The sequence below is a fragment of the Tatumella sp. UBA2305 genome (genome assembly GCF_002345795.1).
Classification (GTDB): domain Bacteria; phylum Pseudomonadota; class Gammaproteobacteria; order Enterobacterales; family Enterobacteriaceae; genus Tatumella; species Tatumella morbirosei.
Map to the genome: position 1 here is coordinate 169,698 of NZ_DDVT01000020.1, position 56,245 is coordinate 225,942.

Consider the following 56,245-nt stretch of genomic DNA (forward strand, 5'->3'; position numbering starts at 1 on the left):
CGAATCCTCCCGGATGCACCATACGTAAACGGCAAATCACGCTTGTTAATCCGTTACTAAGATGTGATGTCAGCACTCTGCATTATACAAGAATTCAGAAATGCATCCGTAGCTCAGCTGGATAGAGTACTCGGCTACGAACCGAGCGGTCGGAGGTTCGAATCCTCCCGGATGCACCATTCTCGTGTAGTTTTCCAGGTTGTACAAATCCATCAATTGTTTTTCGATGCATCCGTAGCTCAGCTGGATAGAGTACCCGGCTACGAACCGGGCGGTCGGAGGTTCGAATCCTCCCGGATGCACCATTTCCTGAAAGCTATATCGTTAACAATCACGGTAACCAGGCGCGGGAAAAGTTTGAATTGCCAGCGACTGGAAGTTGTATTATCCGGTGGTTGGTATTACTGCTCTGATATTTGTACTGCATCCGTAGCTCAGCTGGATAGAGTACCCGGCTACGAACCGGGCGGTCGGAGGTTCGAATCCTCCCGGATGCACCATCACCTGCCTCATAGTCTCACTTCTTTGCGCTTTTCTGTCCGGAGTTAATCTCCGCTCCCGAAACACCCCGTAAATTGTTTATTTTATCTGGCAATCCTCCCCCTGTGTACCCGAATTCTGATCATCCGGCTTAGCTGATTTTTTGCATTGAACATCAGTCCGTTAGCTGTTTATTGTTGTTAGCATTTACGGTTTACTTCGGACGGCGACAATTCACCTGCATTAATATAAAGTAACGACTTATCGGTTTAGTCTGGAGTTACTATGTACGATCATTATGACGGGCTTATTTTTGATATGGATGGCACGCTGGTAAACAGCGAGCCGGCACACCGCCAGGCATGGAAGCAAGTGCTGGAAAAGCACGGCCTGACATTCTCTTTCGAACAAATGGTTGCTCTTAATGGCTCTCCGGGCTGGAAAATCGCCGAACAGATTGTTATAGCTAATCATGCCAGTCTGGACCCCCAGCAACTGGCTGGTGAAAAAGAGCAGCAACTGGACAAATTTTTACTGGCAACGTCGACGTTATTACCATTGATTGAGGTGGCTAAAAGGTATCACGGCAAGCTGCCCATGGCCGTCGGTACCGGCAGCAGTCATAGCATGGCGGAACGTCTGCTGACTCACCTTGGGGTTCGTCATCTGTTTAGCGTCGTGGTGGCTGCGGATGATGTCAGCCAGCATAAACCCGACCCCCAGACTTTTCTGGAATGTGCCAGGCTTATGGGAGTAGAGGCTAACCGCTGCGTAGTTTTTGAAGATGCGGACTTCGGCGTTCGTGCCGCAAAAGCTGCAGGGATGGATGTTGTGGATGTCCGACACCTGTAACCACCTGGATCTGTGGCAACCGTTGCTGCCGCCATAGCGGGGATGGCAATTATTTGGTTTATCGTCCGTTTTGGTTCATTGTTACACTGCAATCGTACAGAACTATAAGACATAATTATCACCGTGGGAGGTGACAGTGATACCTGACGTATCTGAAGCACTAAGCTGGCTGGAAAAGCACCCTGAAGTAGTACAAGGCATTGGTCGTGGCATTGAACGGGAAACATTACGAGTTCAGCCAGACGGACAACTGTCGTTACAGGGGCATCCTGAAACGTTGGGCTCTGCACTGACCCATAACTGGATTATTACCGATTTTGCGGAGTCTTTACTGGAGTTTGTCACTCCGGTAGATCGTGATATTAAGCATTTGCTGGCGTTTCTGCGTGATATTCACCGTTACGTTACCCGTTCACTGGGTGATGAGCGGTTGTGGCCTTTCAGTATGCCATGCATCATTAATGACCCGCAGGATATCACTCTGGCCCAGTATGGCAGCTCGAACATTGGCCGGATGAAAACGGTTTACCGTGAAGGGCTGAAGCATCGCTATGGCTCGCTGATGCAGGTTATTTCGGGGTTACACTACAATTTCTCATTACCCGAGTCGTTCTGGCAGGCCAGGTTGGGCATTGATGCTGTTGCTGAGGCAAAAGATGAAGTTTCTGCCGGCTACCTGCAGCTGATTCGTAACTATTATCGTTTTGGATGGATTATTCCTTACCTGTTTGGCGCTTCACCGGCGATTTGTGAAAGTTTTCTGCCTCAGGGCAAAGGTAGTCTGCCATTAGAAAGTAACGGTAAAGGGACATGGTGGTTGCCGTACGCAACGTCCTTACGTCTCAGCGATCTGGGCTATACCAATAAGTCACAGAGTGCCTTAGGGATCACCTTTAACTCTCTCGAAGGCTATGTTGCCGCCCTGAAAAAAGCCATCAAAACCCCTTCGGAAGAGTATGCTAAACTTGGTGTGACAGACCGCGAAGGCAAACGTATTCAGCTAAACACCAATGTGTTGCAGATTGAAAATGAATTGTATGCGCCAATTCGGCCGAAGAGGGTGATTCGTGCCGGAGAAGCTCCTTCGGCGGCACTGAGCCGTGGTGGAATTGAATATATCGAAGTTCGCTCACTGGATGTCAATCCGTTTACCCCGGTGGGGATAAACGAAGAACAGATCCGTTTTCTGGATATGTTCCTGATCTGGTGTGCACTGGCAGAAGCACCGGAAATGAGTTCTGAGGAATTGCAATGTACCCGGGGTAACTGGAATCGGGTCGTCATGGAAGGACGCAAACCTGGATTGAAACTGAGCGCCGGTTGTGGAGAGCAAATTTATTCACTGAAAGATGCTGGCCAGCAGATGTTTGCAGGTTTGCAACGTATTGCTCAGGTTCTGGATGCGCCTAACGGGGATGATGCCTACCAGCAGGTGTGTCGCAGGTTGTCAGAGTCATTAGATGATCCGGAGAAAACTTATTCGGCTAAGATTTTGCAGGAAATGCAAGAGCAGGGACTGGCAACCGCGGGAACCCAACTGGCAGACAAATATCGCCAGATGCTACTGCAGGAACCGCTGGAAGTCTTGACCGAAGAAGAATTTCGTCGCCAGGCGCAGGAATCTTTTGCTGCGCAGGCCAAAATCGAAGCCGCGGATACACTGAGTTTTGAAGAATATCTGGCAGGCAGGGAAGGCTGAAAAAAGAAAAGGCCACATCACTGTGGCCAAAGTAACATCTCTGTTGTCAGGGATGATGATAACAAATGCGCGTCTTTCATATATTCAGACGCGGGGCTGACGAAAAAGTTTCATTGATCGAAAAAAATTTTTTAAAAGAGGTGACCATATGCCATTGTTGGATAGCTTTACCGTTGATCATACACGCATGGCCGCGCCGGCTGTCCGTGTTGCCAAGACTATGAATACGCCGCATGGCGATACCATCACCGTGTTCGATTTACGTTTCTGTATTCCGAACAAAGAAGTTATGCCTGAGCGCGGTATCCATACCCTGGAACATTTGTTCGCCGGATTTATGCGTAATCACCTGAATGGCCCGGGCGTCGAAATTATTGACATTTCACCGATGGGCTGCCGTACCGGCTTCTATATGAGCCTGATTGGTACTCCGGCAGAGCAGAAAGTGGCTGACTCCTGGAAAGCGGCGATGCAGGATGTGCTGAAAGTGACTGACCAGCGTAAAATTCCTGAACTGAACGAGTTCCAGTGTGGGACTTACCAGATGCACTCACTGGAAGAAGCACAGGATATCGCTCGTCACATTATCGAGAATGATGTCCGTGTGAACCACAACGAAGAGCTGGCGTTGCCGCCAGAAACCCTGAAAGAACTGCATATCTAGTTTTGCAGTCCGCCCGCCGGTTTACCGGCTCAGGCAAAAGAAAGGCGTCATGCATTGCATGACGCCTTTCTTATTATCAGCGAAAAATCCTGCCCGGGAAGTAGTTTCTTGCTGGCAGCTTACCCCAGCGAATGCTGTAGCGTGGTGTGCGGAGTAATCCGGGTTTGCTTCACCATATTGTCCTGCACGTCGAGGATCTCGATGGCATAGTGACCAATCTGTACCTTACGGTTAACTTCGGGGATCTCTTCGAGAACCTCGAGGATCATACCGTTAATGGTTCTGCCACCATCTTCCGGCAGGTCCCAGTTAAAGACTTTATTAATTTCTCTGACGTTAGCGCTGCCATCAACCAATACCGAACCGTCATTCTGCGGTAAGACTTCTTCCGCAAGAGTAGGCGACATGGAGGTAGTGAAATCCCCGACGATTTCTTCCAGGATATCTTCGATGGTCACCAGCCCCTTAATATCACCATATTCATCAACTACCAGACCTGCTTTCTTTTTATTACGCTGAAATTTCACCAGTTGGGTGTTCAGTGCCGTCCCTTGGGGTATGAAATAAATTTCATCTGCTGCGCGTAACAGGTTTTCCTTAGTGAACTCTTTCTTCTCAGTCATCATCCGCCAGGCTTCACGAACCCTGAGCATACCTACCGCATCATCCAGGGTATCGCGAAACAGTACGATACGGCCATGCGGTGAGTGTGTCAGCTGGCGGATGACCGATTTCCAGTCATCATTGACATTAATCCCGACGATTTCATTGCGTGGCACCATAATGTGATCGACAGTGACTTTTTCCAGATCGAGTATCGACAGCAACATGTCCTGATTACGGCGTGACATCAAAGTCCGTGACTCATAGACAATAGTCCGTAATTCTTCCTTACTGAGTGCTGAACTGGCAGAACCATTAGTCTTAATTCCCACCATCCGCATCAGCAGCCGGGTAATGGAATTTAGCAGCCAGACCACCGGCATCATAATGACCTGCAGCGGAGCCAGTAAAAAACTGCTCGGATAGGCCACTTTTTCCGGGTAGAGCGCTGCGATGGTTTTAGGCAGAACTTCTGCAAATACCAACACCACAAATGTCAGGATCCCTGTCGCGATAGCGACACCTGCGTTACCGTATAAACGAATACCGACAATAGTCGCGACGGAAGAGGCTAAAATATTGACCAGGTTATTGCCAATCAGCACCAGACTTAACAGCCGGTCAGGTCTGGATAGCAGTTTCTCCACCCGTTTGGCGGCGCGGTTACCGTTTTTAGCGTTATGGCGAAGTTTATAACGGTTTAGTGTCATTATCCCGGTTTCTGAACCCGCAAACCAGGCAGAGATCAGTACCATAACGACCAGGGTAATGATGAGCGATGTGGTTGAAACATGTTCCAACGCGAACTTCCTTTATTTATATAGATTAATGGGTTAGCAGGTGTTGTAAAATACGGCTGCCAAAATAGGCCATGGTCAGGAGGACTGCTCCACTGCAGTTGAACCAGACAACACGGCGTCCACGCCAGCCTTCATGATAATGTCCCCACAGCAGCACGATATACACAAACCATGCGAGAAGGGAAAGTACTGCTTTATCGACATTCTCCGCAGAGAACAGGTCACGCATATAAAACAGCCCGCTGCATAGCACCAGTGTCAGCAGTACGACACCAACCTGAGTGATGTGGAACATCTTGCGCTCTATCACCATGAGTGGCGGCATATCATGACTGAACGCCAGTCTCTTATTTTTGAGCTGATAATCAATCCAGGCCAGCTGTAATGCATACAATGCAGCGATGATCAGGGTGGCGTAGGAGAATAATGCGAGGCCAATATGAATCATAATCCCTGGGGTGGTTTCCAGGTGAGTCAGGAAAGCATTGGGCACGAAGGTGGCAAATGCCAGGTTAATCAGTGCAAATCCGTACACAAAAGGCAACAGCAGCCATCCCCGGTTACGGGAAGCAACAATCGTCATTACCGCACAAATCATCAGGCTGACCAACGAGCCAGTATTTAGCAAACTAAAATTCTGTTCTGAGTTCAGAATAAAAATCCGTTGCTCAATCGCGACACCGTGGGTAATCAACGCAACAATCGCTGAAAGCATAGCCATACGCCGCCAGCCATTTCCCCGGGTTAACAGACTGGGGATGATCAGGGCAAGACTCAGTGAATAGGCAAATAGCGCCACAATCGCAAAAACTGACATATAAGGGTATCGTGTTAGTCATCATTGAGAGTTCAGACAGGCAGTATAGCGTCAGCAACGACTCGCGCCAAACGATCTCACGGTCAATTGCAGAGATCGGCTGCGCTTCATGTTATACTCCCCGAAAAATGTCGCCCGGGCGGCTTCGCAAAATTTTCAGAGTGAAAGGTAATGTTTGATAATTTAACCGATCGTTTGTCGCAAACACTGCGCAATATCAGCGGCCGCGGAAGGCTGACAGAAGACAATATTAAAGACACTCTGCGTGAAGTACGCATGGCGTTACTGGAAGCGGACGTCGCGCTACCCGTGGTCCGTGATTTTATCGCACGGGTTAAAGAGAGTGCGGTGGGTCAGGACGTTAATAAAAGTCTGACTCCGGGCCAGGAATTTATCAAAATTGTTCGCGACCAGTTGATCGCGGCAATGGGTGCTGAGAATAATACTCTGAATCTTGCAGCCCAACCCCCGGCAGTGGTACTGATGGCCGGTCTGCAAGGGGCCGGTAAAACCACCAGTGTCGGAAAGTTAGGCAAGTTTCTTAAAGAAAAGCAGAAGAAAAAGGTGCTGGTTGTCTCTGCTGACGTGTATCGCCCGGCGGCGATCAAACAGCTGGAGACCCTGGCAGACCAGGTAGGAATTGATTTCTGCCCGTCGGACGTCACCCAAAAACCCGTTGATATCGTTAAACATGCGCTAAGCGAAGCACGCCTGAAATTCTATGATGTGCTGCTGGTCGATACCGCAGGTCGTCTGCATGTGGATGAAGCGATGATGGACGAGATCAAGCTGGTCCATGCGGCGATTAACCCGGTAGAAACGTTATTCGTGGTGGATGCCATGACCGGTCAGGATGCGGCCAATACGGCGAAAGCATTTAACGAAGCCTTGCCACTGACCGGGGTTATCCTGACGAAAGTGGATGGTGATGCCCGGGGTGGTGCAGCACTGTCTATTCGTCATATCACCGGTAAACCTATCAAGTTTATGGGGATGGGTGAAAAAACCGATGCCCTGGAAGCCTTTTATCCGGACCGTATAGCTTCGCGTATCCTCGGCATGGGGGATATGTTATCGCTGATTGAAGATATCGAAAGCAAAGTTGACCGTGACCAGGCTGAAAAGCTGGCGAAAAAGCTGAAAACCGGTGATGGCTTTGATCTGAACGATTTTCTGGCACAGCTTAAGCAAATGCGCAATATGGGCGGAATGGCCAGCCTGATGGGTAAATTGCCGGGAATGGGTCAGTTACCCGACAACGTGAAATCACAGATGGACGATAAAGTGCTGGTCCGGATGGAAGCTATTATCAATTCCATGACCCGTAAAGAGCGTGAAAAACCGGAAATTATTAAGGGGTCACGTAAGCGCCGTATCGCGATGGGCTGTGGTTTGCAGGTTCAGGATGTCAACCGTCTGCTGAAGCAGTTTGATGATATGCAGCGGATGATGAAGAAAATGAAGAAGGGCGGCATGGCCAAGATGATGCGTGGCATGAAAGGCATGATGCCGCCAGGATTTCCCGGCCGTTAAGCCGGAAAACTAAAAGCCCGGAAGCTAATTTACTTAACAGGTTGCTTTTTACGCCCAAACGAGTAAAATTTTCGGGCTTTTTATATTGCACCCGGCCCCCGCCCTCGATGGGGTCCGGGTGTTTTATTAACTAAAGAGGATGTTATGGTAACAATTCGTTTGGCACGTCACGGCGCTAAAAAGCGTCCGTTCTATCAGGTTGTCGTTACTGACAGCCGTAATGCGCGTAATGGTCGTTTCATTGAGCGCGTTGGCTTCTTCAACCCGGTGGCTTCTGGTCAGGCTGAAGCACTGCGTCTGGATCTGGACCGCATTGAACATTGGGTTGGCTTAGGTGCCACCGTTTCTGACCGCGTTCACGCGCTGGTTAAAGAAGCAAAAAAAGCAGCTTAATCTGTCACGGTGGCGAACATGAGCATAACCAGAAAAACTACCGCACAACCTCCGATGAATTCGCTGGTATTAGGAAAAATGGGAGCGGCCTACGGTATTCGCGGTTGGCTCAAGGTGTTTTCATCCACTGAAGATGCTGAGCGTATCTTTGATTACCAACCCTGGTTTATTCAGCGTGCCGGTCAATGGCAGCAGATTGAACTGGAGGGCTGGAAAAATCATAATCAGGACATGATTATCAAAGTCAAAGGCATTGATGATCGTGATGCAGCGGCACAGTTAACCAATTGCGAAATACTGGTTGATTCGACGCAACTGCCGACACTGGAAGAAGGCGATTACTACTGGAAGGACCTGATAGGTTGTCAGGTAGTTAACGTCGATGGTTACGGGATGGGAAAAGTCATTGATATGATGGAAACCGGCTCGAACGATGTTCTGGTGGTGAAGGCCAACCTGAAAGATGCATTTGGCGCGAAAGAACGGCTAATACCCTTTCTTTATGAACAGGTTATCAGAAAAGTCGATCTCGCTACTGGCACAATTGAAGTAGACTGGGATCCTGGTTTTTGATCTCCGGACTTAACGGTAACCCAACGGCGAACGCGATGTGGATTGGTGTGATTAGCCTGTTTCCAGAGATGTTTCGTGCGATTACCGATTACGGGGTAACTGGCCGGGCTGTGAAAAATGGTCTGCTCAGCATTCAGTGCTGGAGTCCAAGAGACTTCACACACGACAGGCATCGTACTGTCGACGATCGTCCCTACGGGGGTGGACCGGGGATGCTGATGATGGTGCAGCCTTTACGGGATGCAATCCACGCAGCCAAGGCAGCGGCAGGTGAGGGCGCTAAGGTAATTTACCTGTCACCTCAGGGACGCAAACTGGACCAACAGGGTGTTTGCGAATTAGCGGCAGACCGGAAGTTAATTCTGGTGTGCGGACGCTACGAAGGTATTGATGAGCGGGTAATCGACGCCGAAATTGATGAAGAATGGTCAATCGGTGATTATGTGCTCAGTGGCGGGGAACTGCCAGCAATGACGATGATTGACTCGGTGGCCCGGTTTATCCCGGGAGTCCTCGGGAAACAAGCATCGGCTGATGAAGATTCGTTTTCTGATGGATTGCTGGATTGTCCGCATTATACCCGGCCTGAAGTGTTAGAGGGTGTGGAAGTACCGCCGGTTTTACTGTCGGGTAACCATGCCGAAATTCGCCGCTGGCGTCTGAAGCAGTCGTTGGGCCGCACCTGGCTTAGAAGACCTGAACTTCTGGAAAACCTGGCTCTGACTGAAGAGCAAGCTAAATTGCTGCGTGAGTTTCGTGATGAAAATCAGCAGCAGCAACATGATGATGCGGAAGAATAGTCTTCCCTATATATCAGTTTACCCAGGATAAGAGATTTAATTATGAGCAACATTATCAAGCAACTTGAACAAGAACAGATGAAACAGGATGTACCTTCATTCCGTCCGGGTGATACCGTGGAAGTGAAAGTATGGGTCGTTGAAGGTTCTAAAAAACGTCTGCAGGCATTTGAGGGCGTGGTTATCGCAATCCGTAACCGCGGTCTGCACTCTGCATTCACTGTTCGTAAAATTTCTAACGGCGAAGGTGTTGAGCGTGTATTCCAGACTCACTCACCTGTAGTTGACAGCATTGCTGTTAAACGTCGTGGTGCTGTACGTCAGGCCAAACTGTACTACCTGCGTGAGCGTACTGGTAAGGCTGCTCGTATCAGAGAGCGTCTTAACTAAGGTATCGCTAACGCGACATCTGAAAGTTAATAGAGAACAAGGGGTTGGCCAGTGGCCAGCCCCTTTTTTTGTGCCAACAAAAAAACATGTCCTATGGACCTGGTTATCGCCCGGTTTTTGGCACAGCACATCCCGTTCTGTTTTTTCTGATTCTCAACCTTAGTTATCACATTATTTCCGTTGTAACCGGCGAAAGCCGGTAAAGTTTTAGTTATTACTGTGTCATTATCTGTCAGCTAACGAAATAAACATTCCAGCCGCTGATGGCTGCACACCGACACAGAGAGAAAGAATGAATCAGCTAAAACGCACCCTTCGCCTGCGGGATATGGCGGTGATGGGGCTACTGTTTATTGGTCCGGCAGCACCGGTAGGGTTATACGGCACGCTGGAAGTCAGCAGCCAGGGGGTAACGCCGCTGGTATATCTGATCGCCACTCTGGTGATGGCATTTACCGCATGGTCCTATTCGGTCATGTCTTCAGAAATTCCCAATGCCGGCGCGGTCTACGCCTATGCATCCCGGGGCTTATCGCCGGCCGCCGGATTTATCGCAGGCTGGGTCATTTTGCTCGACTACCTGTTTATACCGGCAGTCGCCTATTTGTTCAGCGGAATTTCACTGAATGCACTGTTTCCTGTATTGCCAGTCTGGTTCTGGACTTTGCTGGCGGTGGCAGTCACTACCGGACTCAATGTGATAGGCCTGCAACGCGCGCGAAAAGTTTCCCTGCTGGTTGTCAGTGCTGAAGTCGCCGTGCTGTTGATGATTCTTGCGGGCGGCGCGTGGGTAGTGTGGCATAAAGGGAGTTCTGTTCCACTGATGCAGCCAATAACTGGTGCTCAGGGAGTTCATATCGATCTGCTGTTGTCATCAGTCTCCGTGGCATTACTGTCATTCCTGGGCTTTGATGCCATCTCTTCGTTTAGTGAAGAGAATCATGGCGATCGCAGGCAAACTGGACGTGCGACGTTGATTTGCCTGTTCCTTGCCGGCGCTCTGTTTATCGCTCAGACATGGCTGGCCTCATTGCTCAGCCCGTGGAGCAGCCACTGGTTGACTGAGCATCCGGATATGCAGGGCAAAGCTTACTACAGCATAGTAAGCCAGTCGGTTGCTGACTGGCTGGGTGATTTACTGGCCATCGTCAAGGCGTTCGGTGCCGCCTTCTCGGCCATGATTGGTCAGGCAGCAGCAGGAAGGTTGCTGTTTAGTCTCTCCCGGGACCGGATCTTGCCGCCAGCGTTAAGCAGGGTGAGTGAGTCTAACGGGCTTCCGGTGATCAGTATTCTGCTGGCCGCGGGAGTGAATAGCTTGCTGGCGGTCATTGCGGCTCTGGTTCCGGAGGGATTGTCACATCTGGTTTCATTTGTCGATGTCGGGGCGATTTGCGGATTTGTTTTTCTGCACCTGTCGGTCACCGGCTGGATGCTGGTAAAACAAAAAAAACGTGGGCTACGCAATACCCTGCTGTACGGGGTGTTACCAGTGGCCGGTCTGTTAATGCTGTTACCGGTGTTGTTCAGTATGCACGCTTTTGCTCTGGGTATTGCTGCGGTGTGGCTGGTGATCGGACTGTTTATCTATGGGTTCCGACGGGGTCATCAACAGTTGTTCCGGGTACTATGATTTTAGAGTGCTGACTTCAGTGCGGAGAATGTGCCCGGGCTGAACTATAAGGCGGTCTGTGAATACTCCCTGGAACAGGTCAGAGACCTGCCCGGGAATGATATCCGAATCCCCGTCATCTTACGGGGCAGTGAACAAAAGGAACGGTGAATGAGTGATGGTAAAAGTCTGAAAACCCGTCAGGGAGAACATCTGTTGCACCCTGAAACATTAATGACCAGTTACGGCTATGACCCACTACTCTCCGAAGGGGCTGTAAAACCTCCGGTGTTTCTGACCTCAACGTTTATCTTCAGGACAGCGGAAGAGGGGCAGGCATTCTTTAATGTCGCCAGCGGGCGGCAGTCAGCGCCTGAAGGGACCCGGGAAGGGCTGGTTTACTCCAGATTTAACCATCCAAACAGTGAAATCGTCGAAGATCGTCTGGCGCTGTATGAAGGGGCTGAGCGCTGCGCGCTGTTTTCTTCCGGGATGTCGGCGATCAGCTCGGTTTTGTTGACACTTTGCCAGCCCGGTGATGTCGTACTGAAAACCCAGCCGTTATACGGAGGGACCGAAACGTTGTTTAACAAAACGCTGGCCCGCCTGGGTATCAGCAGTCAGCCACTGAGTGATGCGCTGGATTATTCGTCAATGCTGGCGACCGCTAAACAGGCGGCCGGTACCGGCAGAATTACCGCTATTTTCGCCGAAACACCGGCGAATCCGACCAACTCCCTGGCGGATATCCGGTTACTGGCCAGACTCGCCGATGACCTGCATCAGATACAAGGTTTTCGTCCCCCGGTTATTTGCGACAATACCCTGCTGGGGCCGGTGTTTCAGCGCCCACTGGCGCTGGGAGCTGATATCAGCGTTTATTCTCTGACAAAATATGTTGGCGGGCATTCGGACCTGGTCGCCGGTGCCGCGATGGGTAACCGGGAACTGATGGCCAGGGTAAGGCAGATGCGTAGTGCCATCGGTACCCAGCTTGACCCACATTCCTGCTGGATGCTGGGTCGTTCTCTGGAGACTCTGTCGTTGCGGATGGAGAAGGCGAATAATAATGCACAGCAGGTGGCGGAATTTTTACACCAACACCCTAAAATTACTGCGGTACATTATTTGCCGTTTAATGATCCTGCAACACCTGCTGGCAGGTTGTACCGGGAGCAATGCACTGGCGCAGGATCGACTTTTTCTTTTGATGTCGGCCAGTCGCAGGCAGACGCCTTTCGTTTTCTGAACCAGCTGAAGATATTCCGCCAGGCGGTCAGTCTGGGGGGCACTGAATCTCTGGTCAGCCATCCGGCAACCACCACTCATTCAGGTGTTGCCCGCGAAACCCGGGAAGCCTTTGCGATACTCGAAACTACGGTGAGGGTATCTATAGGGATTGAACATCCGGCCGATCTGATTGCCGATTTACAGCAGGCTCTGGACGTTTTAGACGACTAAAATTACAGGCCGGTGATGATACCGGCCTGCAAATCAGTGTAACTTAGCGGGCGATGATAAAACGTTCACTGTCAGCGATATAGGTTTTTTCGCCGGCAGGTGCCTGGACAGAACCGAAGTTCAGTTGAGCACGCAGTTTCCAGGAAGCAGGAACATTCCAGGTGTTACGTACGTCTTCATCGACCAGCGGATTATAGTGCTGCAGGTTTGCCCCAATCCCTTGTTCAGCCAGTGCCAGCCATACGGCGTATTGTGCAATACCAGTACTGTGTTCTGACCAGATCGGGAAGTTATCGGCATAGGCTGCAAATTTCTGCTGCAATCCGGTTACCACATCCTGGTCTTCAAAAAATAGCACCGAGCCGGCAGCGGCTGCGAAGCTGTTAATTTTTTTATCTGTGGCTTCAAAAGCTTCCGCCGGGACATGTTTTCTTAACTGCTCTTTGGTCAGGGACCAGAACGTTTTATGCTGATCACCGAGCAAAATCAAAGCCCGGGAGCTTTGTGAGTTAAACGCGGAAGGGGCGTTTTTAATCGCTGTCTGAATCAGTGAGATGACCTCGTCATCGGTCAGCGGCAAATCAGGGCCCAACGCATAAATAGTTCTGCGTTTAGCCGACAGTTCATTAAAACCTTGTGACATAGTGTCTCCTTAACTTTGGGATAACCACTCCGGCCAATGGCCCGGAAGGGTGAGGTTTGCCTGTCAGAAAACAGCATAACCGATTGAATCAGAATCTACCTGTCTATCTTCAGCAATATTTCTGATGATAGAAATCAAATGTTATGAATAAGGAGCGGACACTGCGGGTTACAGGAGATTTGCCCGGCATGGACTATAGGTGAATCTGTCGTCATACTCCCCGGATGCTGTGACTGGGGCGAACATAGAACAGCAGGTTATATACAAAAAATTCTTATTATCATTTGTGTTTATGTAGTTCTGGTCACCACTCTCTGGTCACCGGTATAGTGAACTTCGTTCTGAACTTGTCAGTTTATTTAACCTTTTTGTGATAATTATCAAAACTTACTGCCTGAGACTGAGTAACAGTGGTCTCAGCCTGGGTTACATGGTCTTGTTCACCTTTTTACAGGAGTCCTGGTATGAAAGCTGCTGTCGTTACTAAAGATCATAACGTTGAAATTGTTGATAAAAAGTTGCGTCCTCTTGAGCATGGTGAAGCACTACTTCAGATGGAATACTGTGGTGTGTGTCACACGGATCTCCACGTTAAAAATGGTGATTTCGGTGATAAAACCGGGGTCATCCTTGGGCATGAAGGTATCGGAATTGTCAAACAAATTGGACCTGGCGTTACGTCACTGAAACCCGGGGATCGTGCCAGTGTAGCCTGGTTTTTCCAGGGCTGCGGATACTGTGAATATTGTAACAGTGGAAATGAAACACTGTGCCGTAGTGTGAAAAATGCAGGTTACACTGTGGATGGCGGTATGGCGGAAGAGTGCATAGTGGTCGCCGATTATGCAGTAAAAGTGCCTGACGGGCTTGATGCAGCGGAGGCCAGCAGTATTACCTGCGCCGGAGTGACAACTTATAAAGCCGTTAAGGTATCGAATATTCGCCCCGGACAGTGGATTGCGATTTACGGGCTGGGTGGTCTGGGTAATCTGGCTCTGCAGTACGCCAGGAATGTATTTAACGCCAAAGTGGTCGCTGTTGATGTGAACGAGGCGCAGCTCGAATTTGCCCGTGAGATGGGGGCCGACCTGACTATTAACCCGGTAAAAGAAGATGCCGCTAAAATAATGCAGGAAAAATGCGGTGGTGCGCATGCTGCTGTAGTGACTGCGGTGGCGAAATCTGCTTTCAACTCGGCGGTCTATTGCGTTCGTGCTGGTGGCCGCGTGGTCGCGGTGGGGCTTCCGCCGGAATCAATGAGTCTGGATATCCCGCGGCTGGTACTGGATGGTATCGAGGTTGTAGGCTCGCTGGTAGGTACCCGTAAGGATCTTGCTGAAGCATTCCGCTTCGCTGCTGAAGGTAAAGTCGTGCCTAAAGTTGAAAAACGTCCGGTAGAGGATATCAACGATATTTTCCATGAAATGGAACAGGGCAAGATTAAAGGCCGGATGGTTATCGACTTCTGTACCCATACGCATTAACAGAATACGAGCATAGTCTCTGATGTCATGCAGGCCCTGGCCTTTCAGGTCAGGGCCTTTTTGTGCCCTTAAAACCTCCACCTGCCGGAGGATATTTATTTTGTCTGTGACTGAGAGTGAAAATGACCAGAGGGCCAACCTCATTGCTGCTGTTGTTTATAAAGCAAGCAATTGGTCAGACCAACCCGAGCGGAAAAGTAACATCGTCCACAGAACCTTGATTTGGTATGTGATCTGAACCAGATCTGGTTAACGACAGCCTGGTACAGGGTTAGGATGTAACTGACAACACTGAGTTAACATTTATGTAGCTATGGATACTGCCAGCTCCTGCCCCCCGGAGCTGCGGAGAAATGTATGCCAAAATCATCAGAAAAACTCTGCAATCTGCTGATAAACAGACTGGCGCAATTGATAAAGCAACAATCATTGCAGGCCGGAATGCGCTTGCCTTCTGAACGTGATCTGGCCAGTAAACTACAGGTATCACGGGCATCCGTTCGCGAGGCGCTACAGAAACTTAACAGTTCCGGGGTGATTTATACCCTGCCAGGTGGTGGGAGTTTTGTCCGGGAACGGTCAACTCCCTGGACAGAGAGTGTCATTGTGGAACCGCTAACAACGTTATTAGCTGACGATCCGGAGTACCGACTGGATATCCTGGAAGCCAGACATACACTGGAAGCAGGTACCGCATGGCATGCTGCACTTCGTGCCAGCCCCGATGATAAACAGCGTCTGCAGTACTGTTTTGAAGCCATGAGCGAATTACCGCCGGGAAGTGATACCAGCCTGATAGCTCAGGCTGATGCCAGGTTTCATCTGATGATTGCAGAAGCATCACATAATGCAGTGTTGTTACAAACTATGCGCGGGCTGTTTGGTTTACTGCACAGTTCGGTATTACAAAGCCATCAGCAAATGTTTGCCAGCCAGCAGGTTGTCAGCCAACTGACAGAACAGCACTGGCATCTGCTACAGGCTATTCTCGCCGGAGATGCCTCCGCTGCCAGGGTGGCGGCAGGCAGTCACCTTAGTTTCGTGCATAAAACCACCCAACAACTCGATGAAGACTATGCCAGACAGCAAAGAGTTATACGTCTGCCTGACGAGCTTCAGCAATTCACAGGCAATGGATCATGATTATATCGGCTTCTTCTGATTACCGTGCAGCAGCGGAAAAACGTCTGCCACCATTTCTGTTTCACTATATCGATGGCGGAGCTTATGCCGAGTACACGCTGAAACGCAATACTGATGATCTTTCTGAAGTCGCTTTACGCCAGCGGGTTCTGAATGACATGTCGTCATTAAGTCTTGAAACTCAATTATTTAATGAAACACTATCTATGCCAGTTGCGCTTGGGCCGGTTGGACTGACCGGTATGTATGCGCGGCGCGGAGAAGTTCAGGCTGCCAGGGCTGCTTCAGCAGCAGGAATTCCGTTTACCCTCTCTACTGTCTCGGTATGTCCGATTGAGGAAGTTGCGCCGGTAATGTCCCGTCCTATGTGGTTCCAGTTGTATGTTCTACGGGACCGCGCATTTATGCGAAATGCCCTGGAAAGAGCGAAGGCTGCAGGCTGCTCAGTTTTGGTATTCACTGTGGATATGCCCACCCCGGGAGCTCGTTATCGTGATGCACATTCGGGGATGAGTGGACCTTTTGCCGCTTCCCGCCGTTACCTGCAGGCTGTACAACATCCCGGTTGGGCATGGGATGTAGGATTACTGGGGCGGCCACATGACCTGGGTAATGTCTCGGCTTATCTCGGTAAACCCACCGGACTGGAAGACTATATAGGCTGGCTGGCGAAAAACTTCGATCCTTCAATTTCATGGAAAGATTTGGAATGGATTCGTGAATTCTGGGATGGGCCTATGGTCATTAAAGGCATCCTTGATCCACAGGATGCGCAGGATGCGGTTCGTTTTGGTGCTGACGGTATTGTGGTATCAAATCATGGCGGGCGGCAACTGGATGGGGTGCTGTCCACGGCCCGTGCCTTACCCTCAATCGCGGATGCAGTTAAAGGAGATATAACAATACTGGCTGATAGCGGTGTTCGTAACGGTCTGGATGTAGTGAGGATGCTGGCATTGGGGGCGGATACAGTACTGCTCGGCAGGGCGTTTATCTATGCATTGGCGGCCCATGGGCAGCAAGGGGTAGACAATCTTTTGAAACTGGTAGCCAACGAGATGCGTGTCGCTATGACACTGACCGGGGCAAAATCGATCAATGAAATCAGCCGTGAACTGCTGGTCAATGTGGCAAAATAAGATAATTCATAAAACCCGGTGATGTGGTGCCGGGGGACTATACTTAATGCTTTATACCCTGAAGCGGAGGATAGTATGACAATACATAAAAAAGGCTCGGCACACTGGGAAGGTGATATTAAAGGTAAAGGTACTGTCAGTACCCAAAGTGGCGCCCTGAGTCAGCAGCCCTATGGGTTTAATACCCGGTTTGAAGATAAGCCCGGAACCAATCCTGAAGAGCTGATAGGTGCAGCACATGCTGCCTGTTTTTCTATGGCATTATCTTTGATGCTAGGACAGGCGGGACATCCGCCGAAAAGTATTGATACTACTGCCGATGTGTCACTGGATAAAAAAGGTGAGGGTTTTGCTATCACTAAGGTTGCTCTGGTCAGTGAGATTGAGTTGCCTGGTATTGATGAAAAAACCTTTGAAGAAATTATCCTGAAAGCCAAAGCCGGTTGCCCGGTCTCTCAGCTGCTGAACACCGAAATAACCCTTGATTACACATTAATCAACTGAAGGGTATCTGGCCCGCAGTGAGTGCGGGCTATGCATTTTCCGCCGAAATTACTCATCGTTCTCCTGTTCTTCAGCCATCAGTCCGGCATGCTGAATTGCCTGACGAATTTTGCTGTTTCCGGCAGGTCTGCCAGAGGAGTGAACACGAGTAACACGGGAAGGGTCGGCGGCGATAAATTCAAACGTCGGTGCGTAGTAAAAGGGGAGCCAACCCCCAAAACCCGATTCCCACTCCCAACGGACAGGGCAGGGCCAGATAATATCCTGATATAACAGGTAATAAACCCAGCGCCCGGAAGGTTTTCTTGGTCGGGATTGTTTTTTCACTTTCATAAAATGCCCGCAGTTCAGCGTAAAACGTTAATCATCAGAAATGGCGGGTGATGAGCCGCAGATTAACCGGTATGCAAAGTGCATCATTGTGGTTGTGGATCGCGATGAACTTCCCCGCAAATCAGTACGGCGTGCGGGCGCACTTTATGAATCCGGTCAGCCATCATTTCACAACTGGCCTGGTTGGGAAAAATATGCTCTGAAACGGGCAAAGCATCACAGGCATCATTGCCACAGGCACTGACTAATAATACAAATCCGATTAACATGACTGACTCCTTAGCTCAGTATCCTCGTGTCCCGGCAGCCGGAAGATGAGTATAGCATTGGTGCTGGCATCTTCCTGCAGCCGGTAATACCAGAATCCGGCGCCTTTATTGCATCCGTTCGTCATCAAAGACCGAAAAATAGAGCGGTTATCCTGCCAGTGAGTAGTTAACTGCGTTACACTTCAGGTTTGCGTTATTTAATTCAATACCTACAGGTACTCTTTATGAACGAAGCGATTTCCCAACCCGCAGAACATCCAAAGCAGGCTGCATTACAGCTGGTCATCGAGCTGGTACGTGCCGGAAAACTCAGTCCGCTCCAGGGGGATGCCGCCAATATGATTTCGATTTATGAACAATTTAAAAATCATTTTGAACAGGAGAACGCTCAACCGAAATAATCCTGGCTTGTACTGTTGGGGGGGCCAATGCGGTCTCCCGGAGTATAAACGTCAGAATGCTGAAAGATACAATGCCGGAGCCAGTGCAATCAGATTATTAAGCGTATGCAGAAATACCGGCAATGCCAGTCCGTTACTTTTCAGCCTGGCCCAACACAGTAACAGAGAAAAGAGTGTCAGGGCAGCAATAGATTGCCAGTGTACATACTGGGTATGCAGAGCGGCAAATAACAGAGAGGTCAGTAGCATACAGGCAAACCGGCTTTTGGGTGCCCATAGCAGAAAGGTTTGTAGCAAAAAGCCACGAAACAACACCTCTTCAAATACCGGGGCCAGACATACTGCGGTGATCAGTAAAATCAACTGTGAGCTCCGTGCCTGGCTGGCCTGTTCCGACAGCCAGACTTCGGGCAGCAGGTACTGAGTTTCCGCCACCATCAGTACCAGCAATGCCAGCGTGAACAGCAATGTTTGCAACGGCTGAAGCTGATTAAAGGGAATATCTGTCCGGCGCTGACAATAAAAACGGTACAATGGATAGATGACCGCAAATTCAAACAAACAAATTACCGGCACCAGTAAGCCACTGGTACGCAGTGCAGCAAAATTAGGGAACAGCGTTATCACCAGTGTTATCAGGTAGTAGATAACAAAACTGCCAAGATAGAACGCGGTCAGTGTTATTTTGTCTGATTGAGTGTTCATCGGTCGCTCAGCGTTAAGAATCTTCCGAATAATATCAACGGTACAAATCACTGTCGAGTCATGGCAGACAATCACCCAGGACTTTCGATACCATGCCGGATATTGACTGGCTTTTCAGGTGGTGATTTTTTATTTAATTGCTTGAGTTTAAATGATTTAAATTGTATTGCCAATGGCCGGATTGGCGAAAAAGCAAACGACCCTGACGCGCCGACAGCGGTAAGCTTCAGGAGATTCTAATCTTTTTCCGAAGGGATTTTCCGTGTCATAGGTGTCATTTCGTTATTAAATAATCCACAGAACGATCTGCTTGTTGCAAAGCCTTCATACGGTCAGTCCGCAAAGTATGGACTGTTGAACAGAGGAATTGATATGACATTAAATGGAAAAGCGTTACTGGTCTCCGGGATTTTACTGCTGGCGGGCTGCCAGTCAGCCAGTCAGCATGATAAGACACAAACCACTTATGTGCCTGATGATGACATGTGTGGAGCATCTGATTATCAACAATATATCGGCAAACCGTTGTCATCGGTGAATGATCTACGTTTTGATAATCCTGTCAGGGCGATTGCGCATGACTCAGTCGTCACCATGGATTTTAATCTTCGGAGGCTGAATTTTTTTGCCGATGCACAGGGGAATATCACCAAAGTCTATTGCGGTTAATGTCACTGCGTGTCATCAGAAAGTCATCATCGTTAGCTAATATCACACGCACTCGTTACCGAATCCTTTTCCCGCTACGGCGGGATTTTTTTTTGGGGTCAACAAACCGTCTCGGGTGAGGCCGGAGCCAATTAATGATCTGCATCTGCTTGAGTTTTTCTGCTGAAACGGTCCAGACGTCGCGTGAAGAAAATAACAATTTCAGGCAATTGTGTCGTTTTGCTGCCATCTTATCGTCTGGTTATTGTAAGAGAATCGTCATGATTGGTTTCACAAAATCAATAGCCAGCTGATGCAGATTTTTCTTACCCACCTTAGCGATATACTGCGGATGTTTTCAGATAACAACCACAATATCGAGGTTATTATGGTACGACTGTTTAAAATTGCTGCAGTGCTGGGAGTCGTGGTTATGCTGAACGGCTGCATTTTCCCACCTCCGGGTGGCGGCGGTGGTGGCGGTTGGGGCGGCGGCGGTCACGGCGGCGGTGGCCCTCATTACGGGTATAACGGGCATTAATCTGCCAACAGTTGAGCCAGGGCGGGTGTACACCCGCCCTGAAACTTTAGCCTCCCATAACGAACTGACTTTTATCGTGGCTGTTGGCTCTGTGATTCACATATTTCCCCTCTAAATTGCCTTTTGTTTTTTTTCCAGTGAACAACTCTGAGACGCTGTGGGCACTTCTGCTTTATTTGCACCCGGTTTTACAAAAAAATCTGTTTTTTTATGAATTTGATGTTAACTTCAGGCCTCAGAGAATGCCGAGGCTTAAGTATGAAAAACCTGATCGCTGAGCTGTTAATAAAACTTGCTGAAAGAGATGAAGAATATAAGCTTCAGACGGAGCGACTTGCAGCAATGGAAGTTATTTTATCGGTGGTACTGGATAGCCTGCCTGCAGAATCACTGCACCAGTTTGAAACAAAATTACAACAGCGGATGGCTCAAAATAGCGATTCTGTTGGCGGCGTTTTTCATGATGATGCTTACTCACGGTTTATTGCTGAAATTTCTGCAGCAAAACATTCATAGTCAGATGGATAATCCTCAATAAGTTGCAGATAATATGAATACCGCTGTTACTCAGGCGGTTTTATCTCTGGCTTAATGGCCGGTATCTATTTGACAGGAGTAAGCAATGAAAAAGATGATGATCGCACTGGCTCTGTGCGGACTTTGTGTTGCAGGTTCAGCTTCCGCTGCTGAAAAAACTGCACAACAACAGAAAATGACTGACTGCAACCACGAGGCCAGTTCCCAGAGCCTGAAAGGTGATGCCCGTAAAAATTTTATGAGCACCTGTCTGAAAAAAGATCATAAAGTTGAGGGGCTGACAGCACAACAACAGAAGATGAAAACCTGTAATGCTGATGCAAAGCAAAAAGCATTAAAGGGTGATGCCCGTAAATCGTTTATGAGCAGCTGCCTGAAAAAAAGCTGATTTCCCGGAAGTTTCGCTGAATAATATTTTCCAGACAGCCTCATATTGAGGCTGTTTTTCAAACTATGGCTGCATGCAAAGTGCTATCCCTGCCGGAAACCGCATTTGTTGTCACAACAACGCTTCTCCGCTACTCTATATTTCTCTGCGGTCTGACATTTAATTAAATGTTACATATTTACCTGCCTGGCCACTTTTTATAGAGCATCGTTAAATTAAGGATAAGATCGGTGGTTGCCCTGATTATTATTTGTGTATTTGTTATTAGCGTAAGTTATGCCCATTCCCGGGGGAAAGTGAAACAAAAAATGTCCCGGCAATTATTTGACCATTCGACATTTATGGCTCCGGTAAATATGTTTATGACCGGATTATCAACTCTTCCGTCGCAACAGGCATGGTTACCGGAACAGACCTTTCCTGAGCTGGGACCTTTGAAAGAACACTGGCAAACGATACGTGAGGAAGCGATTAATCTGCAGGATCATATTAAAGCGGCCAGCGGAAATAACGATGCCGGTTTTAATACATTCTTTAAACGTGGTTGGAAGCGCTTTTATCTGAAATGGTACGGAGATGCGCATCCCTCGGCAGAACAACTCTGTCCGGTAACCACCCGGTTGGTGAGTTCTATTCCCTGTATCAAAGCGGCGATGTTTGCTGAATTACCTGCAGGTAGCCATTTGGGGCAACACCGCGACCCTTATGCGGGCTCCGTACGTTATCATTTGGGGTTGGTGACTCCAAATAATGACCAGTGCTTTATTGAAGTAGATGGAGAAAGACGCAGCTGGCGGGATGGTGAGGCGATTATCTTTGATGAAACCTTTGTCCATTGGGCGCAGAATAACACTCAGCAAACCCGGATCATTTTATTCTGCGATATTGAAAGGCCAATGAAATGGCGTTGGGCAGCGGCAGTCAATCACTGGGTGGGGGAAAATCTGATGTCTGCAGCCACTTCACCCAATGATGAAACTGACCGGACGGGCGCGATTAACCGGATATTTAAGTATATCAGCGCAGCACGTGATGCAGGTCAACGTCTGAAAAAGCGCAACCGTAAGCTTTACTACATTCTCAAAAATACCGTGATTGCGCTCATTTTCCTGTGGCTGTTGGTGTCGGTATTCAGGCACTGGTAGAGCGGATGAGCAGGTTTCCGGCTTAGCAGCCGGAAACCGCGCAGAAATTTACTTTTTACTTAACTCTTCAGATTTTTCCATGCATTTTTGCATAGCCAGCATAACCGCGGCACGGAATCCCTGGCTTTCGAGAGTCTGTACCGCTTCAATCGTGGTACCGCCAGGTGAGCAAACACTGTCTTTTAACTGCGCAGGATGCAGTCCGGTTTCCAGTACCATCTGTGCCGCGCCTTTTACCGCCTGAGCAGCAAATTCGTAAGCCTGTTTTCTGGGCATTCCACCCAGTACGGCGGCATCCGCCATCGCTTCAATCAGCATAAATATATACGCCGGGGAAGACCCACTGACTCCGACAACAGAATGGATTAAATATTCGCTGACCTGTTCTGCTTTACCGAAACTCCGGAAAATCTGTAACACGATGTCGGTTTCATCTGCGGTGACCAGACCATTGGGAGTGACAGAGCTCATACCTTCACCCACTAATGCCGGGGTATTAGGCATCACACGAATGATTTTGCGCGAGTCCCCGAGCACAGCCGCAAGGGTTTCCAGAGTGACACCTGCCGCAATGGAAACGACCAGAATGTCTTTTTTTAACTGTCCGGCAATATCACTTAATACTTTGCTAATCACATTTGGCTTGACTGCTGCCACCAGAATATCCACAGCACCGGCCAGCGACTCCGGGCTTTCAGCGGCCTTCAGACCATATTTTTCCGCCATTTCCTGGTTGGTTGCGCTTTTACGGTCAAATACCCAGATATTTTCCGGGGCTATTATCTGGCTCTTCACAATACCGTTAATAATCGCTTTGGTCATATTACCGCAGCCGATAAAACCAATTTTTTTGTTGAGCATTACCTGTCCTTTATGAGTGTCAGAGAATGAGCTGGACTCAGGTTATTCGCCTGACAACATGGAGATAAATAGTTGTTCTCCGTCGGCATAATAGTTCACAATTCGGGTTTAGTCCCTGGCAGGAATGATTATGGCTATCTGGGTTGACGCAGACGCTTGTCCGACAGTAATCAAAGAAATACTTTATCGTGCAGCCGAAAGAACGCAAACACATATTACTTTCGTCGCTAATCAGTCACTGCGATTGCCGCCCTCACCCTGGCTGCACAGCTTACGGGTAGCTGCAGGGTTTGATGTGGCGGATAATGAAATCGTCCGGCAGGTTGCGAAAGGCGATTTGGTGATTACCGCAGACATTCCGCTGGCGGCTGAAGTTCTGGAAAAAGGGGCTGCGGCACTCAACCCAAGAGGAGAACGTTATTCTCCGGCGACTATTCGTGAGCGGTTAACCATGCGCGATTTTATGGATACGCTGCGGGCCAGTGGGATCGCGTCAGGCGGCCCGGCGGCCCTGAATCAGAAAGACAGGCAATTATTCGCCAATGAACTGGATAAATGGTTCAGGCAGCGCTAAGGCTGCCTGACCTTACCAGACCGGACGATTACAGGAAGCTGTCATCGTCATCGTTGAAATTATTATCGCCAAAGAAACTGTCAAACCCACCGCTATTGTTATCATCCCAACGGTTATCATCAGCCGGCAGGCCGTTATCCCCGTAATTGAACGTATCGAGGTTCTGGTCAACGTCCGGGAGCTGTGGCTCCGGCTCGTTAATAATATTCACGATTTCTTCAGGCTGTGAATGATGGAACATACTGGTCAGCATATCCGCTAACACAACCCCACCGGCGACCCCGGCTGCAGTTTGTAACGCCCCGCCCAGAAAACCAGTACCCCGGGCCGCAGCCGGCGGAGCACTATAGGTGGGTTGTTGTGCAGGAGCCTGCTGGGGCTGTTGCGGATTCCCCCAGGCGGATGATTCCCGGGGGGCCTGCTGGCGAGGTTGGGTATTGCCGCCGCCAAATAAACCGGCCAGGAAGCCGCCACTACTCTGCTGTGGCTGCTGTTGTTGCTGTTGCTGGAGTCGTGTTTCCAGCTCAGAAATGCGGTCATTAAGTTTTTTCAGTGCGGCTTCCTGAATGAGCAAGGCCTGCGACATATAGTAAGCCGCCGCGGGCTGATTTTGCAGATGGGTTTTAATTAACTGTTCTGCCGCAGGATCGCGCGGGCCGGTTTGGCTTTCAGCCTGTTGTAACCGGCTAAACAGACCATCAATCAGTTTTTGTTCTTCGCTCTGCATGGTGAAACCTCTCATCATCTTAAATGTCATCATCGCCCGGAGTTCAGGGATAATGCTTGTGACATTTTGTTACAAACCGGCGCCGGCAGTTGTCACAGTAATCACCGGAGCCCTGAAATTATGATACTGTTGGCTAAATCTGGCAAAATCCCGGTTCAGCCCTCTATATATGAGGGTGACGCCAGCTAAAGTAAACGTGATCGCGGTAAAAAAATATTGCTGTCGGCCTGAAGTGGCGGGGGATTAAGTATTTAACACCTGTAACCGCTGTCTTCAGGTGGCTGTGGACGCTATTTCCGGTTATCATGCACAGGCTTTATATTCAGTCTCTTTAAAATTATCCCGGCGGAGGATCGGCCTTTATGTCATTACCCATCTATCTGATAGGTGCCCGGGGTTGTGGAAAAACAACCATAGGACATCTGTTATCACAGACATTGGGCTATGCATTCCATGATACGGACCATCATTTGCAATCGTCATTACAGTGCACCATTGCACAAATAGTTGACGAACAGGGGTGGGAAAGCTTTCGTCATAAAGAATCTGAGTCGCTGGTGGCGGTTACAGCGGAGTCGTCAGTGATAGCGACCGGCGGTGGGATTATCCTGCGTCAGGAAAACCGCCAGTTTATGCGTGACCACGGCTGGGTTTTTTGGTTGAGTGTTGAACCGGGGGAGCTTGCCAAGCGGCTGAGCGCAGATCCTGAGGCTGAACAGCGTCCAACACTGACTGGCCGGCCAATTACCGAAGAAATGAGTGATATCCTAAAAGTCCGAAGCCCGCTCTATTCTGCTACAGCTCACCACATCATTGATGCTTGCCGTGCGCCACAGGAAGTTGTCAGCAATATTCTGCAGGTGTTATCACAGCAGCGTGCCGGGTAATTCCCCCGGCACCCTTCATATCCACTGACGGCGATTTTTCTGCCAGCGTTTAGTCAGCAATTCCAGACCAAAACACAACAGATAATAGACCGCGCCGGTAAATATAAAGATAGCTACAGGGTAAATCTGTACCCGGTTATTGACCTGTCCGGCCAGTGTGGTCAGTTCCGGAACATTAACGATAAAAGCCAGCGAAGTATCTTTTAACAGGCTGATAAAGATACCCGTCAGCGAGGGCAGAATATTTCGCAGTACCTGTGGTAGCAAAATGTACCAGAAAGTGGCTGCAGTACCGAAACCCTGTGCCCGGGCCGCTTCAGACTGACCCGCAGGCAATGCAGCCAATCCGGAAAGTACCGTATGCATCACTGAGGCTGAAGTGAACCAGGCCAGCGCCAGGGTCACGGTGAGTGGTCCCGGGATTTCGATACCACTGAGCATCGGTAGCAAATACCATAACCAAAAAATCACAAATATCAGCGGAATACCGCGAATCAGATCAGCCCAGATAAACAGCAATCTGCGCCAGGTTGCAGAACCATAGTTTGCGCTGGCAGCCAACAGGGTACCCAGCGGTAATGCCAGAAGGGCGGCCCCCGCCGTCATCAACAGCGTGAGAACAACGCCGCCGGGTGTCCCCCGGGCAGTTTGCCCCCACAGTAAATATCCAAGATTATCGGTAATGACCGAAATTTCAGCGTTCATCAGGTTTACTCTCAGGCAACACATTAATAGTTGCAGGTTGGTAAGTCACAGGACTGCTGAAGACTTTGCGGCCCAAAGCCCCCAGAGCACTGCCCAGTAGCAGCCCGGTAAACAGATAAATGGCAGATCCTACTGCAAATGCTTCCAGTGCGTGGGCGTTATAACTTTCAATCTGTCGGACCTGATAAGTCAGTTCAGCAAAGCCAATAGCGCTGGCCAGAGATGATAGTTTCATCAGATTCAGGTACTGCCCGATAATAGGCTGCCAGGCATTGTGCAGTGCCTGAGGCAGGATTATCCAACGTAATAGTGTCCAGCCGCGGAACCCCTGGGCCAGAGCAGCTTCCTGCTGGCCACGTGAAATAGCACGAATACCTGATTCTGTCTCGCCGACCAGAAATGCTGAACCAAAAACTGCCAGCCCCCAGGCAGAGCAGATAAACTCGGGTGTCAGCCACCAGACATTTCCTGGTAGTACCGACCAGGGGTAAACATTATTTATCACCGCTTTCCAGTCCGACGGTAGCAGATTCCAGGCGGCGAAATACCAGAACAGCAGTTGCACCAGAATCGGGGTATTACGAAATACCGAGACCCACACAGCAACAATAGCCTGAGCCGGGCGAAACTGGCTGAGTTGTAACCCCAGTAACAGTATTGCCAGCAGGGTGGCAAGAAAACATCCAGCAAGAGTGACCCATACCGTGGTAAGAAAACCGGAAATAATCCATTGCAGTGGTTGTCCGGAAAGCACACCATGCCAGTCTAAATGAATCATCAAGGCTCAGGTTCCTGATGCAGAGGATTGAGAACTTTTTGCAGAAAACGTTGTGCCCGTGGATGTTCCGGAGCGTGAAAAAAATCCCCGGGATGGCTGTTTTCCAGAATTTGCCCCTGGTCGATAAACACAATACGGTCGGCAATTTCTCTGGCAAACTGCATTTCATGAGTGACGACCAGTAATGTGATGCCGCTGTGGGCCAGTTGCTTCATTACCAGCAACACTTCACCTATCATTTCCGGGTCGAGCGCTGAAGTCGGTTCATCGAACAGCAGTATTTTCGGTTCAGATGATAATGCACGAGCAATGGCGACCCTTTGCTGCTGCCCCCCGGATAACTGTGCAGGAAAATGGTTGGCTTTATCTGCCAGACCGACCTGCTTCAGTAGGGTTAGCGCCCGTTGTCTGGCCTGTTCAGAAGACTGACGGTGAATTTTTTCCAGAGCCAGTGTGATATTTTGCTGTGCCGTCAGATGGGGATAGAGATTAAATTGCTGAAAAACAAATCCGATCTGCTGGCGCAGGTCCTGCAATGCTCGTCCTTTCAGAGTACTGACCGGTCGGTTATCGATAAAAATCTCGCCACTGGTAATGGACTCCAGTTGATTGACCAGCCGGATAAGGGTTGATTTTCCGGAACCCGAAGGTCCAAGAATCGCCACAACTTCCCCCGCGTTGACTGACAAATCGATACCCTCAAGTACCTGATGGCTGCCATAGCGCTTACTGACCTGACGGAACAGGATCTGTGCCTGTTGTGATGAGTTGTCCGCCGTAGCGGCGGACAGAGGTGAAAGCACAGACATCTTAGTTAGCTTTAATCGTGAAATTACGGGGTTGTGGGGCTGGAGTGCCCGGGCCGAACCAGCGGTTATAGATGGTAGTTGCCTCGCCACTTTTCTCCAGACTGACCAGTTCAGTATTGACCGCATTCAGCAATGCCGGTTGGTTTTTAGAGACACCAATACCAATTTCTTCTTTACTCAGCAGGTCTGGCAGGATCTTAAATTTCTGTTTATCCGGCGCTTCTGCCAGCAGCCCTGCCAGGATCGTACTGTCCTGGGTAATGGCCTGAACATTACCGTTGCGTAGTGCGGTTAATGCCAGAGGAATATCATCATAAGCCAGTACCCGGGCCTGCGGAAAACGCTGATGCAGTGCCTGTTCACCGGTGGTGCCTTTGACTGCACCAATCCGGTCTTTGCTGTAACTGTCCAGAGAGTTACTGGCAGTGGCCGGGACCAAAAACTGTTGGCCGGTCACAAAGTAAGGGGTGGAAAAGTCGACCACCTGTGCCCGCTCTGGCGTAATGGTGATATCAGCGACAATCAGATCAGCTTTGCCCGACTGCAACAATGGAATTCGGTTGGCAGGGTTAGTCGCCACCAGTTGTAATTTGACGCCCCAGGCCTTGGCCAACGCTTTAGCAAAGTCGATGTCATAGCCCACCAGTTCATGCGTTTTAGGATCTACCGATCCAAAGGGTGGATTAGCATCAAAGGTGGCCACTTTAACTACCCCGGCCTTTTTAATATCCGCTAATTGATCTGCATGAGCTGCAGAGATTGCCAGGCTATTCAACGCCAGCAGGCTGAGTGCAAAAATCGCATTTTTTCTGTTAGTCAGCGTCACAGTCATCATCCTCCGGGAGATTATTATCATTTGTTGTCTGTTCACTACGCTCCCATAACTTATGGCTATATCAAAATTCATAAAAATGCTTATCTATAAGAAAAATGTATTAAAGAGGGTTTGCGCATCGAATCAGCCTGAAACTGCTCTGTGGTCAAACCCGCTCAGCGCAATTTATTAAGCTGATGATCGGGCTGATTATTTACGTGACAAGTTGAATGCACTGCTTTTACACTGTCAGAAACCCCCTGCTGACTATTAAGGAATCTGCATGCTGAAGTCTAATGAGTACTTTGAAGGTAAAGTGAAGTCGATTGGTTTTGAAAACTCGCTGTCCGGAGTTTCATCGGTCGGGGTAATGTCTGCAGGTGAGTACACTTTTGGTACCGGAAAACCGGAAGAGATGACAGTGGTCAGTGGTTCTCTGAAAGTTTTACTGCCAGGTGAAACCGAATGGCGCTGGTACGAAGCAGGGCAGGTATTTAATGTGCCAGGCAACAGCGAATTCTATTTACAGGTAGCGGAAGACAGCGCCTACCTGTGCCGTTATCTGTAACGGATTTTCCATGCTCTGCATTTGCAGAGCATGGAAGCCTGCTATTGTTGTGCTTCGCCACCTAAAGCGGCAACCAGGGCTTCAGTAAACGCGGCCAGTTCCCCGGTCATCAATACAAAATCTGCATCAAAACGTAATGCCTGATCTTCACGATCAATATCGTCATTCTGTTCACGCAAAGTATCGCTGAACTTGAGACGTTTGAGAGTCCCGTCATCACAGACCACAAACTGCAGACGTTCCTGCCAGTCCAGAGCGAGTTTAGTCACCCTTTTTCCGGCTTCGATATGATGAGCAATTTCATCGCTGACCAGTGCCTGTTTCTTACAACGAATTACTCCGCCTTCTTCCAGCGTAGATTTCAGCTCAGCTTCGTCCAGCAGGGCAAACCCGGCCGGCAGACTGCCGGAACGGACCCATTCAGTCAGGGTGAGTTCAACCGGCGTTTCCAGCGCGAGTGGCACCACCGGCAATGAACCGAGACTTTTACGTAGCAGTGCCAGTAAATCTTCAGATTTTTTGGCACTGGCACTGTCAGTCATAATCAGCTGATGTTGCGTGTCAATCCACAACCATGTCTGGCTGTAGCGGCTGAAGGCACGTGGCAACAGACTATGAATGACTTCATCTTTCAGCGAATCTTTTTCGGTTTTTTTCAGTTTCCGTTGCTGTTCGGCTTCCAGACGACTGATTTTGGCCTCAAGTGCCTGCTTAATCACCGGTGAAGGCAGGATTTTTTCTTCTTTACGGGCACAAAGCAGCATCTGACCATTACTGAAATGCACCAGTGAGTCGGTCTGGTTATTCAGTGGGGGGACCCAGCCGGTTTTCATCTGATCCTGGCTACCGCAGGGGGTAAAACTGCATGCGCTCAGTTGTTTCTCCATATCGTCAGCAGATAACGGGATTTCCCGGCTGAGACGATAAACCATCATATTTTTAAACCACAGCATCTGAATTCCTTAAGCCAGCATTGTCCGGATTGCCGGGTGATGATACCCAATCGTTGGGCGGGTTTCAGCATTCGTGGTAATAAATCAGAGAAACTTACACGGGAAGGGGGAAGAGCGTGGCAGAAAGTATTCCTGCCACCTGTACGTTTATGATTCCTGACTCATCAGTAACTCATCGCGAGGGGCTTCCCGGCGCTGGGCAGAGGTCAGACGGAAATAGCAGTAACCGGTCAGCATAATCGCCACAAACAACAGGGCGATTACCGGATTAAACCAGACCATCGATACCAGGCAAACGATGGCCAGAATCAGGGCAATACCCGGTACCAGTGGGTAGCCAGGGGCCTTAAAACTCCGGGGCATCTCCGGCTGGCTACGGCGTAATTTAAACAGACTCAACATGCTCATGATATACATCACAATGGCACCAAACACGGCCAGAGTGATCATCGCGGCGGTCAGCGTCATACCCTGCAGATGAATCCAGTTATCACTAAAGATTGCGATGATGCCGATAACACCTCCGGCGAGGGTTGCGCGGTAAGGGGTCTGAAAACGAGACAGTTTTGCCAGTGAGGGGGGCAGATATCCGGCGCGTGCCAGCGCGAAAAACTGCCGTGAGAAGCCAAGGATAATCCCGTGGAAACTGGCAATCAGGCCAAACAGGCCAATCCACACCAGCATATGCATCCAGCGCGAGTGTTCACCGACAATCATCTTCATCGCCTGAGGCAGAGGATCGTTGATATCTGAGAGTTTACGCCAGTCTCCCGCCCCCCCGGCCAACAGCATCACACCAATGGCCAGCACGACCAGCGTCAGAATTCCTGCGATATAGGCCCGTGGGATATTTTCACGCGGATCTTTCGCCTCTTCGGCTGCCATGGCTGCACCTTCAATCGCCAGAAAAAACCAGATAGCAAACGGGATGGCGGCGAAAACACCACTGATCGCCTGTAGCCCAAAACCTTCAGCGCCGGCCCAGCCGTGGGCGGTGAAATTTGCCAGGCTGAACCCCGGAGAGACCACTCCCATAAATACCAGTAGTTCAACCACCGCCAGCAGGGTAACAATAAGTTCAAACATTGCCGCCAGTTTGACACCAAGGATATTCAGTCCCATAAACACCAGATAGGCCACGACCGCCGCAATCTTTGGGTCCAGCGAAGGAAACTGTACGTTCAGATAAGCACCGATAGCCAGGGCAATCGCCGGAGGGGCAAATACAAACTCAATCAGGGTTGCCAGCCCGGCGATGAGCCCGCCGGTTTCACCGAATGCCCGCCGGCTATAGGCAAAAGGGCCTCCGGCATGCGGAATGGCAGTAGTCAGTTCGGTAAAACTAAAAATAAAACAACCGTACATCAATGCTATCAGGAGTGTGGTGATAAGAAAGCCGAGAGTTCCTGCGACGCCCCAGCCATAACTCCAGCCAAAATACTCGCCCGAAATGACCAGACCTACGGCAATTCCCCACAGTGAAAAGGTACCAAGCGTGGGCTTAAGTTTTGTTGTCATGATTGTATCCCCGTCGTATTTGCACTTCCCGCCGGATCTCAGGCCTGCGGAATAAGCTGTCACAGGGATAATGCCGCGCGATGGAGTCAGAATACCTGACCCTGGCCGTCATAAATTTGTCATCTGAAGTCAACTTCGCTCCCGGGTTCTGCATTTTTGTCGTGTAAAGCCAGGTTTTGCTGCTGCAGAGTCAGGAAATACGTCACTTACCACAGGCATGCTGAAGTTAACCATGACAGACTTAATGACCAATCGGGGTGCGGATAATGGATGTACAGCAGAATGATTCTTTAACTGACCAGCAACTGATGCAGATAGCCACGGCGGCGCTGCAGCACTATCCGCAGTTGAGTGACGGACAGTTATCGCTGATTTGCCGTTCTGAAAATGCGACCTTTTCGCTGGTATCCGAGGGGCAGCGTTATGCCCTGCGTCTTCATCGGGCGAATTATCACAGCAAGCAGGATATCGCCAGTGAATTACTGTGGCTGGATGCGCTCAGAGAAAGTGGCATTGAAGTTCCCCAGGCAGTCAGAGACCCGCAGGGCGAGCAGGTTCAGACGTTACAGACAGAAGACGGAGATGTCCGGCATGTGGTCATTTTTCACTGGATGGACGGCGAAATGCCAACCACCAGTGTCGATCCTGTGGCTTTCCGGGCACTTGGCGAAGTCACCGCCAGACTACACCGGCACAGCCGTCAGTGGCAAAGGCCGGACGCTTTTCAGCGCATTATCTGGGATCACCAGACTATGGTGGGAGAGCAGGGACACTGGGGGCGCTGGCAGGATGCCCCCCGACTGGATTGCCAGCATTATCCCTTGATTGGTCAGGCGTTGCAGAAAATTAACCAGCGTCTGACAGACTACGGGCAGCCACCGGAACGCTATGGTCTGATCCATGCCGATCTCAGGCTGACTAACCTGTTGCATCATCAGGGGCAGACCAAAATTATCGACTTTGATGACTGTGGCTTTGGCTGGTACATGCATGATCTGGCGGCAGCCATTAGCTTCTTTGAACATCATCCCCGGGCTGCAGACTGGATCGAAAACTGGCTGGCAGGATATGAAAAGTCTGCTCATATCAGCGATGAAGATCTGGCTATACTGCCGGATTTACTGATGCAGCGCCGGTTACAGCTCAGCGCCTGGATGGGATCGCATGCCAGTACAGAAATGGCGCGTGGACTGGAACAGGAGTGGTCGGCGGAGACTGTGCGTTTATGCCGTCGCTATCTGGAGACTGACCGCTGGCCGGTAGGGCAGTAATGCACAATGGCTGTGCAATATGCGATTCAGTCACTGTCCAGGCTGCGGCTAAACCGCGCTATGATACCACTTTGCTCTGGTACGAAAATTGCATAGATCTGTGCAGTTTCGGCAATCCGGAGAGGCACAATGGAACAACCGATAGCACTGTTGCACAGCACTTCGCAGGCGATGTCCGGTCTGATGGCCGGTAATCGCGGCGTACTGGCGGCCGCGGCCACCGGGCTGAGTGATTTTATTACCGGCCAGGGCGGTGATGCCGACAGAATCTTCGGGTTGAGTGGTGTCGATCCTGAATTGCTGAGTAGCCCGACGCTCAGCCTTGGACTGGTGAACTACTGCCGTGTGCTGGAGGAGGCTGCACGTCATTCCGGGACCGATAATTTCGGGCTACATTATGGCCGTCAGTTTAAACCCCAGTCACTGGGGTTGATTGGTTATATTGGGCTGTGCTCTCCGACGCTGGAAACAGCGCTGAATAATGTGGTACAGGCATTTCCCTTTCACCAGCACGATACGCTGGTTCGCCGTACCGATAAAGGGGATTACTGGCGGCTGGACTACCAGGTGCGTCACGGAGCAATTCTGAGTCGCCGGCAGGACGCGGAACTGACACTGGGTATGTTTATGAATCTGATCCGCCATGGGGCGGGGCAGCACTGGGCACCCCGCGAAGTTCATTTTGAACATTCCCGTCCGGAAAACTGGCATGAGCACTGTAAAATCTTCGACGCACCGGTCTATTTTGATCAGCCATACAATTCACTGATTATCGCCAAAAGAGATCTGCAACGCAGTATGCCGGATAACGATCCGATGCTATTGATGGTGATGCGGGATGCTTTGCAACGACTGAATATTACCCGTGACAGCCAGGGGCTGACCGGAAAAGTTCGCGCGGCGATCCACCTGTTGCTAAGCAATGGTGAACCCGTGCTGGAGGAGGTAGCCGAAAGTATGGGGGTATCCGCGTGGACGCTGCAACGCCGGCTACGTGAGCAAAACGTCAGTTTCTCCGGGTTAGTGGACAATGTGCGTAGTGAACTGGCCACCCATTATCTTCAGCAAAAATCGTTGTCGGTTTCATCAATGGCTATGCTACTCGGTTACTCGGAAGTCAGTGCATTTTCGCGGGCCTGCCGCCGTTGGTTTGGTATCAGCCCACGGCAATGGCGCCGGCAGGAGACCCGGCCGGCGGAAATGGCTTAGCCTGGACCTGTTGGCAGCTCCAGTTTACTGTAGCCCAGCCCGTTGACCTTGATAACGCGGATTTGCAACGGGATTCGCTCTTTCATGGCCTCTACATGGCTGATGACCCCGATGGTTTTACCGCTGGCGTTCAGGCTGTCCAGCGCATCCAGAGCGACATCCAGTGTCTGCCCGTCCAGAGTGCCAAACCCCTCATCCAGAAACAGCGACTCAATGCGATTTTTATCGCTGACCAGATCTGACAATGCCAGCGCCAGAGCCAGACTGACCAGAAAGCTTTCGCCGCCTGACAGTGTGCGGGTATCACGCTGATTATCTGCCTGCCAGGTATCAATGACCGACAGCTCCAGAGCATCCGTTGCCTGGCGTTGCAACAAATAGCGGCCATGTAGCCGCGCCAGCTGCTGATTAGCCAGCCACACCAGATGATCCAGTGTCAGTCCCTGAGCAAAGCGACGGAATACCGATCCGGTTGCTGAGCCAATCAGCCGGTTAAGATGATCCCAGTCGGCCAGTAACCGCTGCTGTTGGCTGATTTGCGCCAGTAACTGTTGCTGATGCTGCCGGTAGCGGTTATCCGCGTGCAGCCTTTCCCTGATCTCTCCCTGCTGATGCAGATTTTCTTTCAGTTGCTGATGTAATGTCTGTTGTTTTTGCTCCAGGACCGCACTCTCTTGTTGGCTTAGTTCCGGACGTTGCAACAGATGCTGCTGTTCGGCTTCAATAGCCTGATGCTGCAGAATATCGGTCTGACGCAGTGACTGGTCCAGTTGCTCCAGTTGCTGACGAAGTGTAGTGGCTTGATGTTCGTCCAGCAGGGCATCGCTGAATGCCTGACGGTTGCTGAATCCCTGCTGTTGCAGAGCAGAATCGAACTCTCGCTCAGTATCTGTGGTTTGTGCACTCAGGCGAACGATTTGTTGTTGCAACTGGTTGTGCTGGCCATTGTGCAGGCTGAGCTGATCCCGGGCCTGTTGCCATTGCTGTTGCAGATTGCGTACCTGTTGTTCCTGCTGCTGTAGTTGGTCATGCATCGTCTGGCGGGCGGTACTGACCTGCTGATTGCCAAACAGTTGCTGCCGCTGTCGGCGCAGTTCCTCCAGTGCAGTCAACTGCTGTGCGGTGGTCTCTTCTGCCTGCTGTACGGCGTTTTTCTGCCGGGTAAGCTCCTGTTGCAGACTTTCCAGCAGAGACGTCAGCCGGATATGTTCAGATTCACTGTCACGGAGTTGTTTTTCATTCTGCTGCCAGTCATCCCAGAGCTGATGTTGCTCTGAAAACCATTTTTCCGCGTTATTACTCTGTTCCGGCAGCTCCAGAGAATACTGGCGAATATCAGTGCGCAATTGTTCAGAGCGTTCAGCGGCCTGTGCCACGGCCTGACGGTGACGTTCACTTAGCTCCCGACTCTTTTTCTGACTATTGTCCAGTTGCTGATTCAGCAAACTTAATTGTTGTTGATGTTGCTGTAATTTCTCCCGGCAGAGATACATCGCTTCCCGTGCCTGTTGACAGGCCTGCACAGCCGCTTCACGTTGCTGTAACTGTTGACGGGTTACAGCTTCCTGCTGGTCGAGGGTTTGAATCTGTTGCTTAAGTGCGCTTTGGTCACTGAATTCGATATTGATGTGGCTGCTGAGGGTCAGTTGCTGCCATTCCCGGCCCAGGGTTTCCAGCTCAGTGCCCAGCGTATTGATCTCTGTTTGCAGTTGCTGAATGCGCAGTTGTGCCTGCGTTAGCGCAGTTTTCTGTTGGATACCCTGTTCCTGAAGTGTGGCAACACTCTGCTCCAGGCGTTTCTTTTCCTGCTGATTTTCATCCGGCTGTAAGTGGCGATAGTGTTCCACCGACGGATGTTCACAGGACCCACAGAGCGGGCAGGGCTGTCCGGCAGTCAGTTGGTCACGTAATACCGAAAGATTGGCAATTTTAGCCTCAAGTTCACACAGTGTGGTGACGGCCTGCAATTGCTTTTTCTCCGTCTGATAATGACGACGAAATTGTTCGAGCGATTGCTCATCGCTGGCGATTTGCTGGTTTAACCGCGAGTGTTCCTGCCGCAGACGATCCTGTTGCTGTTGCAGCGGGGCTGCTTTTGAGGCCAGAAGTAACAGTTGCTGGAGGAGATGACGCTGTGTCTGAGAATCTTCAAGCGAGTGACGTAATCCGGCCGTGGCGGCTTCTGCTTCCAGTGCCTGTTGCTGTTTTTCACGTAGTTTAAAAGCCTCAGTAGCCACGGTTTCATCATTTTGTCGCGGCTGAATCTGTTGGCTCAGTTCTGTCAGTGACTTTTGCAGTACGGCGGTCTGTTGCTGATGTTCCTCTAATTGCCGGTCAGTTTCCAGTACATCCTGTTGTTGCTGTTGCCACCCGGTCAGACGGTGTTGCCAGAGCTGTAAATGCGCGCCATAGCTGGCAACCCCCTGGTGAGTTTCCCGCCATTGTTGCCATTGCTCTCTCTGCAGGCCGAGTGCTGCTGATTGCTGAACAACGGTGTTGTGCTGCTGAATTAACGGTGCCAGTTGTTGCTCAAGTGAGTTCAGTTGCTGGCGACTGTGATCGTACTGCTGCTGTCCGGTGGCAATTTGCTGGTCCAGTGGGATTACCTGCCCGGTCAGCAGTGTTTCCTGTTGTTGTTGCTGTTTCCGCAACTGCTGAAGCCCGGATTCAGCCTGTTGATACTGATTACCCGACTGTTGTTGTAATGCTTCGGCGTGGTTCAGTTGTTGCTGAGAGGCGAGTTGCTGAGCCGTGAGTTGCTGCTGTTCCTGCTGCTGGCGTAGCAGTTGCTGCCAGATGCCCCGCACTTTTTCTGCCGGTTCACTGGTGGCCAGACGTTGTCTCTGAGGGGCGGCCTGCTGCCATTGCAGGGTCATTGCCTGATGTTCCTGCTCACGCTGCAGGCGTTTTCCGGTCAGTAACTGATGTTGCTGCAGCCATTGCTGTGCCTGACTAATCAGCAGGCTCTCCTGTTGCAGTTGCTGTTCCTGTTGCTGCAGGTCCGTCTGTTGCCGGCTAAGCTTCACGCGGGTGTCTTCATCCAGTAACAGGACGCCGGAAGCACCGGCTTGCAGGTTGTCCAGTTGCTGACGTAACTGCTTGTGCTTTTCGAATACTGCCTGGGATATTTGTCCGTAAATTTCGGTGCCGGTCAGCTCTTCCAGCAATTCTGCCCGCTCTGCAGAAGGTGCATTTAAAAAAGCGGCAAACTGCCCCTGAGATAACATCATGGAGCGGGTGAAGCGCTGGAAATTCAGCCCTGAAAGTTGCTCAGTGATCCGCAATTTATCCTGTATTTTGTCAGCGACAATAACATTATCTTCGCAGCGCGCCAGCTCAACCCGTGGGGGCTGAAGTTTACCGTTGTGCTGGCCCCGGGCCCTGTTCTGGCTCCAGAAGGCCCGCCAGGCCTGGCCTTTAATTTCGAATTCGACTTCTGCCAGGCACTCACTGGTGCCGCGTGACATCAGTTCGTTCTGGGCTGGGGTGACAGGGCCGAGCCGTGGCGTCTGGTGGTAGAGCGCGAGGCAAATAGCATCCAGCAGGGTAGTCTTACCCGCGCCGGTATCACCAGTGATGGCAAACAGGCCATTACCGGCGAAGGGGGACTGACGAAAATCGATAGTCCATTCGCCACGCAAAGCATTAAGGTTTTTGAACCGCAGGCTCAGTATTTTCATTTGCAGTCCTGCTCCTGTCCGGCATGCTGTACCTGTTCCAGAGTTTGCAGGTAAAGGGTGAGCAGCCGCTGGCGATCCGCTTCCGGTAGTTGTTGTTCCAGCTCAAGACGACGCATAAACACCTCTTCTGCCGTTAATTCATTCAACGTTTCATTCTCCATCCGTTGAATACCTGCCGTCGAACGTTCACGACTGCGGCGTAACAGTAATACTTCGGCCGGCTTGCCGGAGACTAAAGCTTCAATACGTTGTTGTAAGTCACTCAGATAGTCCTGTTGCGTGACCTCAATATCCAGCCATACCGGCCGGCCGCTGTCATCGCTGGTCAGCGCATTGATCTGTGTTTCAATCTCTTCCAGTGAACCTTTCAGGGTCTGCATGGGCTGAAAACAGGGGATCGGCAGAGTGGTCACCGTCAGTGGCTGACCGGGACCACATTCGACCAGACAGACACTCTTCTCTGTACCAGGTTCGTCGAAACTCAGTGCAATCGGTGAACCGCTATAACGAATATGCGTTTGCCCGCCGACCTGTTGTGATCGATGGATATGCCCCAGAGCAATATAATCGGCGGGAGGAAAGGCGGAGGCAGGGAAAGCATCCAGACTACCGATATAGATATCCCGTACGGATTCGCTGCTACGGGTACCCAGCGCTGTCAGATGTCCGGTGGCTATCACGGGTAATTCAGGTTGCCCCAGTTCAACCCGCAATCTGAGTGCGGCGTCATAACACTGCCGGTAGTGATCAGTGATGGCCTGCAACAGGTTTTGTTGTTTCTGCTGGCTATTCAGCCCGGCCTGGCTTAACTGAATATCCCGGGGACGCAGATAGGGGATGGCACAGAGCACAGCCCCGGGATTCTGCTGCTTGTCGCGAAGAATCACCAGTTGATTGCTGATGTCTGTGCCGGCACTGGCGATCACCTGGGTATTCAGGCACGCAAGCAGTTCCCGTGATTCGTTGAGCATCGCGACCGAATCATGATTTCCGGCCAGAATGATTAACTGACAACCGGTCTGCTGTAATGCAACGACAAAGTGATTGTATATTTCACGGGCATAGCTGGGGGGCGAACCGGTATCAAATATATCGCCGGCAACGATCAGGACATCGATCCGGAGGTCGGTAATTTGCTGCAATAACCAGTCGAGAAAAGACTGATGTTCGTAAGCCCTGCTACGGGTATAAAAAAACTGACCCAGATGCCAGTCAGAGGTATGGATAATTTTCATAATGCTCCCGGTTTCACCCTGCTGAACGCAGTATACCTGTTGCCGGCTCCCGGATAAAAAAAGAGTCATGGTGACGGTGATGAGGACGCGCGGCGGGGCTGTGAGATAATCCAGTCAGCCAACATCCACCAGTTTTTATGACATGATTGCAGAAAATTAGCTGGCTTTTATTCATAAAACTGTCATAAAACTGACTCATAATGGCGCCGCAACTTCGGAAATACCCGAAGATATTCGCTGGAGAAACAATGGCTAAACGCATTCTGGTCGTAGAAGATGAGGCTCCGATTCGCGAAATGTTATGTTTCGTTCTGGAGCAGAATGACTATCATCCCATCGAAGCTGAGGATTATGACAGCGCTGTAAAAAAACTGATCGAACCCTGGCCCGATCTGATTCTGCTGGACTGGATGTTACCCGGCGGCAGCGGTATTCAGTTTATCCGCTACCTGAAAAAAGAAGCGATGACCCGGGATATTCCGGTGGTCATGCTGACAGCCAAAGGGGAAGAAGAAGACCGGGTTCGGGGGCTGGATGCCGGTGCTGATGACTATATGACCAAACCGTTCTCACCGAAAGAACTGATTGCCAGGATCAAAGCGGTGATTCGTCGTATTTCACCGACTGCAGATGATGAACTGATTGATATTCAGGGACTGACACTGGATCCAACCTCGCATCGTGTCATGTCAGGGGAAACTCCGGTAGAAATGGGACCCACGGAATACAAATTACTGCATTTCTTTATGACTCACCCTGAACGGGTCTACAGCAGGGAACAATTGCTGAATCATGTATGGGGAACGAATGTTTATGTGGAGGACCGGACGGTAGATGTCCATATCCGTCGTCTGCGTAAAGCACTGGAATTTACCGGCCATGAGCGTATGGTACAAACAGTCCGTGGTACAGGATATCGGTTCTCTGCCCGTTTCTGAATGGAGTGTCATTCGTGCTGGACAAACTTTCGTGGCGCACCCTGTTATTTGAATTTCTGCTGGTCTGCCTGGCAGGTGGTGTGGCCGGGCTAATGACCCGGCAGTTAGCCTGGTGTCTGCTGCTGGCGGTGGTGGTATTACTCTTCTGGCATTTTTTTCAACTGATGCGTCTGTCACACTGGTTATGGGTCGACAGAACCATTACCCCGCCTACCGGCAAAGGAAGCTGGGAACCGCTGTTTCATGGCCTGTATCTGATGCAGGTGCGTAACCGGCGAAGACGCGGAGAGTTGCGTGATCTGATTAAACGCTTCCGCAGTGGTGCTGAATCGCTGCCGGACGGCCTGATCCTGACCACCGAAGAGGGCAATATCTTCTGGTGCAACGGGCTGGCGCAGCAATATCTCGGATTACGCTGGCCGGAGGATAACGGACAAAATATCCTTAATCTGCTCCGCTATCCTGAGTTTTCCCGTTACCTGCAGGCAAAAAGCTTCGAAACCCCACTGACTCAGCTGCTGAATAACGGACACCATATGGAGTTCCGGATCATGCCCTACAGCGAAGGGCAGTGGTTGATCAGTGCCAGGGATATGACTCAGATGCGACAACTGGAAAATATGCGGCGTCACTTCTTTGCCAATGTCAGCCATGAACTGCGCACACCACTCACGGTGATCCAGGGATATCTGGAGATGATGGAAGATAGTCAGCTGAAGGATAATATTTACTTCAGGGCGGTGGGGACAATGCAGGAACAGTCCCGGCGCATGGAGGGACTGGTTAAACAGCTGATGACCTTAACCCGAATCGAGGCAGCCCCCGCACTGAACATGAAGGAGGTTGTCGATGTTCCGGCAATGCTGCATATGTTGCAGCAGGAAGCCGAAACCCTCAGTCAGGGACGTCAAAAAATCAGTTTTTCTATTGATGAAAAGCTGCGGGTGTACGGTAACGATGAACAGTTACGCAGTGCCATTTCTAACCTTATCTATAACTCCATCAATCATACCCCAGAAAACACCCAAATTGAGATTATCTGGAAACGCACAACTGACGGGGCATATTTTTCGGTGTCCGATGATGGTCCGGGGATTGCCGAAGAACATATCCCTCGTCTGACCGAACGTTTCTATCGGGTGGATAAAGCCAGATCACGTAATACCGGTGGCAGTGGTCTGGGTCTGGCGATTGTGAAACATGCGCTGGGTCATCACGGAGCCAGGTTATCCATCACCAGTGAGCCCGGATATTGTACCTGCTTCAGTTTTTCTCTGGCTGCACGGATGATTGTTCCGGCGAATACAGCCATTGCTGTCTCCGGCGCATAACCCGCTTTCACCGCAGAGGCCTCTCTGCGGTGAAACTGTGGCTGATTGCCTATTATCCTCCGCAGAAGATTACCCGTCGCTTTTACACACCAGATGAAATAAATTCATGAGGAATGAATTATATTCAATTGTCAGGCTGATTTTCTCATGCCACCCTGAAAAAATCACATAAATAGCCGTCTGGATGGCTTAAATAGATTCGCCGGTCCACTCCGGCATCAGGAGAATAATTATGCAAAGAACAGAGGCACCGTTTCGCGCGGATATCGTCGGGAGTTTTCTGCGTCCCGAAGCGGTAAAACAGGCTCGGATAGACTTTTCAGCGGGTCGTCTGGATGCGGAAGGACTGCGTAATGTTGAAAACGATGCAATTCGTGAAGTCGTTGAGCAGCAACAGGCTGCTGGTTTACAGGTAGTGACCGACGGCGAGTTTCGCCGCGCCTGGTGGCATTTTGATTTTTTCGACGGCCTGGAAGGGGTCGAACCTTTCGAAGCTGACCAGGGTATTCAGTTTAACGGGGTGCAGACTAAGGCTCGTGGTGTGCGGGTCACCGGAAAACTGGGTTTTGGTGAGCACCCTATGCTGGAGGATTTTCGTTTCCTTCACAGTATTGCCGGTAAAAGCGTGGCGAAGATGACTATTCCCAGCCCGAGCGTGCTGCATTTCCGTGGCGGGCGCAAATATATTGACGAAAGTGTCTATCCTGATCTGGCTGAATATTTCGATGATCTGGCCACGACCTGGCGTGATGCGATTCGTGCCTTTTATGATGCAGGATGTCGATATCTGCAGCTCGACGACACTGTCTGGGCCTATCTCTGTTCAGAAGAGCAGCGTGCACAGGTCAGAGAGCGGGGGGATGATCCGCAGGTGCTGGCAGCGACTTACGCACAGGTACTGAACAAAGCATTGATTGGTAAACCTCATGATCTGACGATCGGTCTGCATGTCTGCCGTGGGAATTTCCGTTCCACCTGGATCTCTGAAGGAGGATACGAACCGGTCGCGGAAATCCTTTTCGGTCAGGTCAATGTCGATGCGTTTTTTCTGGAATATGATAATGAACGATCCGGCGGGTTTGAACCGTTACGCTTTATTAAACCCGGACATCAGCAGGCAGTGCTGGGATTAATTACCACCAAAGACGGGATACCGGAAGATCCTGCCCGCGTGAAGGCACGTATTGCCGAAGCGAGCCAGTACCTTAGCCTCGACCAGATTTGCCTGAGTCCACAGTGTGGATTTGCTTCCACCGAAGAGGGCAATAGCCTGACTGAACAGCAGCAATGGCAAAAAGTCCGCAGTGTGGTGAGTATTGCCAGCGAAGTCTGGTAATTTAACGCGAAGTTGTACTACATAAGGCGCAATATTTGCGCTTTATGTGTACGCTTCATAGGATAATTGCATGGATAGACCCTCCGCCGGACAAATAATAAACAAATCATCCTCCTTGTATAAACCATAATCCACTTATTTCCACTGCTTTTCACTCTGTATGCGGCATTTCATACTGGTTTTCTGATCTGATATTGCCTTTCTTCGCTATAAAAGTTTTACTTATGACCGTTATCATTCAGTCCCGGTGAAAAAAAATAATCCTAATTTCACCCGGCTTTGCGGATCGAGCCTGTTCTGATCCCGCAATTCAGGTGAGTCATGACTCAGGGGGGAATGATTACCAAACCCAACTTCCAGATACTTTCAGCACATGACGTGCAGAGTAATTTATGACTAAAAGTTTAACTTCAAAAGATATCCTTGCGCTGGGCTTTATGACATTTGCCCTGTTTGTTGGCGCAGGTAATATTATTTTCCCACCGATGGTGGGTATTCAGGCCGGGGAACATGTCTGGACTGCGGCAATTGGTTTTCTGATTACGGCAGTAGGCCTTCCGGTACTTACAGTGATAGCACTTGCCAGAGTGGGCGGGGGGATTGATTCCCTCAGTTCACCTATTGGTAAGGCGGCCGGTCTGGTGCTGGCCACCGTCTGCTATCTGGCCGTTGGCCCGTTGTTTGCCACTCCGCGTACCGCTACCGTTTCTTTCGAAATTGGTATTGCGCCGCTGGCGGGAGACGGTGCCGTCCCTCTGCTGATCTACAGCCTTATCTATTTCGCGCTGGTGATCCTGATTTCACTCTATCCGGGGAAACTGCTGGATACCGTCGGCCATTTCCTGGCGCCACTGAAAATCGTCGCCCTGGCTATTCTGGGTATTGCCGCCATTATGTGGCCGGCAGGCGGTGAAATTCCGGCGGTAGAGGCTTATCAGAATGCCGCCTTCTCGAACGGTTTCGTCAATGGTTATCTGACCATGGATACCCTGGGAGCGCTGGTGTTCGGTATCGTTATTGTTAATGCAGCCCGTTCCCGTGGTATTGAAGACCGGGGGTTGCTCACCCGCTACACCATGTTGGCTGGGATTATTGCGGGTATCGGTCTGACACTGGTTTACCTGTGCCTGTTCAAACTGGGTTCCGGTAGTGGTCACCTGGTGGCTCAGAGCTCAAATGGTGCAGCAATCCTGCATGCTTATGTCCAGCAGACCTTTGGCAGTGGTGGCAGCCTGTTCCTGGGGGCACTGATTTTTGTTGCCTGTATGGTGACTGCCGTAGGGCTGACCTGTGCCTGTGCTGAGTTCTTTGCGCAACTGCTGCCATTATCTTATCGGACGCTGGTATTTAGTCTTGGATTGTTCTCCATGGTGGTGTCTAACCTGGGACTGAGCCATCTGATTCAGTTGTCTATCCCGGTACTGACCGCGATTTATCCACCTTGTATTGTGCTGGTATTGCTGAGCTTTACCGTGCGCTGGTGGAATAAAAGCGCCCGTATTGTTGCGCCGGCCATGCTGATAAGCCTGTTGTTTGGAATAGTTGATGCAGTGAAAGGCAGTGAATTTAAAGACTTGCTGCCAGGATTCTGTCAGAATCTGCCGCTGGCCGATCAGGGATTATCATGGCTGCCACCGACACTGGTCATTGTTCTGGTGTGTGTCATTGTTGACCGGGTGAAAGGAAGCCAGCAGGTAGAAGTACGTCAATAATCACTGCGATTGACAGGTAAACCACGGGCCCGCCCGTGGTTTTTCTTTTTACAGGTACAGAGTGTTATGCAAAATAAAAATCAGCTTAGCCGCGGGCTAACCACACGACATATTCGCTTTATGGCACTGGGTTCTGCCATCGGGACCGGATTGTTTTACGGATCAGCCGATGCTATTAAAATGGCTGGCCCGAGTGTGTTACTGGCCTATGTGATTGGCGGGGCCGTGGCCTACATCATCATGCGCGCGCTGGGCGAAATGTCGGTGAATAATCCCAATGCCGGCTCATTTTCCCGTTATGCCAGAGATTATCTGGGCCCGATGGCCGGCTATATCACCGGGTGGACTTACTGTTTTGAAATTCTGATTGTCGGTATTGCTGATGTGACCGCCTTTGGTGTCTATATGGGAATCTGGTTCCCTGACGTCCCGCAGTGGATTTGGGTACTCAGTGTGGTGCTGATTATCGGTGCGATTAATATCATGAGTGTAAAGATCTTTGGCGAAGTCGAGTTCTGGTTCTCATTCTTTAAAGTCGCCACCATTGTTATCATGATTCTGGCCGGACTCGGCATGATTATCTGGGGGATTGGCAACAATGGTCATCCGACAGGTGTCAGTAATCTTTGGAGCCATGGCGGATTTTTTGCCCATGGAGTGACCGGTATGCTGCTGTCGTTGCAGATGGTGATGTTTGCCTATGGTGGTATCGAGATTATTGGTATTACCGCCGGTGAGGCTGACAAACCGGAAAAATCTATCCCGCAGGCGATCAATTCTGTCCCCTGGCGTATCCTGGTTTTTTATGTCGGGACGCTGTTTGTCATTATGTCCATTTATCCGTGGAATCAGGTGGGAACCAACGGTAGTCCGTTTGTACTCACTTTCCAGCACCTGGGGATTGCCGCGGCAGCATCATTGCTTAATTTTGTCGTTATCACCGCCTCTCTGTCGGCGATCAACAGCGATGTTTTTGGCGTAGGCCGGATGCTGCATGGTATGGCAGGCCAGGGTGATGCGCCGAAAGCCTTTATGTCGGTCTCAAAACGCGGTACGCCGTGGCTGACAGTGGTTGTCATGATGGTTGCATTACTGATTGCGGTGTTGCTCAATTATCTGATGCCAGAAAAAGTGTTCCTGGTGATAGCGTCACTGGCAACTTTTGCGACGGTCTGGGTCTGGATTATGATCCTGTTGGCGCAGATTGGCTTTCGTAAAAAAATCGGAGCCGAAGCTGCCGGTAAATTACAGTTTCCGTTGCCTGGCGGGTCGGCTATGTCAGTCGTGGGAATTTTGTTCCTGGTATTTATTATCGCCATGATTGGCTACTTCCCGGATACCCGCTTATCACTGTATGCCGGTGCGGTCTGGGTTGTGTTACTGCTGGTGGGTTACCGGTGGGTAAGAAAAACAGATACGGCGACGGGCAAGCCCTGAACCCGACAGCCAGACCGGATACCCGGTCTGGCAGGTTTTTCAGGAAGCGGTTGGCCCTTGATTTTCAGCGACTGGCGGATTGACCGCGGCAGCTATTTCAACGCCAAAAGCACGCATGTCACTACCAGTCGGGCTCTGATGCACCCGCAGGCCAAATGACGGTAACGCGGCATAGATATAATCAAAAATATCACTCTGAATTTGTTCGTACTCCGTCCAGACCGTCGTGTTGGTAAACGCATAAATTTCTATCGGCAACCCATTTTCGGTCGGCGCCAACTGACGGACCATCAGTGTCATCTCCTGATGAATTCGTGGATGGATACGTAACCAGTTTTCCAGCCAGATTCTGAAAGTACCGACATTGGTTAACGCCCGGTAATTAAGGGGAGACCGACTGCCTTCTGCATTGGCTGCATTCCACTGTGTCACTTCCTGACGTTTTTTCTCCAGATAAGGTACCAGCAGATGAGCCTGGCTCAGTTTTTCGGCTTCCTGTTCAGAAAGAAAATGAATACTGGTGGTATCAATATTCAGGCTGCGCTTAATTCTGCGGCCACCGGATTCTGACATACCGCGCCAGTTTTTAAACGAATCAGAAATCAGGGCATAGGCCGGAATAGTCACAATGGTATTATCCCAGTTGCGGACCTTGACCGTAGTGAGATTGATATCAATCACCGCGCCATCGGCGCCATATCTCGGCATATCCAGCCAGTCGTTAATTTTGAGCATATCGTTCGCTGCCAGCTGGATTCCGGCGACAAGACCAAGGATCGGGTCTTTAAATACCAGCATCAGCACGGCAGTCATGGCGCCTAAACCGGTTAACAGCACTCCGGGAGATTTACCCAGCAGTACCGAGATCATCAGGATGCTTATCAGGATGGCAGCAACCAGTTTCACACTCTGCAGAATACCCCGCAGTGGCAGTTGACTGGCCAGCATACTTCTGGCGGAGACATACTGCACCACGTCCAGTAGCGAGAAACCAATCAACATGGTGTAAAGAATGGTCCAGAGTTCACCTGCGGTCATCATTGTATTGAAGACCGGAGTATTACTGTCCAGCAGGATTTGGGTCAAAAACTGGAATAAAATCCCCTGTAACAACCAGGCGACCCGGTGGAAAAGTTTATTGCGTAGCAGTGCTTTTGGCCACTGGTGTGGGCTTTTTTCTGCACGCCGCTTAAACATTGGCAGCAGGCATTTATGCAGGATCAGATGGATAATCAGAGAAATAAAAACAATGGCTATTAACACTGCCACCACCGCCAGAATATTGGTGTAATGCGTCAGTCCTAAAGCCTCAAGCCAGTCCGTAATTTGTTGTTGCATATGTCTCCCTGTATATGTGTTATTTCTTACCCTTAAGCTTAAAGTTTTTGCAGGAGAAGTGCGAATTACTGTGGCAGATACCGCCCGCAAATACATATCTTTACTGTTGCAGGCCGCGGGTATTATTGGCCTGTCAGTCACAGGCTATGTTATCAGGATGACAGTATTACCGTTGCGGTGTGTCGCTCTGACCCTGTTGGTTCGACTACCCCCGGCGATACCCTTCATGGCCTGTTCAGTCTGAATGTCGTCACCGACATCTTTTCAGATTATTTTTATTTGCTGGTTGTGGCTGGTACGTGGGGTTTTCACCTGGCAGTTGCTGCATCATTGGCGATAAACAGGTCAAAGGCAGGCAATTTTTCCAGTCCGGCGGGGTGGCTGGCACTGTCATAGCCAGTGCGAATAAAGAGCATAATTAATCTCTGGCAGGTAATCCTGTCGCGGTGGCGCTAAAAACATTCCCCGGAAACGAACTGATTTATTCGCAGAACAGGGTAGGGCGGCTAAGCACACTGAATCAGCGCTGGCGAGGGAGAAGAGGAAAAAAATAACCCGCCGTGGCGGGTTATTTAAACGCAGTATTACAGCTTGCCAGCGTTAGCTGTCAGGTATTTAGCGACGCCTTCAGGTGAAGCGCCCATACCTTCCTGGCCTTTTTCCCACTGTGCAGGACAAACTTCGCCATGCTCTTCGTGGAATTGCAGCGCATCAACCATACGCAGCATTTCATCGATGTTACGGCCTAATGGCAGATCGTTAACCACCTGATGACGTACCACACCCTCTTTATCAATCAGGAACGAACCGCGCAGTGCAACGCCTGCGTCCGGATGTTCGATACCGTATGCCTGCTGAATTTCACGTTTGATATCCGCAACCATCGCATATTTTACCGGACCGATACCGCCATCGTTGATAGAGGTGTTACGCCATGCGTTATGCACGAACTCAGAATCGAAAGAAACACCAACTACTTCAACACCGCGTTTCTGGAATTCAGCATAACGCTTGTCGAAGGCGATCAGTTCGGAAGGACAGACAAAGGTGAAGTCCATTGGCCAGAAGAACAGCACAACAGGTTTACCTGCGGTGTGTTTTTTAAAGTTGAAATCTTCAACGATTTCACCGTTGCCGAGTACGGCAGCAGCCGTAAAGTCAGGGGCCTGACGGGTAACCAGTACCATAATCACTCCAATCGCTTAGGGGTTAAAAACACTGACGATGCTGCTGTCAGCGATCACAACAATTATCTTGTTATTCGCAGACAAGAGTATGACAGCAGCAACGCAGTTTTACAGCCTTTTTTCTGTGGCTGAATGCATCAGTCGTGGATAAAACCGGGAAAAAAGCCGTTCCAGTACGGCGTAGTTATCCACAAAATCCTGATAGGATTGCTGTAATTTCGCAAGCTTTGGCCGTCTTCTTGCCATACCTTGTAAAACCACCTCCAGCCGTTCAGGCCGGGCATATTTCTCCAGCCACTGCTCCGGCCACATCAGTTCATTCAACTCACGAAAGTCTGGCGGAGTGTGCTGCAGATACGGACGGATCTGTTGTTCTGCCAGACGACAAAAATCAGCCAGTGAACCTTGCGGATGATATTTGTCCCAGTCCCGGGCCAGGAAATGATCCCAGATAACATCCAGGGTAATGGAAGATACCCGACGCGTTTCTTCACGGAACAGTTGCCGGGCTTCACGGACTTCAGGTAACTGATCGGTCAGACTGTCCAACCGGCGGTGTAGCCTAATACCGTCAGCAATCGCGGCATCCCACTGTAAGGTCGGGTCACCACGGACAAAATCGGCCATCAGATTTCCCAGCAGGGAACTCTGTGACAGGCTGGCAAGATGAAGGTGGGCTAGAAAATTCATGCTGCATTATAGGCAAATATTTAGCTGAACAGCCAGTGGTTCAGTAATGGCCGCTTTTCCGCTACACTATGTCGCCTGATTTTTTGCCCGGAATAATCCGCCATGCGCGTTGCTGATTTTAACTTTGACCTGCCAGAATCATTAATAGCCCATTATCCACAGCCAGACCGCAGCAGTTGTCGTCTGCTGTCACTGGATGGCCCGACGGGTGAGATCTCCCATGGGATATTCACTGAAGTACTGGATAAGCTTAATCCCGGCGATCTGCTGGTATTTAACAATACCCGGGTGATCCCCGCGCGGGTGTTTGGTCGTAAAGCCAGCGGTGGAAAGATTGAAGTGCTGGTTGAGCGCATGCTTGATGAGCACCGTGTTCTGGCCCATGTCCGTGCTTCCAAGTCACCCAAACCGGGGAGTGAACTACTGCTGGGGGATGATGAGAGTGTCAAAGCGACGATGGTTGCCCGTCACGATACCCTGTTCGAAATTGAATTTGCGGATGAGCGGGCGGTGCTGGATATCCTGAATCAGGTGGGGCATATGCCTCTGCCTCCCTATATTGACCGTCCGGACGAAGCGTCAGACCGTGAATTGTATCAAACTGTGTACAGTGCCCGCCCGGGAGCCGTGGCTGCACCCACAGCCGGTCTGCATTTCGATGAGCCGTTATTGCAGGCTCTGCGCGATAAAGGGGTTGAAATGGCTTTTGTCACCCTGCATGTCGGGGCCGGGACGTTTCAGCCGGTGCGGGTCGACAGTATTGAAGACCATAAGATGCACTCTGAATATGCGGAAGTCCCGCAGGATGTGGTCGATGCCGTTCTGGCCTGTAAGGCCCGTGGTAATAAAGTGGTCGCTGTGGGGACCACGTCTGTCCGTTCTCTGGAAAGTGCGGCACAGGCTGCCAAAGAACAACTAATTGCACCATTTTTTGATGATACTCAGATTTTCATTTATCCGGGCTATCAATACCAGGTGATTGATGCTCTGATCACCAACTTTCATCTGCCGGAATCCACTCTGATTATGCTGGTGTCGGCCTTTGCCGGTTATCGCCAGACGATGGAAGCCTATCGCCAGGCGGTGAAAGAGCAATACCGTTTTTTCAGCTACGGTGATGCCATGTTTATTCGTAAAAACCCTGCGGCTGCTGAGCAGACGATCGGGGAGTAGGAAAACCGGCCGGTTAAATACCGGCCATGATCAGGATGTTTAACTGTTAACATCAGACTGTGTCTCTGGTGGAGGTTTTGTGAAGTTTGAATTAATGAAAACCGACGGACGTGCGCGTCGTGGCCGGTTAGTGTTTGACCGTGGCGTGGTAGAAACTCCGGCGTTTATGCCGGTGGGAACCTACGGCACAGTAAAAGGAATGACTCCGGAAGAAGTTAAAGACACCGGAGCACAGATTATCCTCGGCAATACGTTCCACCTGTGGCTACGTCCGGGCCAGGAAATTATGAAGCTGCATGGTGATCTGCATGATTTTATGCAATGGCAGGGGCCGATTCTGACCGACTCCGGGGGCTTCCAGGTCTTCAGTCTGGGCGATATTCGTAAAATTACCGAGGCCGGTGTCCATTTCCGTAACCCGATCAATGGCGATCCGATCTTCCTTGACCCGGAAAAATCGATGGAAATTCAGTACGACCTCGGTTCTGATATCGTGATGATTTTTGACGAATGTACGCCATATCCGGCGGACCGGGATTATGCAAAACGCTCCATGGAAATGTCCTTACGCTGGGCAAAACGTAGCCGTGATCGTTTTGACTCGCTGGGTAATAAAAATGCGCTGTTCGGTATTATTCAGGGAAGTGTTTACGAAGATTTACGAGATGTCTCAGTTAAAGGGCTGGTAGAGATAGGATTTGATGGGTACGCTGTGGGCGGTCTGGCGGTCGGTGAACCGAAAGAAGATATGCACCGTATCCTTGAACATGTTTGTCCGCAGATTCCTGAAGACAAACCTCGTTATTTGATGGGGGTGGGTAAACCACAGGACCTCGTCGAAGGGGTACGTCGCGGCGTTGATATGTTCGACTGTGTTATGCCAACCCGTAATGCCCGTAATGGTCATTTATTTGTGACCGATGGTGTGGTGAAGATTCGTAATGCGAAGCATAAAGATGACACCTCGCCACTGGATGCGGAGTGTGACTGTTACACCTGTCGTCATTACAGTCGTGCATATTTGCATCATTTGGACCGTTGTAATGAAATTTTGGGTGCGAGACTGAATACTATTCACAATTTGCGTTACTATCAGCGTCTGATGGCGGGTTTACGTAAAGCTATTGAAGACGATAAATTAGAGCACTTTGTGGCTGATTTTTATCAAAGGACGGGGAAAGACGTCCCGGCTCTGAACGTTTGACTATAAATCTAATGAGGGAAATTTAATGAGTTTTTTCATTTCTGACGCTGTTGCCGCTGCGGGTACTCCGTCTCAGGGAAGTCCATATTCTCTGGTGATCATGCTGGTCGTTTTCGGTCTGATTTTCTATTTTATGATTTTGCGTCCACAGCAGAAGCGTTCAAAAGATCATAAAAAACTGATGGATGCAATCTCAAAAGGTGATGAAGTTTTAACTAACGGTGGTCTGGTTGGCCGCGTGACTAAAGTTTCTGAGACCGGATATGTAGTGATTGCACTGAACGATACGACTGAAGTCGTGATCAAACGTGATTTCGTGGCTGCCGTACTGCCGAAAGGCACAATGAAGGCGCTGTAATTTTTTCTCCCCTAAGGGAATTGCCGTGTTAAACCGTTATCCTTTGTGGAAGTACATTATGCTGATCGTGGTGCTTATCGTCGGTCTGCTGTATGCACTTCCCAACCTGTATGGAGAGGATCCGGCCGTGCAAATCACTGGCGCGCGGGGTGCCGCCGCCAGTGAGCAAACGTTGGATCAGATCCAGAGTATTCTCAGCAAGGACAAGATTCCGAGCAAATCCATTGCGCTGGAAAATGGGGCTATTCTTGCCCGTTTTACCAATACTGATATTCAGCTGCGTGCCCGCGAAGCTCTGGTCAGTGGTTTAGGTGACAACTATGTTGTGGCACTGAACCTGGCCCCTGCAACTCCGAAATGGCTGGCGCTGATTTCTGCTGACCCGATGAAACTGGGGCTTGATTTACGTGGTGGTGTTCACTTCCTGATGGAAGTGGATATGGATACTGCGTTAAGTAAGCTACAGGAGCAGAACTCAGACAATCTGCGCAGTGAATTGCGTGATCAGAAAATCCCTTACACCACCGTCGGCAAAGCGCCTGACTATGGTGTCACCGTAAGTTTTGCTAACAGTGATGACCGTGACCGGGCCATCAGTTACCTGAGCCCACGTCACTCTGATTTAGTAATTAAGAGCAATGGCAGCACCGGTCTGACTGCAGTGATGACTGACGCCCGCCTGAGTGAAGCCCGTGAATATGCGGTACAGCAGAACATCAACATTTTGCGTAACCGTGTAAATCAGTTGGGTGTCGCCGAACCACTGGTTCAACGTCAGGGTTCTGACCGGATTGTGGTGGAGTTACCAGGGATTCAGGATACTGCCCGTGCGAAGGAAATCCTTGGCGCGACAGCGACTCTGGAATTCCGTCCGGTAAACACCAATGTTGATGCGACGGCAGCAGCACAGGGGCGTGTACCGGGTGACTCTGAAGTGAAACTGACTCAGGATGGACAGCCGGTCGTGCTGTACAAGCGCGTGATCCTGACCGGTGACCACATTACAGATTCGACTTCCAGCATGGATGAGTATAATCAGCCACAGGTTAATATTTCCCTCGACAGTGCCGGCGGAAATATGATGTCTAATTATACCAAGGACAATATCGGTAAACCGATGGCAACCCTGTTTGTTCAGTATAAAGACAGCGGTAAGAAAGATGCCAACGGTCGTGCCATTCTGCAGAAAGAAGAAGAAGTGATTAACGTGGCGAACATTCAGTCTCGCCTCGGTAACAGCTTCCGAATCACCGGGATTAACAACCCGAATGAAGCTCGTCAGCTTTCATTATTACTGCGTGCCGGTGCTCTGATTGCACCTATTCAGATTGTTGAAGAAAGAACCATTGGTCCAACCATGGGACAACAGAATATCAATCAGGGTCTGCATGCCTGCCTGTGGGGGCTGATTGCCTCGATTCTGTTTATGGTTGTCTGGTATAAGAAGTTTGGTGTAATTGCAACGACAGCACTGATCTCTAACCTGATATTGATTGTTGGTATCATGTCATTATTACCGGGCGCGACACTGACCATGCCGGGGATTGCGGGGATTGTCCTGACACTTGCCGTCGCCGTCGATGCGAACGTATTAATCAATGAACGTATCAAAGAAGAACTCAGGAACGGCCGCAGTGTTCAGCAGGCTATTCATGAGGGGTACCGCGGTGCGTTTTCCAGTATCGTTGATGCCAACATTACGACGCTGATTACTGCGATTATCCTGTATGCCGTTGGTACCGGGTCTATCAAAGGGTTTGCGATTACAACAGCCATTGGTGTTGCGACCTCCATGTTTACAGCAATCGTTGGTACACGTGCCATCGTGAACCTGCTGTATGGCGGCAAACGTATCAATAAGCTGTCAATCTGAGGAGCGCGTAATGGCACAGCAATATAGTGTTGAACAATTAAACTATGGTCGTAAAGTGCATGACTTCATGCGCTGGGACTATCTGGCCTTTGCTATCTCTGGATTACTGCTGGTGGCTTCCGTGATTGTGATGGGCGTCCGTGGCTTTAACTGGGGGCTGGACTTCACTGGCGGGACCGTTATCGAGATTACCCTCGAGAAGCCAGGTGAACTGGATACTATGCGTCAGGCGTTACAAAACGCCGGTTTTATGGAACCCCAGGTCCAGAACTTTGGTAGCAGCCGCGATGTAGTCGTCCGTCTGTCACCTAACGCGGGCAATACCGGACAGGAATTAGGTAACAAAGTCGTTTCTGTGATTAATCAGGCGACCAGCCAGACGGCTATCGTTAAGCGGATTGAATTTGTCGGACCGAGTGTGGGCAGTGACCTGGCGCAAGCCGGGAGCATGGCTCTGCTGGTGGCGCTAATCTGTATCCTGATTTATGTCGGATTCCGTTTTGAGTGGCGACTGGCGTTGGGGGCCGTTCTGGCGCTGGCGCACGATGTGATAATTACGATGGGTGTCCTGTCGTTGTTCCATATCGAAATAGACCTGACGATTGTGGCCTCACTGATGTCGGTGATCGGCTACTCGCTGAATGACAGTATTGTGGTATCGGACCGTATTCGTGAGAACTTCCGTAAAATTCGTCGCGGAACACCTTATGATATAGTCAACGTCTCTCTGACTCAGACTCTGAGCCGTACCATCATGACATCTGCCACCACGTTGGTGGTTGTTCTGATGTTGTTCCTGTTTGGTGGTGAGTTACTGAGAGGTTTCTCACTGACGATGCTGATTGGTATCACTATCGGTACTGTTTCTTCGATTTATGTGGCTTCTGCGCTGGCGCTGAAGCTGGGCATGAAGCGTGAGCACATGCTGGTACAAAAAGTCGAAAAAGAAGGGGCTGACCAGAAGTCATTACTTCCGTAATCACCTTCTTTTCAGCAGTAAAAAAGGCAGCCCACGGGCTGCCTTTTTTGTGTAACAGGACAGGCTATTTAAACGGCCGGAACTGATGAACATTAACCACCAGTGACTGATCATGAACCATCTCCGGGGCGTTCAAAATAAACCGGACCTGCTCTCCGGGGGACAGCGGCGTTATCTGCCGGATAACCTGTTGTGTCAGAGGCTGCGGCGCTGAAGTAGTCTCCTGCTGGTCGGTGGGGAGAGTTGACAGCGCCGCAGTCAGTTCAAACGGTGGCAGTACCGCAGCCCCGGCATTTTTCACCTGCAACACGGTACCGGTACCCGAAGGCGGTGGTGCCAGTTGTAGCAGCAATCTGGCATGAGGGTCGAGCAATTCTACGGGGCTGTTGGCAAGAGGCACTAACCACGCACCATGAGTTGAGGCTGCATTCATCCGGTGCTGATAAGCCAGGGCCGACGATTGTTCAGACAAATGACTCAGGGAGCGGTTCAGTTGGCCAACAGTAGTATCCAGCGTTGTGGCTGGCGGAACTGAATGGCTGCAACCGGCCAGTACCAGTGAGGACACGAGCACCCATAAATGCCTTTTTTTCATCGCCAGATCTTAAGCCTGTGGAATACGCAGTGCCTGTCCGGGGTAAATTTTATCCGGGCTGGACAGCATTGGCTTATTGGCCTCAAAAATTTTGTTGTATTGAGCGGCGTCGCCATAAAACTGTTTAGCGATAGCGCTCAGGGTATCGCCGGACTTGACGGTATAGAACGTCGGACTGGCTTCCGGGCCATTGGCGGTAATTTTATCGTCTACATGTGTTATGCCAGCGACGTTGCCGACGGCAATAAGGATTTTTTCTTTCAGTTCCTGGCTGAGACCATCACCGGAAACGGTGGCGGTGCCGTCATTGACACTGACATTCACTTTGTCACTGTCAGGAATTCCCAGTTTATTCAGGTGATCCTGAATTTTACTGCCAGCATCAGCAGATACGGCATCCCAAAGTTTCTCGCCCGCTTCTTTGACAAAACTAAAAAGTCCCATATTTTCTCCTGAATTTTTCCTAAGGGTGCACACAACCTGTGCCGGATTAAGGATAGTTGAAATAGTCAGAGATGATAATAATAAACAAAATCAGATTCACCAAAATGAACCTCACAGCACGTGAATACGTTTAGTTAACACTGACTTCGCGTTACACTAGGGCCATTGAATCTCTGTACCGGGAATATTCCATGCATTGTCCGTTTTGTGCCGCAGTGGATACCAAAGTAATAGACTCACGTCTGGTCAGTGAAGGGTCATCTGTCCGGCGTCGGCGTCAGTGTCTGGTTTGCCATGAGCGTTTCACCACCTTTGAAGTCGCAGAACTGGTGATGCCAAGAGTGGTGAAAAGTGATGATGTGCGTGAGCCTTTCGATGAAGACAAGCTGGTTCGCGGCATGATGAAAGCTCTGGAAAAACGTCCGGTCAGTGCTGATGATCTGGATAGCGCCGTACACCGGATTAAAGCACAACTGCGGGCGACCGGAGAGCGTGAAGTCCCGAGTA

At 50.3% G+C, this 56,245-nt stretch carries 58 protein-coding genes and 3 tRNA genes (1 of these 61 running past the window's edge); 40 read left to right on the forward strand and 21 right to left on the reverse strand.

Annotated features, from left to right (window positions below; translation table 11 throughout):
• Positions 1 to 102 precede the first annotated feature (102 nt).
• The 6 genes from B3Z23_RS13225 (at position 103) to luxS (ending at position 3,695) form a co-directional block, all read left to right on the forward strand.
• Positions 103 to 179 (forward strand) — tRNA-Arg (locus B3Z23_RS13225).
• A gap of 49 nt (positions 180 to 228) precedes the next feature.
• Positions 229 to 305 (forward strand) — tRNA-Arg (locus B3Z23_RS13230).
• Positions 306 to 423: 118 nt separating this feature from the next.
• A tRNA-Arg gene (locus tag B3Z23_RS13235) sits at positions 424 to 500 on the forward strand.
• A gap of 265 nt (positions 501 to 765) precedes the next feature.
• Positions 766 to 1,332: a fructose-1-phosphate/6-phosphogluconate phosphatase gene (gene yqaB / locus B3Z23_RS13240; RefSeq protein ID WP_294910838.1), complete on the forward strand. Its 567-nt coding sequence runs from the start codon at positions 766 to 768 to the stop codon at positions 1,330 to 1,332.
• 136 nt (positions 1,333 to 1,468) lie between these two features.
• Positions 1,469 to 3,031, forward strand: coding sequence for a glutamate--cysteine ligase (gene gshA, locus B3Z23_RS13245; RefSeq protein WP_294910840.1), 1,563 nt, complete (start codon positions 1,469 to 1,471; stop codon positions 3,029 to 3,031).
• Between the two features lie 148 nt (positions 3,032 to 3,179).
• Positions 3,180 to 3,695: an S-ribosylhomocysteine lyase gene (gene luxS, locus B3Z23_RS13250; protein WP_294910842.1), complete on the forward strand. Its 516-nt coding sequence runs from the start codon at positions 3,180 to 3,182 to the stop codon at positions 3,693 to 3,695.
• Positions 3,696 to 3,814: 119 nt separating this feature from the next.
• Here the strand turns inward: luxS and B3Z23_RS13255 are convergent, their stop codons facing one another.
• Entirely contained in the window at positions 3,815 to 5,098 is a 1,284-nt protein-coding gene (locus B3Z23_RS13255) for an HlyC/CorC family transporter (protein ID WP_294910844.1), read from the reverse strand.
• A 25-nt stretch (positions 5,099 to 5,123) separates the two neighbouring features.
• Positions 5,124 to 5,915, reverse strand: coding sequence for a cytochrome C assembly family protein (locus B3Z23_RS13260; protein ID WP_294910846.1), 792 nt, complete (start codon positions 5,913 to 5,915; stop codon positions 5,124 to 5,126).
• A 171-nt stretch (positions 5,916 to 6,086) separates the two neighbouring features.
• On the opposite strand from B3Z23_RS13260, the gene ffh reads away from it, so the two are divergent.
• From ffh to B3Z23_RS13295, 7 genes are all read left to right on the forward strand, one after another.
• Positions 6,087 to 7,448: a signal recognition particle protein gene (gene ffh / locus B3Z23_RS13265; protein WP_294910848.1), complete on the forward strand. Its 1,362-nt coding sequence runs from the start codon at positions 6,087 to 6,089 to the stop codon at positions 7,446 to 7,448.
• A gap of 144 nt (positions 7,449 to 7,592) precedes the next feature.
• Positions 7,593 to 7,841 (forward strand): 30S ribosomal protein S16, encoded by a 249-nt coding sequence (gene rpsP / locus B3Z23_RS13270; RefSeq protein ID WP_212715242.1) that lies wholly within the window; start codon positions 7,593 to 7,595, stop codon positions 7,839 to 7,841.
• Positions 7,842 to 7,859: 18 nt separating this feature from the next.
• Entirely contained in the window at positions 7,860 to 8,414 is a 555-nt protein-coding gene (rimM, locus tag B3Z23_RS13275) for a ribosome maturation factor RimM (protein ID WP_414716491.1), read from the forward strand.
• Positions 8,415 to 8,449: 35 nt separating this feature from the next.
• The gene (gene trmD / locus B3Z23_RS13280; RefSeq protein WP_294911150.1) at positions 8,450 to 9,214 is read left to right on the forward strand and encodes a tRNA (guanosine(37)-N1)-methyltransferase TrmD; all 765 of its coding nucleotides are present in this window, start codon (positions 8,450 to 8,452) and stop codon (positions 9,212 to 9,214) included.
• 42 nt (positions 9,215 to 9,256) lie between these two features.
• The gene (rplS, locus tag B3Z23_RS13285; protein WP_038018503.1) at positions 9,257 to 9,604 is read left to right on the forward strand and encodes a 50S ribosomal protein L19; all 348 of its coding nucleotides are present in this window, start codon (positions 9,257 to 9,259) and stop codon (positions 9,602 to 9,604) included.
• Positions 9,605 to 9,896: 292 nt separating this feature from the next.
• The gene (locus B3Z23_RS13290) at positions 9,897 to 11,234 is read left to right on the forward strand and encodes an APC family permease (protein ID WP_294910855.1); all 1,338 of its coding nucleotides are present in this window, start codon (positions 9,897 to 9,899) and stop codon (positions 11,232 to 11,234) included.
• 150 nt (positions 11,235 to 11,384) lie between these two features.
• Entirely contained in the window at positions 11,385 to 12,674 is a 1,290-nt protein-coding gene (locus B3Z23_RS13295; RefSeq protein WP_294910857.1) for a cystathionine gamma-synthase family protein, read from the forward strand.
• 43 nt (positions 12,675 to 12,717) lie between these two features.
• Here B3Z23_RS13295 and B3Z23_RS13300 read toward each other — a convergent pair whose 3' ends face one another.
• Positions 12,718 to 13,317, reverse strand: coding sequence for a nitroreductase family protein (locus B3Z23_RS13300; RefSeq protein ID WP_294910860.1), 600 nt, complete (start codon positions 13,315 to 13,317; stop codon positions 12,718 to 12,720).
• Positions 13,318 to 13,781: 464 nt separating this feature from the next.
• Between B3Z23_RS13300 and adhP the strand changes: the two genes are divergently transcribed.
• The 4 genes from adhP (at position 13,782) to B3Z23_RS13320 (ending at position 17,587) form a co-directional block, all read left to right on the forward strand.
• On the forward strand, positions 13,782 to 14,801 hold the full coding sequence (gene adhP, locus B3Z23_RS13305; RefSeq protein WP_294910862.1) for an alcohol dehydrogenase AdhP: 1,020 nt from the start codon (positions 13,782 to 13,784) through the stop codon (positions 14,799 to 14,801).
• 357 nt (positions 14,802 to 15,158) lie between these two features.
• Positions 15,159 to 15,944: a transcriptional regulator LldR gene (gene lldR, locus B3Z23_RS13310; protein ID WP_294910864.1), complete on the forward strand. Its 786-nt coding sequence runs from the start codon at positions 15,159 to 15,161 to the stop codon at positions 15,942 to 15,944.
• Positions 15,941 to 17,083: an FMN-dependent L-lactate dehydrogenase LldD gene (gene lldD / locus B3Z23_RS13315; protein WP_294910867.1), complete on the forward strand. Its 1,143-nt coding sequence runs from the start codon at positions 15,941 to 15,943 to the stop codon at positions 17,081 to 17,083. The genes lldR and lldD overlap by 4 nt, the downstream gene beginning before the upstream one ends.
• 75 nt (positions 17,084 to 17,158) lie before the next feature.
• Positions 17,159 to 17,587, forward strand: a complete 429-nt coding sequence (locus tag B3Z23_RS13320) for an OsmC family protein (RefSeq protein WP_294910869.1) — start codon at positions 17,159 to 17,161, stop codon at positions 17,585 to 17,587.
• A 48-nt stretch (positions 17,588 to 17,635) separates the two neighbouring features.
• Here the strand turns inward: B3Z23_RS13320 and B3Z23_RS13325 are convergent, their stop codons facing one another.
• Complete coding sequence (locus B3Z23_RS13325) at positions 17,636 to 17,920, reverse strand: hypothetical protein (RefSeq protein ID WP_294910872.1); 285 nt, start codon at positions 17,918 to 17,920, stop codon at positions 17,636 to 17,638.
• Positions 17,921 to 18,003: 83 nt separating this feature from the next.
• A complete protein-coding gene (locus B3Z23_RS13330; RefSeq protein ID WP_038018524.1) occupies positions 18,004 to 18,189 on the reverse strand; it encodes a hypothetical protein in 186 nt (61 codons plus the stop codon).
• A gap of 224 nt (positions 18,190 to 18,413) precedes the next feature.
• On the opposite strand from B3Z23_RS13330, the gene B3Z23_RS13335 reads away from it, so the two are divergent.
• Positions 18,414 to 18,590 (forward strand): hypothetical protein, encoded by a 177-nt coding sequence (locus B3Z23_RS13335; protein WP_294910877.1) that lies wholly within the window; start codon positions 18,414 to 18,416, stop codon positions 18,588 to 18,590.
• A gap of 51 nt (positions 18,591 to 18,641) precedes the next feature.
• On the opposite strand, the gene B3Z23_RS13340 is transcribed toward B3Z23_RS13335, so the two are convergent.
• Entirely contained in the window at positions 18,642 to 19,295 is a 654-nt protein-coding gene (locus B3Z23_RS13340; protein WP_294910880.1) for a CPBP family intramembrane glutamic endopeptidase, read from the reverse strand.
• A 372-nt stretch (positions 19,296 to 19,667) separates the two neighbouring features.
• On the opposite strand from B3Z23_RS13340, the gene B3Z23_RS13345 reads away from it, so the two are divergent.
• The 5 genes from B3Z23_RS13345 (at position 19,668) to lpxO (ending at position 22,554) form a co-directional block, all read left to right on the forward strand.
• Positions 19,668 to 19,964 (forward strand): I78 family peptidase inhibitor, encoded by a 297-nt coding sequence (locus tag B3Z23_RS13345; RefSeq protein WP_294910882.1) that lies wholly within the window; start codon positions 19,668 to 19,670, stop codon positions 19,962 to 19,964.
• 292 nt (positions 19,965 to 20,256) lie between these two features.
• The gene (locus B3Z23_RS13350; RefSeq protein ID WP_294910886.1) at positions 20,257 to 20,484 is read left to right on the forward strand and encodes a hypothetical protein; all 228 of its coding nucleotides are present in this window, start codon (positions 20,257 to 20,259) and stop codon (positions 20,482 to 20,484) included.
• Positions 20,485 to 20,742: 258 nt separating this feature from the next.
• A complete protein-coding gene (locus B3Z23_RS13355) occupies positions 20,743 to 21,000 on the forward strand; it encodes a sigma-S stabilization anti-adapter protein IraP (protein WP_038018536.1) in 258 nt (85 codons plus the stop codon).
• Positions 21,001 to 21,106: 106 nt separating this feature from the next.
• Positions 21,107 to 21,409 carry a PsiF family protein gene (locus B3Z23_RS13360; RefSeq protein ID WP_038018539.1) on the forward strand — a complete coding sequence of 101 codons (303 nt, stop codon included), beginning with the start codon at positions 21,107 to 21,109 and terminating at the stop codon, positions 21,407 to 21,409.
• Positions 21,410 to 21,639: 230 nt separating this feature from the next.
• Positions 21,640 to 22,554: a lipid A hydroxylase LpxO gene (gene lpxO, locus B3Z23_RS13365; RefSeq protein WP_294910892.1), complete on the forward strand. Its 915-nt coding sequence runs from the start codon at positions 21,640 to 21,642 to the stop codon at positions 22,552 to 22,554.
• A 48-nt stretch (positions 22,555 to 22,602) separates the two neighbouring features.
• Here the strand turns inward: lpxO and proC are convergent, their stop codons facing one another.
• Complete coding sequence (proC, locus tag B3Z23_RS13370) at positions 22,603 to 23,415, reverse strand: pyrroline-5-carboxylate reductase (RefSeq protein WP_294910895.1); 813 nt, start codon at positions 23,413 to 23,415, stop codon at positions 22,603 to 22,605.
• Between the two features lie 130 nt (positions 23,416 to 23,545).
• On the opposite strand from proC, the gene B3Z23_RS13375 reads away from it, so the two are divergent.
• Positions 23,546 to 23,989: a YaiI/YqxD family protein gene (locus tag B3Z23_RS13375; protein WP_038018548.1), complete on the forward strand. Its 444-nt coding sequence runs from the start codon at positions 23,546 to 23,548 to the stop codon at positions 23,987 to 23,989.
• 28 nt (positions 23,990 to 24,017) lie between these two features.
• On the opposite strand, the gene B3Z23_RS13380 is transcribed toward B3Z23_RS13375, so the two are convergent.
• Positions 24,018 to 24,716, reverse strand: a complete 699-nt coding sequence (locus B3Z23_RS13380; RefSeq protein WP_294910899.1) for a DUF2076 domain-containing protein — start codon at positions 24,714 to 24,716, stop codon at positions 24,018 to 24,020.
• A 362-nt stretch (positions 24,717 to 25,078) separates the two neighbouring features.
• Here B3Z23_RS13380 and aroL point away from each other — a divergent pair, with 362 nt between their 5' ends.
• The gene (gene aroL / locus B3Z23_RS13385; protein WP_038018552.1) at positions 25,079 to 25,603 is read left to right on the forward strand and encodes a shikimate kinase AroL; all 525 of its coding nucleotides are present in this window, start codon (positions 25,079 to 25,081) and stop codon (positions 25,601 to 25,603) included.
• A gap of 15 nt (positions 25,604 to 25,618) precedes the next feature.
• Here the strand turns inward: aroL and B3Z23_RS13390 are convergent, their stop codons facing one another.
• Genes B3Z23_RS13390 through B3Z23_RS13405 form a run of 4 tightly spaced genes read right to left on the reverse strand, consistent with a single transcriptional unit; the run spans position 25,619 to position 28,730 of the window.
• Positions 25,619 to 26,308: an amino acid ABC transporter permease gene (locus tag B3Z23_RS13390; protein ID WP_294910904.1), complete on the reverse strand. Its 690-nt coding sequence runs from the start codon at positions 26,306 to 26,308 to the stop codon at positions 25,619 to 25,621.
• A complete protein-coding gene (locus B3Z23_RS13395) occupies positions 26,298 to 27,086 on the reverse strand; it encodes an amino acid ABC transporter permease (protein ID WP_414716493.1) in 789 nt (262 codons plus the stop codon). The genes B3Z23_RS13390 and B3Z23_RS13395 overlap by 11 nt, the downstream gene beginning before the upstream one ends.
• A complete protein-coding gene (locus B3Z23_RS13400) occupies positions 27,086 to 27,895 on the reverse strand; it encodes an amino acid ABC transporter ATP-binding protein (RefSeq protein WP_294910909.1) in 810 nt (269 codons plus the stop codon). The genes B3Z23_RS13395 and B3Z23_RS13400 overlap by 1 nt, the downstream gene beginning before the upstream one ends.
• Before the next feature lies 1 nt (position 27,896).
• Positions 27,897 to 28,730 (reverse strand): ABC transporter substrate-binding protein, encoded by an 834-nt coding sequence (locus tag B3Z23_RS13405; RefSeq protein WP_414716492.1) that lies wholly within the window; start codon positions 28,728 to 28,730, stop codon positions 27,897 to 27,899.
• Positions 28,731 to 28,992: 262 nt separating this feature from the next.
• Here B3Z23_RS13405 and ppnP point away from each other — a divergent pair, with 262 nt between their 5' ends.
• Positions 28,993 to 29,277, forward strand: coding sequence for a pyrimidine/purine nucleoside phosphorylase (ppnP, locus tag B3Z23_RS13410; protein ID WP_038018563.1), 285 nt, complete (start codon positions 28,993 to 28,995; stop codon positions 29,275 to 29,277).
• 41 nt (positions 29,278 to 29,318) lie between these two features.
• Here the strand turns inward: ppnP and rdgC are convergent, their stop codons facing one another.
• Positions 29,319 to 30,230 carry a recombination-associated protein RdgC gene (gene rdgC / locus B3Z23_RS13415; protein WP_294910911.1) on the reverse strand — a complete coding sequence of 304 codons (912 nt, stop codon included), beginning with the start codon at positions 30,228 to 30,230 and terminating at the stop codon, positions 29,319 to 29,321.
• Between the two features lie 147 nt (positions 30,231 to 30,377).
• Positions 30,378 to 31,748, reverse strand: coding sequence for an ethanolamine permease (gene eat, locus B3Z23_RS13420; RefSeq protein WP_294910912.1), 1,371 nt, complete (start codon positions 31,746 to 31,748; stop codon positions 30,378 to 30,380).
• 266 nt (positions 31,749 to 32,014) lie between these two features.
• Between eat and B3Z23_RS13425 the strand changes: the two genes are divergently transcribed.
• On the forward strand, positions 32,015 to 33,019 hold the full coding sequence (locus B3Z23_RS13425) for a phosphotransferase enzyme family protein (RefSeq protein ID WP_294910914.1): 1,005 nt from the start codon (positions 32,015 to 32,017) through the stop codon (positions 33,017 to 33,019).
• 171 nt (positions 33,020 to 33,190) lie between these two features.
• A complete protein-coding gene (gene qhpR / locus B3Z23_RS13430) occupies positions 33,191 to 34,228 on the forward strand; it encodes an AraC-like transcriptional regulator QhpR (RefSeq protein ID WP_414716494.1) in 1,038 nt (345 codons plus the stop codon).
• Here qhpR and B3Z23_RS13435 read toward each other — a convergent pair.
• The gene (locus tag B3Z23_RS13435) at positions 34,225 to 37,908 is read right to left on the reverse strand and encodes an AAA family ATPase (protein ID WP_294910916.1); all 3,684 of its coding nucleotides are present in this window, start codon (positions 37,906 to 37,908) and stop codon (positions 34,225 to 34,227) included. The genes qhpR and B3Z23_RS13435 overlap by 4 nt on opposite strands.
• Entirely contained in the window at positions 37,905 to 39,143 is a 1,239-nt protein-coding gene (sbcD, locus tag B3Z23_RS13440; RefSeq protein WP_294910918.1) for an exonuclease subunit SbcD, read from the reverse strand. Before sbcD ends, B3Z23_RS13435 begins: the two co-directional genes overlap by 4 nt.
• Positions 39,144 to 39,391: 248 nt before the next feature.
• On the opposite strand from sbcD, the gene phoB reads away from it, so the two are divergent.
• From phoB to proY, 5 genes are all read left to right on the forward strand, one after another.
• Positions 39,392 to 40,081 (forward strand): phosphate response regulator transcription factor PhoB, encoded by a 690-nt coding sequence (phoB, locus tag B3Z23_RS13445; RefSeq protein ID WP_038018579.1) that lies wholly within the window; start codon positions 39,392 to 39,394, stop codon positions 40,079 to 40,081.
• 14 nt (positions 40,082 to 40,095) lie between these two features.
• Entirely contained in the window at positions 40,096 to 41,412 is a 1,317-nt protein-coding gene (phoR, locus tag B3Z23_RS13450; RefSeq protein WP_294910920.1) for a phosphate regulon sensor histidine kinase PhoR, read from the forward strand.
• A 232-nt stretch (positions 41,413 to 41,644) separates the two neighbouring features.
• Positions 41,645 to 42,748 carry a cobalamin-independent methionine synthase II family protein gene (locus B3Z23_RS13455; protein ID WP_294910922.1) on the forward strand — a complete coding sequence of 368 codons (1,104 nt, stop codon included), beginning with the start codon at positions 41,645 to 41,647 and terminating at the stop codon, positions 42,746 to 42,748.
• Positions 42,749 to 43,140: 392 nt separating this feature from the next.
• A complete protein-coding gene (gene brnQ / locus B3Z23_RS13460; RefSeq protein ID WP_294910924.1) occupies positions 43,141 to 44,460 on the forward strand; it encodes a branched-chain amino acid transport system II carrier protein in 1,320 nt (439 codons plus the stop codon).
• Positions 44,461 to 44,526: 66 nt separating this feature from the next.
• On the forward strand, positions 44,527 to 45,897 hold the full coding sequence (gene proY / locus B3Z23_RS13465; RefSeq protein WP_294910925.1) for a proline-specific permease ProY: 1,371 nt from the start codon (positions 44,527 to 44,529) through the stop codon (positions 45,895 to 45,897).
• Positions 45,898 to 45,936: 39 nt separating this feature from the next.
• Here proY and B3Z23_RS13470 read toward each other — a convergent pair whose 3' ends face one another.
• Positions 45,937 to 47,235, reverse strand: coding sequence for a mechanosensitive ion channel family protein (locus tag B3Z23_RS13470; RefSeq protein WP_294910927.1), 1,299 nt, complete (start codon positions 47,233 to 47,235; stop codon positions 45,937 to 45,939).
• Positions 47,236 to 47,305: 70 nt separating this feature from the next.
• Between B3Z23_RS13470 and B3Z23_RS13475 the strand changes: the two genes are divergently transcribed.
• On the forward strand, positions 47,306 to 47,479 hold the full coding sequence (locus tag B3Z23_RS13475; protein ID WP_294910929.1) for a hypothetical protein: 174 nt from the start codon (positions 47,306 to 47,308) through the stop codon (positions 47,477 to 47,479).
• Between the two features lie 340 nt (positions 47,480 to 47,819).
• On the opposite strand, the gene B3Z23_RS13480 is transcribed toward B3Z23_RS13475, so the two are convergent.
• The gene (locus tag B3Z23_RS13480) at positions 47,820 to 48,422 is read right to left on the reverse strand and encodes a peroxiredoxin C (RefSeq protein ID WP_294910930.1); all 603 of its coding nucleotides are present in this window, start codon (positions 48,420 to 48,422) and stop codon (positions 47,820 to 47,822) included.
• A 108-nt stretch (positions 48,423 to 48,530) separates the two neighbouring features.
• A complete protein-coding gene (locus B3Z23_RS13485; protein WP_294910931.1) occupies positions 48,531 to 49,112 on the reverse strand; it encodes an ACP phosphodiesterase in 582 nt (193 codons plus the stop codon).
• Positions 49,113 to 49,214: 102 nt separating this feature from the next.
• Between B3Z23_RS13485 and queA the strand changes: the two genes are divergently transcribed.
• The 5 genes from queA to secF all read left to right on the forward strand — a co-directional run bounded on the left by queA (position 49,215) and on the right by secF (position 54,699).
• Positions 49,215 to 50,285, forward strand: coding sequence for a tRNA preQ1(34) S-adenosylmethionine ribosyltransferase-isomerase QueA (gene queA / locus B3Z23_RS13490; protein ID WP_294910933.1), 1,071 nt, complete (start codon positions 49,215 to 49,217; stop codon positions 50,283 to 50,285).
• A 79-nt stretch (positions 50,286 to 50,364) separates the two neighbouring features.
• A complete protein-coding gene (gene tgt / locus B3Z23_RS13495) occupies positions 50,365 to 51,489 on the forward strand; it encodes a tRNA guanosine(34) transglycosylase Tgt (protein ID WP_038018607.1) in 1,125 nt (374 codons plus the stop codon).
• 25 nt (positions 51,490 to 51,514) lie between these two features.
• A complete protein-coding gene (gene yajC / locus B3Z23_RS13500; RefSeq protein WP_294910938.1) occupies positions 51,515 to 51,847 on the forward strand; it encodes a preprotein translocase subunit YajC in 333 nt (110 codons plus the stop codon).
• 25 nt (positions 51,848 to 51,872) lie between these two features.
• Positions 51,873 to 53,720, forward strand: coding sequence for a protein translocase subunit SecD (secD, locus tag B3Z23_RS13505; protein ID WP_294910941.1), 1,848 nt, complete (start codon positions 51,873 to 51,875; stop codon positions 53,718 to 53,720).
• A gap of 10 nt (positions 53,721 to 53,730) precedes the next feature.
• The gene (gene secF, locus B3Z23_RS13510) at positions 53,731 to 54,699 is read left to right on the forward strand and encodes a protein translocase subunit SecF (RefSeq protein ID WP_294910944.1); all 969 of its coding nucleotides are present in this window, start codon (positions 53,731 to 53,733) and stop codon (positions 54,697 to 54,699) included.
• A gap of 64 nt (positions 54,700 to 54,763) precedes the next feature.
• Here secF and B3Z23_RS13515 read toward each other — a convergent pair whose 3' ends face one another.
• Positions 54,764 to 55,273 carry a DUF3251 domain-containing protein gene (locus B3Z23_RS13515; protein ID WP_294910947.1) on the reverse strand — a complete coding sequence of 170 codons (510 nt, stop codon included), beginning with the start codon at positions 55,271 to 55,273 and terminating at the stop codon, positions 54,764 to 54,766.
• A 30-nt stretch (positions 55,274 to 55,303) separates the two neighbouring features.
• The gene (gene lysM, locus B3Z23_RS13520) at positions 55,304 to 55,738 is read right to left on the reverse strand and encodes a peptidoglycan-binding protein LysM (RefSeq protein ID WP_294910950.1); all 435 of its coding nucleotides are present in this window, start codon (positions 55,736 to 55,738) and stop codon (positions 55,304 to 55,306) included.
• A gap of 191 nt (positions 55,739 to 55,929) precedes the next feature.
• Here lysM and nrdR point away from each other — a divergent pair, with 191 nt between their 5' ends.
• Positions 55,930 to 56,245, forward strand: the 5' portion of a protein-coding gene (gene nrdR, locus B3Z23_RS13525) for a transcriptional regulator NrdR (RefSeq protein ID WP_294910953.1). The gene runs 134 nt beyond the window's last position; 316 of the gene's 450 nt are visible here — the first part of the coding sequence; the start codon lies at positions 55,930 to 55,932; its stop codon lies beyond the right edge, outside the window.

What these genes read in the sequence shown, in the direction of transcription:
- yqaB (WP_294910838.1), top strand. Translation starts at nt 766, where the DNA reads ATGTACGATCATTATGACGGGCTTATTTTTGATATGGATGGCACGCTG.
- luxS (WP_294910842.1), top strand. Translation starts at nt 3,180, where the DNA reads ATGCCATTGTTGGATAGCTTTACCGTTGATCATACACGCATGGCCGCG.
- B3Z23_RS13260 (WP_294910846.1), bottom strand. Translation starts at nt 5,915, where the DNA reads ATGTCAGTTTTTGCGATTGTGGCGCTATTTGCCTATTCACTGAGTCTT.
- ffh (WP_294910848.1), top strand. Translation starts at nt 6,087, where the DNA reads ATGTTTGATAATTTAACCGATCGTTTGTCGCAAACACTGCGCAATATC.
- rpsP (WP_212715242.1), top strand. Translation starts at nt 7,593, where the DNA reads ATGGTAACAATTCGTTTGGCACGTCACGGCGCTAAAAAGCGTCCGTTC.
- rimM (WP_414716491.1), top strand. Translation starts at nt 7,860, where the DNA reads ATGAGCATAACCAGAAAAACTACCGCACAACCTCCGATGAATTCGCTG.
- trmD (WP_294911150.1), top strand. Translation starts at nt 8,450, where the DNA reads ATGTGGATTGGTGTGATTAGCCTGTTTCCAGAGATGTTTCGTGCGATT.
- rplS (WP_038018503.1), top strand. Translation starts at nt 9,257, where the DNA reads ATGAGCAACATTATCAAGCAACTTGAACAAGAACAGATGAAACAGGAT.
- B3Z23_RS13290 (WP_294910855.1), top strand. Translation starts at nt 9,897, where the DNA reads ATGAATCAGCTAAAACGCACCCTTCGCCTGCGGGATATGGCGGTGATG.
- B3Z23_RS13295 (WP_294910857.1), top strand. Translation starts at nt 11,385, where the DNA reads ATGAGTGATGGTAAAAGTCTGAAAACCCGTCAGGGAGAACATCTGTTG.
- B3Z23_RS13300 (WP_294910860.1), bottom strand. Translation starts at nt 13,317, where the DNA reads ATGTCACAAGGTTTTAATGAACTGTCGGCTAAACGCAGAACTATTTAT.
- adhP (WP_294910862.1), top strand. Translation starts at nt 13,782, where the DNA reads ATGAAAGCTGCTGTCGTTACTAAAGATCATAACGTTGAAATTGTTGAT.
- lldR (WP_294910864.1), top strand. Translation starts at nt 15,159, where the DNA reads ATGCCAAAATCATCAGAAAAACTCTGCAATCTGCTGATAAACAGACTG.
- lldD (WP_294910867.1), top strand. Translation starts at nt 15,941, where the DNA reads ATGATTATATCGGCTTCTTCTGATTACCGTGCAGCAGCGGAAAAACGT.
- B3Z23_RS13320 (WP_294910869.1), top strand. Translation starts at nt 17,159, where the DNA reads ATGACAATACATAAAAAAGGCTCGGCACACTGGGAAGGTGATATTAAA.
- B3Z23_RS13325 (WP_294910872.1), bottom strand. Translation starts at nt 17,920, where the DNA reads ATGAAAGTGAAAAAACAATCCCGACCAAGAAAACCTTCCGGGCGCTGG.
- B3Z23_RS13330 (WP_038018524.1), bottom strand. Translation starts at nt 18,189, where the DNA reads ATGTTAATCGGATTTGTATTATTAGTCAGTGCCTGTGGCAATGATGCC.
- B3Z23_RS13335 (WP_294910877.1), top strand. Translation starts at nt 18,414, where the DNA reads ATGAACGAAGCGATTTCCCAACCCGCAGAACATCCAAAGCAGGCTGCA.
- B3Z23_RS13340 (WP_294910880.1), bottom strand. Translation starts at nt 19,295, where the DNA reads ATGAACACTCAATCAGACAAAATAACACTGACCGCGTTCTATCTTGGC.
- B3Z23_RS13345 (WP_294910882.1), top strand. Translation starts at nt 19,668, where the DNA reads ATGACATTAAATGGAAAAGCGTTACTGGTCTCCGGGATTTTACTGCTG.
- B3Z23_RS13350 (WP_294910886.1), top strand. Translation starts at nt 20,257, where the DNA reads ATGCAGATTTTTCTTACCCACCTTAGCGATATACTGCGGATGTTTTCA.
- B3Z23_RS13355 (WP_038018536.1), top strand. Translation starts at nt 20,743, where the DNA reads ATGAAAAACCTGATCGCTGAGCTGTTAATAAAACTTGCTGAAAGAGAT.
- B3Z23_RS13360 (WP_038018539.1), top strand. Translation starts at nt 21,107, where the DNA reads ATGAAAAAGATGATGATCGCACTGGCTCTGTGCGGACTTTGTGTTGCA.
- proC (WP_294910895.1), bottom strand. Translation starts at nt 23,415, where the DNA reads ATGCTCAACAAAAAAATTGGTTTTATCGGCTGCGGTAATATGACCAAA.
- B3Z23_RS13375 (WP_038018548.1), top strand. Translation starts at nt 23,546, where the DNA reads ATGGCTATCTGGGTTGACGCAGACGCTTGTCCGACAGTAATCAAAGAA.
- B3Z23_RS13380 (WP_294910899.1), bottom strand. Translation starts at nt 24,716, where the DNA reads ATGCAGAGCGAAGAACAAAAACTGATTGATGGTCTGTTTAGCCGGTTA.
- aroL (WP_038018552.1), top strand. Translation starts at nt 25,079, where the DNA reads ATGTCATTACCCATCTATCTGATAGGTGCCCGGGGTTGTGGAAAAACA.
- B3Z23_RS13390 (WP_294910904.1), bottom strand. Translation starts at nt 26,308, where the DNA reads ATGAACGCTGAAATTTCGGTCATTACCGATAATCTTGGATATTTACTG.
- B3Z23_RS13395 (WP_414716493.1), bottom strand. Translation starts at nt 27,086, where the DNA reads ATGATTCATTTAGACTGGCATGGTGTGCTTTCCGGACAACCACTGCAA.
- B3Z23_RS13400 (WP_294910909.1), bottom strand. Translation starts at nt 27,895, where the DNA reads ATGTCTGTGCTTTCACCTCTGTCCGCCGCTACGGCGGACAACTCATCA.
- B3Z23_RS13405 (WP_414716492.1), bottom strand. Translation starts at nt 28,730, where the DNA reads ATGATGACTGTGACGCTGACTAACAGAAAAAATGCGATTTTTGCACTC.
- ppnP (WP_038018563.1), top strand. Translation starts at nt 28,993, where the DNA reads ATGCTGAAGTCTAATGAGTACTTTGAAGGTAAAGTGAAGTCGATTGGT.
- rdgC (WP_294910911.1), bottom strand. Translation starts at nt 30,230, where the DNA reads ATGCTGTGGTTTAAAAATATGATGGTTTATCGTCTCAGCCGGGAAATC.
- eat (WP_294910912.1), bottom strand. Translation starts at nt 31,748, where the DNA reads ATGACAACAAAACTTAAGCCCACGCTTGGTACCTTTTCACTGTGGGGA.
- B3Z23_RS13425 (WP_294910914.1), top strand. Translation starts at nt 32,015, where the DNA reads ATGGATGTACAGCAGAATGATTCTTTAACTGACCAGCAACTGATGCAG.
- qhpR (WP_414716494.1), top strand. Translation starts at nt 33,191, where the DNA reads ATGTCCGGTCTGATGGCCGGTAATCGCGGCGTACTGGCGGCCGCGGCC.
- B3Z23_RS13435 (WP_294910916.1), bottom strand. Translation starts at nt 37,908, where the DNA reads ATGAAAATACTGAGCCTGCGGTTCAAAAACCTTAATGCTTTGCGTGGC.
- sbcD (WP_294910918.1), bottom strand. Translation starts at nt 39,143, where the DNA reads ATGAAAATTATCCATACCTCTGACTGGCATCTGGGTCAGTTTTTTTAT.
- phoB (WP_038018579.1), top strand. Translation starts at nt 39,392, where the DNA reads ATGGCTAAACGCATTCTGGTCGTAGAAGATGAGGCTCCGATTCGCGAA.
- B3Z23_RS13455 (WP_294910922.1), top strand. Translation starts at nt 41,645, where the DNA reads ATGCAAAGAACAGAGGCACCGTTTCGCGCGGATATCGTCGGGAGTTTT.
- brnQ (WP_294910924.1), top strand. Translation starts at nt 43,141, where the DNA reads ATGACTAAAAGTTTAACTTCAAAAGATATCCTTGCGCTGGGCTTTATG.
- proY (WP_294910925.1), top strand. Translation starts at nt 44,527, where the DNA reads ATGCAAAATAAAAATCAGCTTAGCCGCGGGCTAACCACACGACATATT.
- B3Z23_RS13470 (WP_294910927.1), bottom strand. Translation starts at nt 47,235, where the DNA reads ATGCAACAACAAATTACGGACTGGCTTGAGGCTTTAGGACTGACGCAT.
- B3Z23_RS13480 (WP_294910930.1), bottom strand. Translation starts at nt 48,422, where the DNA reads ATGGTACTGGTTACCCGTCAGGCCCCTGACTTTACGGCTGCTGCCGTA.
- B3Z23_RS13485 (WP_294910931.1), bottom strand. Translation starts at nt 49,112, where the DNA reads ATGAATTTTCTAGCCCACCTTCATCTTGCCAGCCTGTCACAGAGTTCC.
- queA (WP_294910933.1), top strand. Translation starts at nt 49,215, where the DNA reads ATGCGCGTTGCTGATTTTAACTTTGACCTGCCAGAATCATTAATAGCC.
- yajC (WP_294910938.1), top strand. Translation starts at nt 51,515, where the DNA reads ATGAGTTTTTTCATTTCTGACGCTGTTGCCGCTGCGGGTACTCCGTCT.
- secF (WP_294910944.1), top strand. Translation starts at nt 53,731, where the DNA reads ATGGCACAGCAATATAGTGTTGAACAATTAAACTATGGTCGTAAAGTG.
- lysM (WP_294910950.1), bottom strand. Translation starts at nt 55,738, where the DNA reads ATGGGACTTTTTAGTTTTGTCAAAGAAGCGGGCGAGAAACTTTGGGAT.